The 55,409-nt window shown below is 63.5% G+C and carries 62 protein-coding genes (1 of these 62 running past the window's edge); 38 read left to right on the top strand and 24 right to left on the bottom strand.

All coding sequences use genetic code 11. The annotated features are described in order from the left end of the window. The 3 genes from K3F49_RS09500 to K3F49_RS09490 form a co-directional block, all read right to left on the bottom strand. On the bottom strand, positions 1–77 hold the 5' end (the start) of the coding sequence (locus K3F49_RS09500; protein ID WP_234680669.1) for an HlyD family type I secretion periplasmic adaptor subunit. Its footprint begins 1,174 nt before the window's first position; the window shows 77 of its 1,251 coding nt (coding positions 1–77); the start codon lies at positions 75–77; its stop codon lies off the left edge, out of view. Beyond that, positions 67–2,226 carry a type I secretion system permease/ATPase gene (locus K3F49_RS09495; RefSeq protein ID WP_234681408.1) on the bottom strand — a complete coding sequence of 720 codons (2,160 nt, stop codon included), beginning with the start codon at positions 2,224–2,226 and terminating at the stop codon, positions 67–69. The genes K3F49_RS09500 and K3F49_RS09495 overlap by 11 nt, the downstream gene beginning before the upstream one ends. A 294-nt stretch (positions 2,227–2,520) precedes the next feature. Then, positions 2,521–4,194 carry a TolC family outer membrane protein gene (locus K3F49_RS09490; protein ID WP_234680668.1) on the bottom strand — a complete coding sequence of 558 codons (1,674 nt, stop codon included), beginning with the start codon at positions 4,192–4,194 and terminating at the stop codon, positions 2,521–2,523. Between the two features lie 627 nt (positions 4,195–4,821). On the opposite strand from K3F49_RS09490, the gene K3F49_RS09485 reads away from it, so the two are divergent. The 4 genes from K3F49_RS09485 to K3F49_RS09470 are packed head-to-tail and all read left to right on the top strand — an operon-like array spanning position 4,822 to position 6,255. Next, positions 4,822–5,163: a hypothetical protein gene (locus K3F49_RS09485; protein WP_234680667.1), complete on the top strand. Its 342-nt coding sequence runs from the start codon at positions 4,822–4,824 to the stop codon at positions 5,161–5,163. A 48-nt stretch (positions 5,164–5,211) separates the two neighbouring features. Further along, a complete protein-coding gene (locus K3F49_RS09480) occupies positions 5,212–5,535 on the top strand; it encodes a hypothetical protein (RefSeq protein WP_234680666.1) in 324 nt (107 codons plus the stop codon). Between the two features lie 36 nt (positions 5,536–5,571). After that, positions 5,572–5,814 carry a type II toxin-antitoxin system Phd/YefM family antitoxin gene (locus K3F49_RS09475; RefSeq protein ID WP_234680665.1) on the top strand — a complete coding sequence of 81 codons (243 nt, stop codon included), beginning with the start codon at positions 5,572–5,574 and terminating at the stop codon, positions 5,812–5,814. A gap of 3 nt (positions 5,815–5,817) precedes the next feature. Then, on the top strand, positions 5,818–6,255 hold the full coding sequence (locus tag K3F49_RS09470; RefSeq protein WP_234680664.1) for a type II toxin-antitoxin system VapC family toxin: 438 nt from the start codon (positions 5,818–5,820) through the stop codon (positions 6,253–6,255). Between the two features lie 233 nt (positions 6,256–6,488). Here the strand turns inward: K3F49_RS09470 and K3F49_RS09465 are convergent, their stop codons facing one another. Then, the gene (locus tag K3F49_RS09465) at positions 6,489–6,902 is read right to left on the bottom strand and encodes a GFA family protein (RefSeq protein WP_234680663.1); all 414 of its coding nucleotides are present in this window, start codon (positions 6,900–6,902) and stop codon (positions 6,489–6,491) included. Between the two features lie 79 nt (positions 6,903–6,981). Further along, positions 6,982–7,911 carry a LysR family transcriptional regulator gene (locus tag K3F49_RS09460; RefSeq protein WP_234680662.1) on the bottom strand — a complete coding sequence of 310 codons (930 nt, stop codon included), beginning with the start codon at positions 7,909–7,911 and terminating at the stop codon, positions 6,982–6,984. Between the two features lie 88 nt (positions 7,912–7,999). Between K3F49_RS09460 and K3F49_RS09455 the strand changes: the two genes are divergently transcribed. Further along, complete coding sequence (locus K3F49_RS09455; protein WP_234680661.1) at positions 8,000–8,308, top strand: antibiotic biosynthesis monooxygenase family protein; 309 nt, start codon at positions 8,000–8,002, stop codon at positions 8,306–8,308. Between the two features lie 444 nt (positions 8,309–8,752). Here the strand turns inward: K3F49_RS09455 and K3F49_RS09450 are convergent, their stop codons facing one another. Continuing rightward, entirely contained in the window at positions 8,753–9,250 is a 498-nt protein-coding gene (locus tag K3F49_RS09450) for a peptide deformylase (RefSeq protein ID WP_234680660.1), read from the bottom strand. Between the two features lie 77 nt (positions 9,251–9,327). Here K3F49_RS09450 and K3F49_RS09445 point away from each other — a divergent pair, with 77 nt between their 5' ends. The 3 genes from K3F49_RS09445 to K3F49_RS09435 all read left to right on the top strand — a co-directional run bounded on the left by K3F49_RS09445 (position 9,328) and on the right by K3F49_RS09435 (position 12,067). Further along, complete coding sequence (locus tag K3F49_RS09445; RefSeq protein WP_234680659.1) at positions 9,328–9,912, top strand: TetR/AcrR family transcriptional regulator; 585 nt, start codon at positions 9,328–9,330, stop codon at positions 9,910–9,912. Between the two features lie 97 nt (positions 9,913–10,009). After that, positions 10,010–10,600, top strand: coding sequence for a DUF308 domain-containing protein (locus K3F49_RS09440; RefSeq protein ID WP_234680658.1), 591 nt, complete (start codon positions 10,010–10,012; stop codon positions 10,598–10,600). 246 nt (positions 10,601–10,846) lie between these two features. Next, positions 10,847–12,067, top strand: a complete 1,221-nt coding sequence (locus tag K3F49_RS09435) for an MFS transporter (protein WP_234680657.1) — start codon at positions 10,847–10,849, stop codon at positions 12,065–12,067. A gap of 18 nt (positions 12,068–12,085) precedes the next feature. Here K3F49_RS09435 and K3F49_RS09430 read toward each other — a convergent pair whose 3' ends face one another. Together K3F49_RS09430 and K3F49_RS09425 are read right to left on the bottom strand one after the other, a co-directional pair. Further along, positions 12,086–12,472 (bottom strand): ester cyclase, encoded by a 387-nt coding sequence (locus tag K3F49_RS09430; RefSeq protein ID WP_234680656.1) that lies wholly within the window; start codon positions 12,470–12,472, stop codon positions 12,086–12,088. A gap of 56 nt (positions 12,473–12,528) precedes the next feature. Beyond that, a complete protein-coding gene (locus K3F49_RS09425) occupies positions 12,529–13,401 on the bottom strand; it encodes a bifunctional helix-turn-helix transcriptional regulator/GNAT family N-acetyltransferase (RefSeq protein WP_234680655.1) in 873 nt (290 codons plus the stop codon). A 138-nt stretch (positions 13,402–13,539) separates the two neighbouring features. Here K3F49_RS09425 and K3F49_RS09420 point away from each other — a divergent pair, with 138 nt between their 5' ends. Beyond that, entirely contained in the window at positions 13,540–14,433 is an 894-nt protein-coding gene (locus K3F49_RS09420; RefSeq protein WP_234680654.1) for a LysR family transcriptional regulator, read from the top strand. Here K3F49_RS09420 and K3F49_RS09415 read toward each other — a convergent pair. Further along, complete coding sequence (locus tag K3F49_RS09415; protein ID WP_234681407.1) at positions 14,430–14,774, bottom strand: MmcQ/YjbR family DNA-binding protein; 345 nt, start codon at positions 14,772–14,774, stop codon at positions 14,430–14,432. The two genes, K3F49_RS09420 and K3F49_RS09415, sit on opposite strands and share 4 nt — an antisense overlap. 69 nt (positions 14,775–14,843) lie before the next feature. On the opposite strand from K3F49_RS09415, the gene K3F49_RS09410 reads away from it, so the two are divergent. The 13 genes from K3F49_RS09410 (at position 14,844) to K3F49_RS09350 (ending at position 25,711) form a co-directional block, all read left to right on the top strand. After that, entirely contained in the window at positions 14,844–15,395 is a 552-nt protein-coding gene (locus tag K3F49_RS09410) for a carboxymuconolactone decarboxylase family protein (RefSeq protein WP_234680653.1), read from the top strand. 99 nt (positions 15,396–15,494) lie between these two features. Further along, on the top strand, positions 15,495–16,121 hold the full coding sequence (locus K3F49_RS09405) for a PadR family transcriptional regulator (protein ID WP_234680652.1): 627 nt from the start codon (positions 15,495–15,497) through the stop codon (positions 16,119–16,121). 31 nt (positions 16,122–16,152) lie between these two features. Beyond that, positions 16,153–16,614 (top strand): hypothetical protein, encoded by a 462-nt coding sequence (locus tag K3F49_RS09400; RefSeq protein ID WP_234680651.1) that lies wholly within the window; start codon positions 16,153–16,155, stop codon positions 16,612–16,614. Positions 16,615–17,079: 465 nt separating this feature from the next. Continuing rightward, positions 17,080–18,735 (top strand): acetolactate synthase large subunit, encoded by a 1,656-nt coding sequence (locus K3F49_RS09395; RefSeq protein WP_234680650.1) that lies wholly within the window; start codon positions 17,080–17,082, stop codon positions 18,733–18,735. 106 nt (positions 18,736–18,841) lie between these two features. Next, a complete protein-coding gene (locus K3F49_RS09390; RefSeq protein WP_234680649.1) occupies positions 18,842–20,668 on the top strand; it encodes a chloride channel protein in 1,827 nt (608 codons plus the stop codon). 24 nt (positions 20,669–20,692) lie between these two features. After that, entirely contained in the window at positions 20,693–21,040 is a 348-nt protein-coding gene (locus tag K3F49_RS09385; protein WP_008134681.1) for a Lin0512 family protein, read from the top strand. Between the two features lie 4 nt (positions 21,041–21,044). Next, on the top strand, positions 21,045–21,737 hold the full coding sequence (locus K3F49_RS09380) for a GNAT family N-acetyltransferase (RefSeq protein WP_234680648.1): 693 nt from the start codon (positions 21,045–21,047) through the stop codon (positions 21,735–21,737). 140 nt (positions 21,738–21,877) lie between these two features. Continuing rightward, complete coding sequence (locus K3F49_RS09375; protein ID WP_234680647.1) at positions 21,878–23,074, top strand: serine hydrolase domain-containing protein; 1,197 nt, start codon at positions 21,878–21,880, stop codon at positions 23,072–23,074. A gap of 94 nt (positions 23,075–23,168) precedes the next feature. After that, positions 23,169–23,378, top strand: coding sequence for a YgaP family membrane protein (locus tag K3F49_RS09370; protein ID WP_234680646.1), 210 nt, complete (start codon positions 23,169–23,171; stop codon positions 23,376–23,378). Further along, positions 23,375–23,896: an RNA polymerase sigma factor gene (locus K3F49_RS09365; protein ID WP_234680645.1), complete on the top strand. Its 522-nt coding sequence runs from the start codon at positions 23,375–23,377 to the stop codon at positions 23,894–23,896. The genes K3F49_RS09370 and K3F49_RS09365 overlap by 4 nt, the downstream gene beginning before the upstream one ends. Positions 23,897–23,899: 3 nt before the next feature. Next, positions 23,900–24,247 carry a carboxymuconolactone decarboxylase family protein gene (locus K3F49_RS09360; protein ID WP_234680644.1) on the top strand — a complete coding sequence of 116 codons (348 nt, stop codon included), beginning with the start codon at positions 23,900–23,902 and terminating at the stop codon, positions 24,245–24,247. 31 nt (positions 24,248–24,278) lie between these two features. Next, a complete protein-coding gene (locus K3F49_RS09355) occupies positions 24,279–24,944 on the top strand; it encodes a DUF429 domain-containing protein (RefSeq protein WP_234680643.1) in 666 nt (221 codons plus the stop codon). 62 nt (positions 24,945–25,006) lie between these two features. Continuing rightward, complete coding sequence (locus tag K3F49_RS09350; protein WP_234680642.1) at positions 25,007–25,711, top strand: glutathione S-transferase family protein; 705 nt, start codon at positions 25,007–25,009, stop codon at positions 25,709–25,711. A 2-nt stretch (positions 25,712–25,713) separates the two neighbouring features. Here K3F49_RS09350 and K3F49_RS09345 read toward each other — a convergent pair whose 3' ends face one another. From K3F49_RS09345 to K3F49_RS09335, 3 genes are all read right to left on the bottom strand, one after another. Further along, complete coding sequence (locus tag K3F49_RS09345; RefSeq protein WP_234680641.1) at positions 25,714–26,496, bottom strand: sulfite exporter TauE/SafE family protein; 783 nt, start codon at positions 26,494–26,496, stop codon at positions 25,714–25,716. A 3-nt stretch (positions 26,497–26,499) separates the two neighbouring features. Further along, the gene (locus K3F49_RS09340; RefSeq protein ID WP_234680640.1) at positions 26,500–27,132 is read right to left on the bottom strand and encodes a TetR/AcrR family transcriptional regulator; all 633 of its coding nucleotides are present in this window, start codon (positions 27,130–27,132) and stop codon (positions 26,500–26,502) included. Positions 27,133–27,334: 202 nt separating this feature from the next. Beyond that, entirely contained in the window at positions 27,335–27,706 is a 372-nt protein-coding gene (locus K3F49_RS09335; protein ID WP_234680639.1) for a tRNA-binding protein, read from the bottom strand. A 107-nt stretch (positions 27,707–27,813) separates the two neighbouring features. Here K3F49_RS09335 and K3F49_RS09330 point away from each other — a divergent pair, with 107 nt between their 5' ends. Beyond that, on the top strand, positions 27,814–28,179 hold the full coding sequence (locus K3F49_RS09330) for an ArsC family reductase (RefSeq protein WP_234680638.1): 366 nt from the start codon (positions 27,814–27,816) through the stop codon (positions 28,177–28,179). Here the strand turns inward: K3F49_RS09330 and K3F49_RS09325 are convergent. Then, complete coding sequence (locus K3F49_RS09325; RefSeq protein WP_234680637.1) at positions 28,176–28,826, bottom strand: PAS domain-containing protein; 651 nt, start codon at positions 28,824–28,826, stop codon at positions 28,176–28,178. The two genes, K3F49_RS09330 and K3F49_RS09325, sit on opposite strands and share 4 nt — an antisense overlap. Before the next feature lie 339 nt (positions 28,827–29,165). Between K3F49_RS09325 and K3F49_RS09320 the strand changes: the two genes are divergently transcribed. From K3F49_RS09320 to K3F49_RS09290, 7 genes are all read left to right on the top strand, one after another. After that, the gene (locus K3F49_RS09320; RefSeq protein ID WP_234680636.1) at positions 29,166–29,921 is read left to right on the top strand and encodes an ABC transporter ATP-binding protein; all 756 of its coding nucleotides are present in this window, start codon (positions 29,166–29,168) and stop codon (positions 29,919–29,921) included. After that, positions 29,914–30,660, top strand: a complete 747-nt coding sequence (locus K3F49_RS09315; protein ID WP_234680635.1) for an ABC transporter ATP-binding protein — start codon at positions 29,914–29,916, stop codon at positions 30,658–30,660. Before K3F49_RS09320 ends, K3F49_RS09315 begins: the two co-directional genes overlap by 8 nt. Positions 30,661–30,707: 47 nt before the next feature. After that, complete coding sequence (locus K3F49_RS09310; protein WP_234680634.1) at positions 30,708–31,928, top strand: ABC transporter substrate-binding protein; 1,221 nt, start codon at positions 30,708–30,710, stop codon at positions 31,926–31,928. 72 nt (positions 31,929–32,000) lie between these two features. Next, positions 32,001–32,864, top strand: coding sequence for a branched-chain amino acid ABC transporter permease (locus K3F49_RS09305; RefSeq protein ID WP_234680633.1), 864 nt, complete (start codon positions 32,001–32,003; stop codon positions 32,862–32,864). A 1-nt stretch (position 32,865) separates the two neighbouring features. Then, positions 32,866–33,834: a branched-chain amino acid ABC transporter permease gene (locus K3F49_RS09300; RefSeq protein ID WP_234680632.1), complete on the top strand. Its 969-nt coding sequence runs from the start codon at positions 32,866–32,868 to the stop codon at positions 33,832–33,834. Positions 33,835–33,990: 156 nt separating this feature from the next. Beyond that, on the top strand, positions 33,991–34,635 hold the full coding sequence (locus tag K3F49_RS09295; RefSeq protein ID WP_234680631.1) for a DUF47 domain-containing protein: 645 nt from the start codon (positions 33,991–33,993) through the stop codon (positions 34,633–34,635). Between the two features lie 15 nt (positions 34,636–34,650). Further along, positions 34,651–35,655 carry an inorganic phosphate transporter gene (locus K3F49_RS09290; RefSeq protein ID WP_148754250.1) on the top strand — a complete coding sequence of 335 codons (1,005 nt, stop codon included), beginning with the start codon at positions 34,651–34,653 and terminating at the stop codon, positions 35,653–35,655. Here the strand turns inward: K3F49_RS09290 and sugE are convergent. Next, positions 35,648–35,962, bottom strand: a complete 315-nt coding sequence (gene sugE, locus K3F49_RS09285; protein ID WP_234680630.1) for a quaternary ammonium compound efflux SMR transporter SugE — start codon at positions 35,960–35,962, stop codon at positions 35,648–35,650. The two genes, K3F49_RS09290 and sugE, sit on opposite strands and share 8 nt — an antisense overlap. Positions 35,963–36,120: 158 nt before the next feature. Between sugE and K3F49_RS09280 the strand changes: the two genes are divergently transcribed. The 8 genes from K3F49_RS09280 to K3F49_RS09245 all read left to right on the top strand — a co-directional run bounded on the left by K3F49_RS09280 (position 36,121) and on the right by K3F49_RS09245 (position 44,871). Then, the gene (locus K3F49_RS09280; protein ID WP_234680629.1) at positions 36,121–37,740 is read left to right on the top strand and encodes a peptide chain release factor 3; all 1,620 of its coding nucleotides are present in this window, start codon (positions 36,121–36,123) and stop codon (positions 37,738–37,740) included. 103 nt (positions 37,741–37,843) lie between these two features. Further along, complete coding sequence (locus K3F49_RS09275; protein WP_234680628.1) at positions 37,844–38,422, top strand: hypothetical protein; 579 nt, start codon at positions 37,844–37,846, stop codon at positions 38,420–38,422. Between the two features lie 71 nt (positions 38,423–38,493). After that, positions 38,494–39,078 (top strand): NnrU family protein, encoded by a 585-nt coding sequence (locus tag K3F49_RS09270; protein WP_234680627.1) that lies wholly within the window; start codon positions 38,494–38,496, stop codon positions 39,076–39,078. A 73-nt stretch (positions 39,079–39,151) separates the two neighbouring features. After that, positions 39,152–40,747, top strand: coding sequence for a class I adenylate-forming enzyme family protein (locus K3F49_RS09265; protein ID WP_234680626.1), 1,596 nt, complete (start codon positions 39,152–39,154; stop codon positions 40,745–40,747). Positions 40,748–40,920: 173 nt separating this feature from the next. Continuing rightward, entirely contained in the window at positions 40,921–41,574 is a 654-nt protein-coding gene (locus tag K3F49_RS09260; protein WP_234680625.1) for a tetratricopeptide repeat protein, read from the top strand. A gap of 41 nt (positions 41,575–41,615) precedes the next feature. Beyond that, a complete protein-coding gene (locus K3F49_RS09255) occupies positions 41,616–42,185 on the top strand; it encodes a hypothetical protein (RefSeq protein WP_234680624.1) in 570 nt (189 codons plus the stop codon). A 50-nt stretch (positions 42,186–42,235) separates the two neighbouring features. After that, positions 42,236–43,618: a ribosome biogenesis GTPase Der gene (gene der / locus K3F49_RS09250; protein ID WP_234680623.1), complete on the top strand. Its 1,383-nt coding sequence runs from the start codon at positions 42,236–42,238 to the stop codon at positions 43,616–43,618. Then, a complete protein-coding gene (locus tag K3F49_RS09245) occupies positions 43,615–44,871 on the top strand; it encodes a TCR/Tet family MFS transporter (protein WP_234680622.1) in 1,257 nt (418 codons plus the stop codon). Before der ends, K3F49_RS09245 begins: the two co-directional genes overlap by 4 nt. A gap of 134 nt (positions 44,872–45,005) precedes the next feature. Here the strand turns inward: K3F49_RS09245 and K3F49_RS09240 are convergent, their stop codons facing one another. From K3F49_RS09240 to K3F49_RS09195, 10 genes are all read right to left on the bottom strand, one after another. Then, a complete protein-coding gene (locus tag K3F49_RS09240) occupies positions 45,006–46,232 on the bottom strand; it encodes an ABC transporter substrate-binding protein (protein WP_234680621.1) in 1,227 nt (408 codons plus the stop codon). A gap of 166 nt (positions 46,233–46,398) precedes the next feature. Further along, complete coding sequence (locus tag K3F49_RS09235; protein ID WP_234680620.1) at positions 46,399–47,547, bottom strand: NHL repeat-containing protein; 1,149 nt, start codon at positions 47,545–47,547, stop codon at positions 46,399–46,401. Between the two features lie 77 nt (positions 47,548–47,624). Further along, the gene (locus K3F49_RS09230) at positions 47,625–48,368 is read right to left on the bottom strand and encodes an SDR family NAD(P)-dependent oxidoreductase (protein WP_234680619.1); all 744 of its coding nucleotides are present in this window, start codon (positions 48,366–48,368) and stop codon (positions 47,625–47,627) included. A gap of 136 nt (positions 48,369–48,504) precedes the next feature. Then, positions 48,505–50,016, bottom strand: a complete 1,512-nt coding sequence (purF, locus tag K3F49_RS09225) for an amidophosphoribosyltransferase (RefSeq protein WP_234680618.1) — start codon at positions 50,014–50,016, stop codon at positions 48,505–48,507. 27 nt (positions 50,017–50,043) lie between these two features. Beyond that, positions 50,044–50,673: a CvpA family protein gene (locus K3F49_RS09220; protein ID WP_234680617.1), complete on the bottom strand. Its 630-nt coding sequence runs from the start codon at positions 50,671–50,673 to the stop codon at positions 50,044–50,046. A gap of 168 nt (positions 50,674–50,841) precedes the next feature. Further along, on the bottom strand, positions 50,842–52,290 hold the full coding sequence (radA, locus tag K3F49_RS09215; protein WP_234680616.1) for a DNA repair protein RadA: 1,449 nt from the start codon (positions 52,288–52,290) through the stop codon (positions 50,842–50,844). A 16-nt stretch (positions 52,291–52,306) separates the two neighbouring features. Next, complete coding sequence (locus tag K3F49_RS09210) at positions 52,307–53,035, bottom strand: sulfite exporter TauE/SafE family protein (protein WP_234680615.1); 729 nt, start codon at positions 53,033–53,035, stop codon at positions 52,307–52,309. A gap of 310 nt (positions 53,036–53,345) precedes the next feature. Then, complete coding sequence (gene rpiB / locus K3F49_RS09205; RefSeq protein WP_234680614.1) at positions 53,346–53,792, bottom strand: ribose 5-phosphate isomerase B; 447 nt, start codon at positions 53,790–53,792, stop codon at positions 53,346–53,348. A 67-nt stretch (positions 53,793–53,859) separates the two neighbouring features. Continuing rightward, positions 53,860–54,654 (bottom strand): transporter substrate-binding domain-containing protein, encoded by a 795-nt coding sequence (locus K3F49_RS09200; protein WP_234680613.1) that lies wholly within the window; start codon positions 54,652–54,654, stop codon positions 53,860–53,862. A 17-nt stretch (positions 54,655–54,671) separates the two neighbouring features. Continuing rightward, positions 54,672–55,409 (bottom strand): amino acid ABC transporter ATP-binding protein (locus K3F49_RS09195; protein ID WP_234680612.1); only part of this gene is annotated, 738 nt, incomplete at its 5' end.

The raw sequence follows: 55,409 nt of genomic DNA, 5'->3' as shown, positions 1-55,409 counted from the left end.
AGCATGCGAGAGGTCCGCGGCGCGCGAAGCGCGGCGGCGGCCCGAACATCGTTGGCGAATGCGAAATCAGACGACATTGGTTCTGGCCATGGGTGAGACGGGTTGCTCGGCAGCCGCCGGCATCTGGTCCTGGCTCGACGTCGACGGCGCCGGCTTGCCCTGCAGGAGCGCGAGAACCTTGTCGCGGGGACCGTCGGCGACCAGTCGGCCGTTATCGAACAGCAGGAGGCGGTCGACCATGTTCAGCAGTGAAAGGCGATGCGTCGAGATCAGAATCGTGATCTGCTCTCCGCGCAACGTCCTCAGGCGCTCGAGAAATTCGGCTTCGCTACGAATGTCGAAGTGGGCGGTTGGTTCGTCGAGAAACAATATCCGCGGCTTCCTGATGAGCACGCGCGCAAGGCCGATTGCCTGCTTCTGGCCGCCTGAGAGGCTCCGGCCGCCTTCCGAAATGGGCATGTCGTAGCCCATGGGATGGCCCGCGACGAACGTCTCGACGCCCGCCAGCCGTGCCGCGGCCAGGACTTCCTCGTCGGTTGCCTCGGGCTTGCCCAGCGCGATGTTGTCGCGCAGCTTTCCGAAGAACAGCTCGGTGTCCTGCATCGCAAAGCCAACCCCCGACCGCAGGTCCGATGGATCGTATTGCCGCGAATCGACGCCATCGACGAGGATACGGCCCTCCTGCGCCTCATAGAAGCCGAGCAGAAGGCGTCCTACGGTTGTCTTGCCGGAACCAATGCGTCCGATAATGCCGACCTTCTCGCCGCTTTCGATCTTGAAGGATACCTTGTCGAGAGCCTTGCCGGGCGCGCTGGGGTAAGTGAAGCTGACGCCTTCGAAAGCGATCGCGCCTTCGCGGATTTGCCGAGAGACATAGGCACGCGCAGGAGATCTCTCGCGCTCCAGCGACATGATGCGATCGATGGCCTTTAGCGAACTCGCCGTTTGGGTGCCGCGCGTGATTACCGACGCAATCCCGGCGATCGGAGCCAGAACACGTCCCGCCAGCATGTTTGCCGCCACCAGCGCTCCAACCGTGAGCTTTCCGTCGAGTATGAGGAATACGCCGACGACGATCAGCGCGAGGCTGGTAAGCTGCTGGGCCGTATTAGCGCTCGTAAGCGCGAGCGAAGCCCAGAAATGGACGTCTTCGCCCGAGCGGGCCGTTGCTGCGACGGATCGCTCCCAAGCCGTTTGCATGCGCGATTCGGCGCCGGTCGCACGTATCGTCTCGAGGCCGGACAGCGATTCCACCAGCACGCCATGGCGTGCCGCAGCTTCGGCCTGCTGGCGTTTCATGGCCCGATTCAGCGGGCGCTGCAGTGCCAAGCCGATCAGGAGCATGACCGGCAACATCACCAGAGGTATCCAGGCCAGCGGCCCGGCGATGACGAAGAGGATCCCGACAAACAGCATTGCAAACAGAAGATCTGTCGCGGATACGACGCTGCCGGACGTGAAGAACTCGCGAACTGAATCGAAGTCGCGCAACTGATTGGCGAGGATGCCCACCGAAGGGGGACGCTGCGCCATCTTCACGCCCATCACATGCTCGAAAATGTTGGCAGCGAGGATTACGTCGATCGTCTTGCCGGTGACATCGATCATGCGGCTGCGAACGGTTCGGAAGATGAAGTCGAACGCAATCGCCAGCCCCATTCCGATCGACAGGGCAATCAGCGAAGGAAGCGCGCCATTGGGGACGACGCGGTCGTAGACGCTCATGGTGAAAAGCGGCGTCGCCAGCGCCAGCATATTGATCAGAAAGGCTGCAAGCGCGATGTGACCGTAGCTGCGCCAATTTACCTTGACCACCGACCAGAACCAATGGCTTCGCGGCAGATCGCCGGCAGCGACGGCGCGTGCGTTGCTTTCGACCGTAGCCCTGACGAAGAATGCGTATCCGGTGTAGCCGGCCGAGATGGTCTGAATCGCTTGAAGCTGAGGGATATTGCTCGTCAGGGACGGATCGAGGACTTTGACATTGCTTCCGGATTTGTCGAAGTCCAGGAGGATCAGTGTCGTCCCATTCTTCATGATGAGGACGGCCGGCAGCACCAGCGCGGGAATGTCGGCAATGTCGCGTTTGACGGCTTCGGTCTGGAGGCCCGCGCGTTGCGCTGCGCGGTCATAGAGCGGAACCGACAACCGACCATCCAGGACCGGCAGGCCACCGAGGAGTGCATCGCGGCTGACGGCACGGCCGTGGTACGACGCCAGGTAGATGAGCGATGAAGCAAGTGGGTCGTCGCCTTCGAGGCGAGCCGTTGCTTGCTTCGGTTCAAACGCAACGGCTCGCTCTGCAACGGAGTGGCCATGCGTGCGCGCTGACTCGGATGCTCGAAACGACAAATGCGAATGTCCAAAATGAAATAATGCGGAGCGAAAAGCGAACCGTTCATTCCAGCTTAGCGGAAAGCACACTGAATCAATTGGTTAATCGGCAAAAAGCACGACTAAAGGTTAATCTTCAAATCGCCTTTCGCCGATCACGGACCGACTCCACTGGTGGAATTGGGACTATCTTTGAACCGGGTCGAATGCCGTCGCCAGCCAATGCGGCTTTCTATCGGCCGCGTATGCGGTGGCGGGAGAGGTTTGCAGTATGACCGGATCGTTGGTGCTTCGCTGCTGCGTGATCCATTCTGACGCTCCCACTAGGCTCGCATGATTGGATCGCGACGGCCATCTGTCCTTGAACGCATCAGGTCCGGGCGCTTCGCTCGCATAGCCCAGGCGGGCAGTAACGCGTTCCGGTGCAGGCACGGGGACGGTCAGCGGCTCTGAGCCGGTCTGGGGCAGCTTCACGCGCAGCGTCGGCACCTTGTAGTCGGGCGTTCCGAGAATCCCAAGATCCATCGGGGCTGCATCAACAGGCGGCGGAGCTTTCAAATATTCGAGCAACGTGCCCATGGCCGCCAAAAGCTGGTAGTCGGCGAACACCACGACGCCACGAGCCGAAGTCAACGAAACCAACGCGTTGAAATACTGGTTCTGTGCGTTCAGAAGGTCGATCAGCGAACGCTGGCCAAGCTCATATTCCTTTTGGAATGCCACAATCGTCTTGCGATCAGCCTCGAGCTGCCGCGTCAGCGCGGCGATCCGGGTCACGGTTTCCGTCCGCGCGGCCCAGGCCTTGTCGATGGATTCGATTGCATCGCGCTGAAGGCGTGCATGTCGCGCAGTGCTTTCGACGTAGCGTTCGGACATCTCCGACCGTCGCCAGACGTCCTGACCGCCGCGGAAGACATCCCAGGACATGACGACCTTGCCGCTGTAGTCGTCGTGAGTCACGCCAAGATAGGGGTACGTGTTGTCGTTGTGCGTTGCCCGCCCTTCGAGCGAGAAATTTGGAACAAATGCGCCATCAGTCACGCGAAACGCATGCTTTGCCGCATCGGCGTCGGCCTGAGCGGCCTGAATGGTCGGGTTGAATCGTACCGTGGTCGCAAGGGCCTCATCGCGGGTTCTCGGCAAGCCGCCGAGCGGTCCGGGGAAACGAAGATTGATGGGTTCGATTCCGACAACCTTGCGGTACCTGGCGCGGGACTCTTCCAAGCTCCGGCGGAACTCGGAGAGCGTCGCGCGCGCATTTTCAACCCGTTCGCGTGCCTGTTCGAGATCACCTTCGCCGGCGCGACCGCCGGAAAAGCGCGTGTTGACGTTGGCGAATATCTTCTCGTGGTTGGCGACGTTCTGCTCACCGAGCGCGACCAGCCGCAGATAGCGCACGACGTCGACATAGGCCTCCGCTGCGTCCAGAGCGATCAATTCGGTACGCTCGCGAACACGGAAAGCCGCAGCGTTAACGCGCGCCGTCTGTCGCCAGATGTCGTGGATCGAGGCAAAGCCATCGAACAAAATCTGCCGGACGACGACGGATTCCTGCGATCCGTTGCGCCACGAGCCGTTTCCGACGACTGGGACGGGCAGGGCGGTGCCGGTTATCACGGCAGCGCTCTGGTCGAATTTTTCGGGACCCCAGCGCGCTTCTACACGCACCTGCGGAAGCAGTGTGCTCTGTGTCTGTCGAAGTTCGCTCTCGGTGGCGCGGCGGTTGGCGGACGACTCACCGACTCCAGGATTGGTGCGCACGGCCTGCTTCAACGCGTCATTGATTGAGAACGGCTCGGCCCATGCGCCGCCGCAAGGAGCCAGTGCCAATGAAGTAAGAATGAGAATGTGTTTAAACAATTTTACCTCCGCCCGCTTCCGAATTATCGGTCGCGGGGTCCCCCCATGAAATTCCCCGAACCTTCGCAAGGACTGGAACCATAGGCTAGGCAAAATGCGGGAAAGGTATGCAAATGTGCCGGGTTGTCGCATTTGTGCCACGTTCTGGTCCGATTACGGTGTAGTAATACCTATTTCTTGAGCAGAACAGAGAAGGCGGCGCGAACTTGGCGTCTACCGTCGCGCTAGCGCAGGGGAAGAATAGAGCTTCCCCGTGCACTTTACGTGCTCGGGCATTTGTCGAGTCGACACATCGTAAGCTGTCCGGCCGACCAACGATGCTTCGCTGGCAGAAGTCCGGCGTCTAGCGAGCCAACCGTCAGCGTGAGCCCGCTGCTGCCAGCGCGAGGATGGTTTCCGCCGACGCACCTGCCGTCTTTTGCACTTCATGAAGGCCGTCGGTGCAAGCAGGTGTAGCGGAGGAAGCGCTTCAGCGCCGTTCGCCCGTCGGTCCTGCGGCGGTCTTGGGGAGGAGAACGCGCTTTTCCCTTGCGTTCGGCACGGCAGCTAGATGATTGTGACGGGAGCTTGAAACATACGTAGAAGTAACGTGACTGATTTACCGAATTATATTTTTTGGGATTTCCGATGCGCACCCTGTTCATTGTTTTGGGCATCTGGCTGCTCATAAATGTTCTCTTCGTCGTGATCATGATCCCCCCGCGAAGGTCGCGGAGAGCGAATGGTCAGGGTCGTCATAGCGGCCTATCGCCTGCATCGATCCATCCGAATAGCCAGCTTGCGGAAGCTGACGAGGGTTTTTCGCTTCGGCATGCAATAATTGCAATCGCGCTCGGCTCCTTCTTTTCTTTGAGCCCACCGTTGCTGCAAGCTTACGATGCCATCGCGGCATTCATCAGAAAGCTCTGCCGAGCAAAGGGAGCGACTGTGAAGAACGGCGGAAACTCAGGCGATTCCCTCTCGCAGTAAGCTGGAGTGCGATTAACCTCTTCTCAGCCGGCATCGAGGGGACACCTCATGTTTGGCACGGAAACCACCGTGCTTTTGCGCGCGGCCCTCGATGCAACCTGCAAAAGCGTTTTGCACCGTGCGATCGGCACTCGTCCGGCGCGAATGCACCGGTTTTCAACAGCATTGCTGGCCTTATCGATGCTCAATGCATTTGAGCGTTTAAGCTGCCGACGCGGAGCTTGTTGGGCTGCCGAACATTGGGTCCTTAAGGCCGGAACGACCCGTGCTCTGATCGTGCCGTTGGAGACATTCGGCGGTTGCTTCGGACGCGGTGCCTGCCGAAATTTTATCTGCGGGAAGATCTGGGGCATCTTGAACCATTGGCTGTAATCTTATATGACTACAGTAGTCACACTTAGGTGCTCCATGCGCGAAATCCAACTTCGTGATGCCAAGGCCAATCTCTCGGCAGTCGTCGATGAGGCCATCGACGGCAAGCCGGCGGTGATCACGCGTCACGGCAAAAAGCAGGCGGTCGTCCTGAGTTACGATGAATGGCGGCGGCTGTCGCAGGTCCCGAGCTTTGGGCGACTGCTGATGTCGGCTCCCGTCAGGACGGGCGATTTGCCGGTGCGCAATCGATCCAAGCTGCGCAAGACCGACTTCTGAAGCGTGTACCTCGTCGATACCAACGTCATATTTGCCGTCTCGCCGAACCGGCCGGTGCCGGTCGCACTCGCCGAATGGATGGAGACGCAGTCCGCCTCCTTGTTCTTGTCCGTCGTGACGATTACCGAGATTGAGGACGGAATAGCCAAGCTGCGTCGCGAGAAAGCGACGCGCAGGAGCAAGGACTTGGCGCTATGGCTCGAGGCCGTGTTGCATCTCTATGGCGGCCGAATCCTGACGTTTGACGCAGCGGCCGCGCGTCTCGCGGGAACGCTATCGGACCGGGCTCGTGGGCAGGGGCATGCGCCCGGATTTGCGGACATCATCATCGCTGCGACGGCACGCCAGCACGCGCTGACGATCCTGTCCCGCAACGTCAGGCACTTCGAGCCGCTTGGCGTGCCGGTGCTTAATCCATTCGTCGATTTGCTACCGTCCTGACCGTTGCGCAGGCGCGCGGCGCTTGCGTCGGATGCCCGCCACGCGCTCCCATGCTACGACCTCAGCATCAGCAGGAACAACCCGTTGAGGATGCCTATCCCGCCCAGGATGATGCTGAGGACAGCAATCGGTGTCATTCCACCGGTGCGGTCCTTTTCCACGCTGCCCCCTGAGGCCGAACCTTCTGTGGTCGTCGTGGCAGGGCCTTCGGTTCAAGCGATCGCGGCCTCCAGCTATTTCGATCCCGAATGCCATTCCGGCAGTTTGGGGATGTCGGGATCGAGACGATCCCAGTCGTAACCGCGCGAGCAGAACAGCACGATGGATGGCTTGAAGGTGCTGGCATCGTCCAGCGTGCCGACATAGATCCCGATGTACTCCGGCTTCTCGCCCGGCTGATTGTAGATCGGCGAGCCGCAGTTTGGACAAAACCCCTTGCGTTTGACTGCGCCGCTGTCAGCCGTGCGTGCGATCTCGCGCACCTCGCCGGTCACCGAGACCGCGTTGCGCGCGAACACGAAGACAGAGCTGTGGCCGCTCCCGGTATCGCGTTGGCAGTCGCTGCACTGGCATTGAAAGCCGCGGATCGGCGCGGCGGCAATGGTGTAACGAACCGCGCCGCAGGCGCAGCGCCCGGAAAAATCCATTCCAAAACCTCCCACGGGGATGCCGGCAGGTTCTGATCATATCGCCCGAACTTGCGAACTGCTATGTATCACGTGCTTCTCAGGGTCGCATTTGGCGCGAGCCTCCTGGCGGCTCGAACGATCTGGTCACCAGCGAACGCAAAGTGCGCGCTGCAAGGTCGTCGTTCGTTCTGGCATGCCAAATCAGATTCACGGCGGTCTTGAGCGCCGGAACCGGCGCCTGTAGCGCACTTAACTTGAATTGCGTCTTGAAGGCATCGACGAGACTGGCCGGAAGTGTTGCCACGAAATGCGTCTCAGCCACGACGGCCGCGGCAGCGACGAAGCTGGGCACGACCAGGGCGACACTCCGTTCGATCCCAAGGCCCGCATAGAGTTGTGCGAGTTGCCGGTAGCCGCGACCGGGCGCCACCTGGACGTCGACGTGCTGCAACATCGACAGCTGATGCTTCGTCAGGCGCCGCCCCGCCCACCGATGGTCGCGTCGTGCAACAAGGACGCTCTTCTCGTTGTAAAGAGGCGTAATATGTACATCCAGCGCGGCGTCCTCGATGGCCGCGATCGCCAGATCGACCTCGACGCTGGGAGGGCCGCCCCAGGCAAGATAGGTGTCGATCCCGATCATGCGAAGTTTGGCGCGTGGCATTCTGTCGGACATCATGCGGCCGAATGCCGGCAGCCATGAAATCTGCCCGGCGTCAGAGACCGCGATCGTGAATTGTCGTGTCGTCGTTGCCGCATCAAAGGTTTCGCTGCGGATGGCGCGATCGAGATGGTCCAGCGCACTTCTCAGTGCTGGTGCAAGCTCGACGGCGCGCGGTGTCGGGACGATACCGCGACCGTTACGAACCACGAGCGGATCCCCTAGCGCCAATCGCAACCGCGCGAGTGCGTTACTAACCGCCGACGGCGTAACATGCAGCCGCTCCGCCGCCCGCGCGACACTCTTCTCGGAGAGTACGGCATCGAGGGTCAGTAACAGGTTGAGGTCGAGATGGGTTAAGCTCACGGATGGTGAGTATATCCATCATGAATCATAACTGGCAAGAATGGATACGGCCTTCTAGCGTGCCTTATCAATCAACGAGGGCGCGGATATGAAAGCGATGACGACGATCAATACTCTCCTGGTCAAGCCTGGTCGGATCGAGGAGTTCGTCGCGGCGCAGAGGAGTTTCGCGGAGGCGATGGCAAATCGGCCGAACGGGCTCATCGGCGGGCGTATGTACCGGAGTATCGACGGCTCGAAGGCCGTGCTCATCAGTCAATTTCAATCGACGGACGAGCAGGCGGCGGTCTTCCAGAGCCCCGAGTTCGCGGCGCATCTGGCGAAACTGCGCGACATGGTCGAAGCGTCGAGTCCAGATGCGTACCAGGAGGCGTATACGTATGGGGCTTTCAAGTAGGCGTGCGCCGAGTTCTACTCGGCATTGTTCTTAGGCCTTGAGTTCGCCGCAGCCGTATGAGGAGATCGTGAATGTTGCGCGAAATATGCCCCAACAACAGCCGGATTGCAATTTGAGGCTTCGGTCGCCTTGAGGCCATGTGTTTTTGAGCCGCTTCGCCAACTCGACTCAGGTGACCTCCGTATCCTTTAGCTTGAGGCGGGCGGCGGCCCACACTTCGCTTGGCGGTGAGGTTGTCGAGACCGCTCAAATTGCTTGTGGCGTTTGCGTCGTAATACCGCAAGATCGGCGGATTACGCTTCGCTAGTCCGCCCTACGCATTTGGCTGTGCTTTCCGATCGCTGGTCTTGGTGCGCGTCGTTTGCAGCTCTTGGGCGTGATTGTCGAGGGGGACGCAACTTGAGCCATCGCCAAGGCCGGGAGGGGCAGAGCGCGTAGGGCGGATTACGTTCGCGCCATCTTCTCGAACCTCTTCACCAGCCGCTCGCGCTTGAGCCGCGACAACCGCTGGATCCAGAACAGGCCGTCGAGCTGATCGATCTCATGCTGATGGCAGACGGCGCGCAAGCCGTCTGACTCCTCGCTATGCGTGTTGCCGTCGAGATCCTGATAGTTGATCCGCACGCGCGCGTGACGCTGCACCTCGTCATTGACGCCGGGCATCGAGACGCTGCCTTCCTTGTGCAAAATCATCTCCGGCGAGGCCCATTCGATCTCGGGGTTGACGTAGGTCTGCGCGCCAATCCTGGCGTCGAGCTCGAGCACGACGACGCGCAAGGGCACGCCGATATGCGGCGCTGTGATGCCGATGCCGGGCGCGGCGCGCATCGTCTCCAGCAGGTCGGCTGCCAACTCGCGCAAGCCGTCGTCGAAGGCGGTGACGGGGCGGGCGGGCATGGCAAGCCGGCGGTCGGGATAGCGGACGATCGGGCGAACGGTCATGTGAGGCTCCTAGCACTCACGGGGGAGTGAAGCACCTCGTTGTTGACGCCCTACCAACTGGAAGGTAGTTGTTCTCCATGACCAATGTTTCCTCGACCGCCGATGACATTCTGGCCTGCGCCCGCACGCTGATCATTGCGGGCGGTTACAACGGCTTCAGCTACGCCGACGTCGCCGAAGTCGTCGGCATCCGCAAGCCGAGCATCCACCATCATTTCGCCAGCAAGGTCGATCTCGTCCGCACCCTGGTGTCGCGCTATCGCGAAGAGGCTGAGGCGGGCCTGGCGGCGCTCGAGCGCAACATCCCGGATCCGCGCGGGCAGCTCAAAAGCTATGTCGGGTATTGGGAGGCCTGCATCAGCGATGCGACGGCGCCCTTCTGCGTCTGTGCGCTGCTGGCGAGCGAGCTTCCGATGCTGCCGGAGGGGGTGGCGCTCGAAGTCCGCTCGCATTTCCGTTTCCTGGCGTCCTGGCTGACCTCGGTGATGGAGCGCGGCAAACGGAAGGGGCAGCTCAAACTCTCCGGCACGGCACGGGTCGAGGCCGAAGGATTCATGGCGACCATTCACGGCGCGATGCTGTCGGCGCGCGCCTATGGCGATCCAAAGATGTTCGGTGTGATTACCGCTCCGCTGCTGGATCGGCTGTCCACGAAACACTGAGAGACATCGGCGAGACGGCAACGACACCCTGCAGCATCCGGGTGAACGCATCTTGCTGCGTGAAGACTACCAACTAGTAGGTAAAGGAGTGAAGGCAATGACGCATCATCAGATGGATCTCGTTCGTGACGATCGCGAGCAGTGGCTCAAACAGTACTACTTCCTCCGTGCGGCGTTCTCCGTCGCCTGGGGCGTTGCCGCGTTCGCCGTTGCGCCGTCGTCGGCTGCGATCGCCGGCGCCTTGCTCGTGCTCTATCCGGCATGGGACGCCGCGGCCAATTTCGTCGACGTCTTGCGCAGCGGCGGCCTCACGCAAAACCGCACGCAGGCGCTGAACGTTGTGGTCAGCCTCGCGACATCGGTCGCGGTCGTCGTCGCCTTGCAAACGAGCATGAACTGGGTGCTCGGCGTGTTCGGCGCATGGGCGATCCTGTCCGGCTTGCTCCAGCTGGGGACGGCGATCCGGCGCTGGAAAAGTCTCGGCGCGCAATGGGCCATGGTGCTCAGCGGCGGTCAGTCGGCCCTCGCAGGTGGGGTCTTCATCTTTCAGGCCACGACGCCCGCAATGCCGTCGATCGCGAATGTCGCGGGCTATGCCGGCGTCGGTGCGATCTACTTTTTGGTCTCGGCGCTATGGCTCACCGTCAGCGATTGGCGCCAGCGCGCCAAGCGGATGCAGCAGGAGTAATGCGATGCTGTGTGCGGGATGATGACATCATGCCGGTGTTTTGCCCGACGTGTCAAATCGCGGTGTGACATCGTGAGTGACAATCACCGGCAGAGTAAGTCATTGATCCCGCAGCGGCCGGCTACTGTGCATGGGGTTGTTTTCGCCCCTTTGTTGGTGGTCACCGCCGTAAAAATTTGCGCTAAGCTGTCGGCCTGCCCGGTTCCCATTCGTCTTCCACCCAGACAGACCTGACGGGAGACAACAATGAATGCTTCCTCTTATCGCTGGGTGATCGTCGCCGCCGGCGGCTTGCTTGGCTGCGTCGCGATCGGCGGCATGTTTTCGCTGCCGGTGTTTTTGCAGCCGATCGCCAAGGACACCGGCTGGTCGGTGACCGGCATCTCCGGCGCGATGACGATCGGTTTTCTGGCGATGGCCTTCACCAGCATGGCCTGGGGCACGCTGACGGATAAGTTCGGTCCGCTGCCGGTGGTGCTGACGGGATCGATCGTGCTGGCGCTTAGCCTGTTCGCCGCGAGCCATGCGACCTCGCTGATCGTGTTCCAGTTCGTGTTCGGCCTCTTGGTCGGCGCCTCCTGTGCTGCGATCTTTGCCCCGATGATGGCGACCGTCACCGGCTGGTTCGACACCCATCGCGGCCTCGCGGTCTCGCTGGTGTCGGCCGGCATGGGCGTGGCGCCGATGACGATGGCGCCGCTCGCCGCCTGGCTGGTTTCCAACCACGACTGGCGTACCGCGATGCAGATCGTGGCGCTGGTCGTCGCCGTCATCATGATCCCGGTGTCGCTCCTGGTCCGCCGTCCGCCGGCACTGGCGCATCCGCCGGTCGCGGCAGTGGGCGGGGACGGCCCGCAAGCCGAGATGTCGGTGGGCGAAGCGTTGCGCTCGCCGCAATTCCTGATCCTGCTCGCCACCAATTTCTTCTGCTGTGCTACCCATTCCGGCCCGATCATCCACACCGTCAGCTATGCCGTGAGCTGCGGCATCCCGCTGATCTCCGCGGTGACGATCTACAGCGTCGAGGGATTGGCCGGTCTCGGTGGCCGCATCGCCTTCGGCCTGATGGGCGATCGGCTCGGCGCCAAGCGCGTGCTGGTCTCGGGCCTGCTCGCGCAAGCCTTCGGCGCGCTCGCCTACGTCTTCGCCCATGAGCTCACGACCTTCTACATGGTGGCGATGGTGTTCGGCTTTATCTACGCCGGTACCATGCCGCTCTATGCGGTGATCGTCCGCGAAAACTTTCCGCTCAAGATGATGGGGACGGTGATCGGCGGCACCGCGATGGCCGGCAGCCTCGGCATGGCGACCGGCCCGCTCGCCGGCGGCCTGATCTACGATGCGTTTTCCAGCTACGCCTGGCTCTATATCGGCTCCTGGGCGATGGGCTTGGGTGCCTTCCTGATGGCGATGACGTTCCGGCCGTTCCCGAAACCGCGAGCCGAGCCGGCACCCGTGGCGGCGTGATCTGACCGAGGCGCAGCCTCAGAGCTGCGCCTCGATCGCCGCCTTGTCGATGACCGACCACACCTGTTGAATCTTTTCGTCGCGGAAGTCGTAGAACACGTTCTCGCAAAAGGACACGCGCCGGCCGTTCACGGTGAGCCCGAGGAATGTGCCGGCCGGCGCGCAATCGAATTTCAGCCGTGCGGCAATACGCGGCGGTTCGGAGATCAGCAGCTCGATGTTGAAGCGCAGATCCGGGATCTCGCGAAAGTCCTGCTCCAGCATCGCGCGATAGCCCGCCAGCCCGAGCGGCCGCGCGTTGTGGATGGCGTCATCATGCACAAACTGCCCGAGGGCAGGCCAGTCCTGCCGGTTCAGACAGGCGATGTAGTCGCGATAGCTATTGGCGAGTTCGGCTGGCGTCATGGCTATGCTCCCGCGGCTCCGAGCCTAACGCGGGAGCGAGGGAATCGGCACGCTCGTCACAGCCGTTTTTCGAAGAACAGATCCGGGTAGGGGTCGTCGTTGAAGCGCTGGATTTCGCGCCAGCCAGTGCTGCGGTAGAGCTGACCGGCCTCGGGGAGCGCGCTGTTGGTGTCGAGCCGCAGCAGCGCGATGCCGAGCGTGCGCGCGGCGTTCTCGGCAACAGCCATCAGGCGCTTGCCGAGGCCCAATCCGCGCGCGGAGGGCGCGACCCACAGCCGCTTGATCTCGGCATAACCGTGGTCGGTTCCCTTCAGGCCGACGCAGCCGATCGGGAGCGTGTCCGACATCGCGACGACGAAGCTGCCGCGCGGCCGGCGCATGTCCTTGGCATCAGGGTCGCGCGACAGTGAGACGTCAAAACCCTGTTTGAAGCGGCGGCCGAGCTCGGCGTAATATTCCCTCAGGCAATAGCGCGCCTCGTCGCTGCGCGGATCCGTCTCGGCGAGCGCGATACGGTCGCGCGTCAGCGCGGACGCGATCAGGTCCATCGCCGCGAGCAGCGCCTCGCGCTGCGCATTGCGAGCGAGAAAACCCTCGGCCTGCGTGTTCGACAGCGCTTCGTACGCCGCGAATTCGCGCTTGCCGGCGCGGGTCAGGCTCGCCACGCGGCGCCGAGCGTCGTCCTGATGCGCTTGTGTCTCGATCAAGCCTTCATCTTCCAGGCTGCGCAACAGCCGGCTCATCAGCCCGGAATCGAGGCCGAGATAGTCGCGGACCTCGCCGACGTCGGAGCATCCCTGTCCGATCGCATTGAGTACGCGTGCGGCGCCCAGCGGCCGGCCGCGCCCGAGGAATGAATGATCGAGCGCGCCGACGGCGGAGGTCACGGCACGGTTGAAGCGGCGGACGCGGGAGACGGGATCGAGCATTATCTGACTTTAGTCAGATATAAATCTGCAGTCAATTGCCTCGGGATTTCCGCTGTCGCGGAGACTGGCCGACCGCACCGCGCGCGATCGTCCGGCGGCTCTTGCCATCACCTGGCGGCTATGTTGAACAGTCGGGCCATGGACCGCTTCGAGACCATGCGCCTGTTCGTCCGCCTTGTGGAAAGACGTAGCTTTACCGCTGCTGCGGCCGATCTCGGTCTGCCGCGCTCCACCGCAAGCGAAGTCCTGCGCGGCCTCGAGGCCCATCTCGGTGTGCGCCTGCTCGAACGCACGACGCGGCATGTGACGCCGACGCTCGATGGAGAGGAATATTATCGCCGCTGCGTTGCGATCATGGCGGAGGTCGAGGAGGCGGAGAGCGCGATGCGCGACGCCCAACCGCGCGGGCTGTTGCGGTTCGATGCGCATCCACTGCTGACGCGCACCTTCATTCTGCCAAAGCTGCCGGAATTCCTGGCGCGCCATCCGCTGATCGAGCTGCAGATCGGGCAGGGCGATCGCCTCGTCGATCTCGTGCGCGAGGGCGTCGACTGCGTCATCCGCTCCGGCCAGCCGGACGACAGCGGCATGATCCAGCGCCGTCTCGGCTCGATTGCGGAGGTCACGGTGGCGAGCCCGGCCTATCTCGCCGCGCACGGCACGCCAGCGTCACCCGATGCACTCGACGGCCACCAGATGGTCGGCTTCATCTCGTCGCGAACCGGCGACGTGCTGCCGCTGGAGTTTTCGGTCGACGGTGTCTTGCGCGAGATCGTGCTGCCGAGCCGGATCCGGGTGAACAATTCGGACACGATGGCGGATCTGGCGCGGCTCGGCTTCGGCCTGGTGCAGGCGCCGCGCTATCGTTTTGCGGACGACCTCGCCAGTGGCGCGCTGGTCGAGGTGCTGCCGAACCACCCGCCGTCGCCTACGCCATTGTCGGCGCTCTATCCGCAAAACCGCCAGCTCACCTTGCGTCTGCGGGTCTTCCTGGACTGGGTCGGCCGCATCTTTGCCGAGGCGAAGCTCTAGTCCAGCCCCAGCGCCTTCCGCGATTTCCGCGTGAGCTTCGACACGATCAGGGCATGGGCCTGCGCGAGATAGGCCGTCAGTTCCGCGTCCGGCAGCGCGTTGTTGCCGACGAGCTGCACCCATTTGGCACGCGCGAGATAAGGGGCCGGCCGCGCCAGGCCGTGCTCGATCAGCATGGAATAGGCCATGTTCGAGACCTTGAACATGTAGCTTGCGGTAAAGCCGCCGCTCAGCGCGAACATCTTGCCGCCGACCTTGAACACGGAGGTGCCTTCCCACTGTACCACCTTAGTGGCCGCGGGCAGACGCAGGCAGCGGATCTCGAAGGTCTTGGGAGTCATGCGATTGCAATAGCGGACATCGGCGCACCTTTGTGGCAGCATGCATGTTCCAACCGAGGATGGAATGCCATGTCGCGCGTGTCGATCAAGACCAGGGACGATCTGCCGGAAGCACTGCGACCGCTGTGGGACAAGATGACGACCTATGGCGCGTTCGAGAACCAGGCCGGTGTGATGGCGCATCGCGCGCCGATCTTCAAGCACATGTGGTCGCTGCTGGTCGATCTCGCCAGCGAAGGCATGATCTCGAAGCGTCATCTGGAGCTGGCGCTGGTTACCGTGTCGCTGCTCAACCAATGCGACTATTGCGTTTCGCACCACGCGCCCAAGCTCGCGGTGCAGGGCGTGTCGGAGCAGGGCGCCGCGCGGCTCGTCGACTACAAGGATCACCCCGAGCTCGATGAGCTCGACAAGCTCGTCGTCGAATACGCGATCGCCGTCACCAACACCTGGAACAGGACGCGGGACGAGATCTTTGCCCGCCTGCGCGCCCACTTCTCGGAAGCGCAGATCGTCGAGCTGACCTGGCGCATCGCGCTGTGCGGCGCCTTCAACCGCTTCAACGACATTCTCCAGCTCGAGGTCGAGCAGGGTGTCCCCCACAGTGAGGCCGCCGAGTAGCGGCCAATCCCGGTCGCGGCCCGATCACGGATCCGTGATTTGTGTTGTGATTATCGTAAATTATATCGTACGATATGTTTTGAGAAGGAGACACAAGAGATGTTTGGCAGACAGCGCGACCACCGAGACTTCCACTTTGGGCACTTCGCCCACTTCGCCATGGGCCGGCACGGCGCGCGGCATCGCTTCGGCCGCGGCGGGCATGGCTTTTTCGGGCGTGGCGGCGACGAGTTTCCGGGCGCGCGGCGGCTGTCCTCGCAGGACCTTCAGCTCGTGATCCTGGCGTTGCTCGCCGAAAAGCCCGCCCATGGCTACGAACTGATCAAGATCATCGAGGATCGGTCGGAGGGGTTTTATACGCCGAGCCCCGGCGTGATCTATCCGGCGCTGACCTATCTCGAAGAGGTCGGCCACGCCAACGTCGCACAGGATGGCGGCAGAAAACTCTACAGCATCACGCCGCAGGGCGAGGCCCATCTCGCCGAGCAGCGTGGGACCGCTGATGCGATCCTCCAGGCACTGTCGCGGATCGGACGCCGCATGGACGAGGTGCGCGAGGCCTTTGCCGGCGTCAGCGATCTCGATGCGGATGCCTCCGACGAGCTGCACCGCGCCCGCCACAGTCTCAAGCGCGCGCTGCGCAGCAAGCAAGGCGGCGACTCCGCCGAAGCACGCCGCGTCGCTGCGATTTTGGATCGCGCGGCCGCGGAAATTCTCGGCAAGTGACGCAGAACAAATGACGCAAGGGAAGCTGGACATGACTGATCGGTCGCACAGCCCGATTCAAGACCCGCGCGTCAACGCCGTCATCGCGCGCCTGCAAGGCGCCTCCGTCCGCGCTACAGGGCTACGAGATATCGCGGTGCCCGACGGGCAAAACACCCCAACCCTCGGTCAATCCACGCGGCCAAAAATATTCCACTTTACCGAAATTCGGAAACGGCGTATGTGTCGCGCAACCCGGCCCAAGGAAGAGGGGCGTATCGCGATCGTCACGAACGCGGGCCGGACGGCGGTGGACCTGGGTCACATCGGCGCGAAGGGTTTTGCAGGGCGGGCAACCGTGAGCGAAAACGTCGCGCGCACGACCGGTGTGATCTGCGTACGGCAAAATCGTGTGGTCCTGGCGCCCGGAGCCTGTGCGCCAAGTCTCGTGGTGATGCGTGTGGCCCGACCGGGCATGCGTAATCGGTCATCCGCAAGGCGACGGGGGCAATAGTGCATCGCTCCCCGGGGAGATCACGACATAAGCCGTCAAACCACTGCGCAGGGAAGGCCGGATGTTCAGGCTTCACCTGTATGCCGCTGTGCAGATTCTTGTAGCGCAACCATCGCACAGTGGACCGCGGGTGCCAGCCGGCACCCGGTCTTCCCTGCGCCCTCTTTCAATTGAGGGTGAGGCGATAAAGCAAAGCTCGGGCGAGATGCGTCGCGAGAGCGCGAAGCTGTGTCCGTGGGGTGCAGGATGGGTAGAGCACTTGCGAAACCCATCATGTTTCCGCGCGGAAGAACCGTTGATGGGTTTCGCTTCCGCTCTACCCATCCTACGAGGCCACGACGTGTATGCAGGAACGCACGACGCAAGACAGATCGCCCTTCTTTGTGAGTTGTGCACGTGGCTCAGACCGCTACCATGTGCTCCGTTCCCTGATCACGGGACACAGCACAGCAAGCGGAGGCGGACATGAGCGAGCACGAACGCAAGGTCAAAGGATCGGACCTGTTCGTCGCGGCGCTGGAGAACGAAGGCGTCGATCGCATTTTTGGCGTGCCCGGCGAGGAAAACCTCGATCTTGTCGAATCGCTGCGCACATCCAGGATCGAGCTGGTCCTGACCCGCCATGAGCAAGCCGCGGCCTTCATGGCAGCCACGCATGGACGGTTGACCGGCAAGCCCGGCGTCTGTCTCTCCACGCTTGGCCCCGGTGCGCTCAATCTGTCGACCGGCGCGGCTTACGCACATCTCGGCGCGATGCCGATGATCCTCATTACCGGCCAGAAGCCGATCATGAGCAGCCGGCAGGCGCGCTTCCAGATCGTGGACGTGGTTGCGACCATGAAGCCGCTGACGAAACTGTCGCGGCAGATCGTCAGCGCTTCGTCGATTCCAACCGTGGTGCGCGATGCCTTCCGCGTCGCGATGGAGGAGCGGCCGGGCCCAGTGCATCTCGAGCTGCCCGAAGACATCGCGGGCGACGCGGTGCCGGCCACCCCCGTGATCCCGATCCATCCGATCGAGATTCCCGTCGCGCATCGCGCCGCGCTCGACCGCGCCGCCGAGATGATCTTGGCCGCAGAGCGTCCGCTGGTGATGATGGGCGCGGCGACCAGCCGGCCGCGCTCGACGCACGGCATCGCGAGCTTCGTGCGGCGGACCGGCATTCCGTTCTTCACCACGCAGATGGGCAAGGGCACCGTTCCCGGCGGCACCAATCTCTACATGGGCACCGCGGCGCTGTCCGAGCGCGACTATGTCCACGATGCCATCGACGCCGCCGATCTGATCGTGGCGATCGGCCATGACCCGATCGAGAAACCGCCCTTCATCATGGGGCCATCGGGACCGAAGGTGATTCACGTCAGCTACACCTCGGCGAGCGTCGAACTGGTGTATTTTCCCGACGCCGAGGTGGTCGGCGACGTCGGCCCGAGCCTGGAGCTTCTGGCCGACCGGCTCGAAGGCAAGCTGCCGCAGGCGGCTGCGCTGCTGCCGCTGCGCGAGGAGATCCTCAAGCACATCGCCGACCGCGCCACCGAGACGCGCTGGCCGCCGACGCCGCAGCGTATCGTGCACGACATCCGCCAGGTCATCCCCGAGAACGGTATCGTCGCGCTCGACAACGGCATGTACAAGATCTGGTTCGCGCGCAACTACCGTACCCGTGTCGCCAACACGCTGCTGCTCGACAACGCGCTGGCGACGATGGGGGCCGGCCTGCCGTCGGCGATGATGGCCGCGATGCTCTATCCGGATCGCCGCGTGCTCGCGGTTGCCGGCGACGGCGGCTTCATGATGAACAGCCAGGAGATGGAGACCGCCGTCCGCCTCAAGCTCAATCTCGTCGTGCTGGTGTTGGAGGACAACGCCTACGGCATGATCCGCTGGAAACAGGCCGTCGACCATTTCGCAGATTACGGCATGACCTTCGGCAATCCCGACTTCGTGCTCTACGCCAAGGCTTATGGGGCCAAGGGCCATCGCATCGAGAGTATCGAGAGTTTCGGCCCGACGCTGGACGCGGCCTTCGAGGCGGGGGGCGTGCATCTGGTCGTGATTCCGATCGACTATTCGGAGAACGTGCGGGTGCTCGTCGACGAGCTGCGCGCGCGGCAGAAATAGCAGAAAATTCTCGGGAATGGCCTGGACGATCATACCAGCCATTCCTTGATATATATCGTGACACGATATATTGCAGGCGCGAACGATCCTCCCAAAAGAGACATCTATGCGCCAGACCCCCGACATGACCGGCGGCCTCCCGCGTCCTCGCGGCAAGCCCGGAGATTTTACCGCCGACCGTCGCGTGCTGGTCCTGATCGGCATGGCGCTGCTGGTCGGCAGCCTCGGCGCCGGGGCCGCCTGGGTGCTGCTGAAGCTGATTTCGCTGGTGACCAATCTGGTCTGGTTCGGTCATTTCAGCACCGAGACTGTCTCGCTCGCGAATGCCCATCCCGGAATCTGGATGGTGCTGGCGCCGGCGCTCGGCGGCCTCGTGATCGGATTGATGGCGCGGTTCGGGTCGGAGAAGATCCGGGGCCACGGCATTCCCGAAGCGATCGAGGCGATCCTGATCGGCGGCAGCCGGATGCAGCCGAAGGTCGCGATCCTGAAACCGCTGTCATCGGCGGTGTCGATTGGAAGCGGCGGTCCGTTCGGCGCCGAAGGACCGATCATCATGACCGGCGGGGCGATCGGATCGATCTTCGCCCAGTGTTTTCATCTCACCGCGGCCGAACGCAAGACGCTGCTGGTCGCGGGCGCAGCCGCCGGCATGACGGCGATCTTCGGCACGCCGATCGCGGCGGTCCTGCTTGCGGTCGAGTTGCTGCTGTTCGAATGGAAGCCGCGCAGCTTCCTCCCCGTAGTGGCCGGGGCGGTGATTTCGGCGGCGTGGCGTCCGCTGCTGTTCGGGACAGGACCGCTGTTTCCGTTCACGGAGCGGCCGGACCTGCCCTGGTGGGGCCTCGCCGCTGCAATCGGGGTCGGCATCGTCGCCGGCCTGCAATCCGGGCTGATGACGCGGCTGCTCTACGCCATCGAAGATCTGTTCGATCATCTGCCGGTGCACTGGATGTGGTGGCCGATGCTCGGTGGCGTCGTCGTCGGCCTCGGCGGGCTGATTGACCCCCGCGCGCTCGGTGTCGGCTACGACGTCATTGCCGATCTCCTGTCCGGCCACATGGTGCGCGACGAGGCGATCCGGATGCTGCTGGTGAAATCGGTGATCTGGGTGGTCGCGCTGAGCTCGGGCACGTCAGGCGGCGTGCTGGCGCCGCTGCTGATCCTCGGCGGCACGGCTGGCTGGATGGAGGGATTGGTGCTGCCCGGTGGCGCACCGTTCTGGGCGCTGGTCGGCATGGCCGCGATGATGGGCGGCACGATGCGCTCGCCGCTGACCGGCGTGATGTTCGCCATCGAGCTGACCGGCAATATCGACATGTTGTTGCCGCTGCTGGCAGCGACCGGCGCGGCGCATGCCGTCACCGTGCTGTTGCTCAAGCGCTCGATCCTGACCGAGAAGATTGCGCGTCGCGGCCAGCACATCACGCGCGAATACGCGATCGATCCCTTCGAGCTGATGCGCACGGCCGATGTCATGGTCACCAAGGTCGACACGCTGCCGGTCGACATGTCCATCGACGCGGCGGTTGCTTTCTTCACCTCGGATCAGCGCCGTCACAAATCCTATCCCGTCGTCGCGGCCGATGGACGGCTGTCCGGCATGGTGACCCGCGCCGATGTGCTGCGCTGGCGCACCGAGGGCGATCACCAGGCGGCGACGCTCGACGACGTCGTGTCGGACACCTCGGTGGTGGTGGCGCATCCCGACGATGTGCTGGGGCGGGTCGCCGATCTCATGGTCGCCTCCGATCTCGGGCGGCTGCCGGTGGTCGATCGCGCCAGCCATCGCGTCGTAGGCTTGGTCGCGCGCAAGGATTTGCTGCGAATTCGCGCGGTCGTGAACGCGCAGGAGGAGGACCGCAACGCATATTTCCTGCGCGAAAAGGCGCTTGTGCAGCAGGCGCGGATCGCGGAAGGTCAGCCCCTCTGAACTCCAGCACCGACAGGAATGAACATGACTCGCGTTCGCTGTATCACCGAGATGGGCATGGGCGTCGACGTTCACGGCAGGGACGCGACCAAGGCGGCGAAGCGGGCGGTGTCGGATGCGATCCGGCATTCGAGCCTCGGTTTCTTCCGGATGATCGGCAAGACCGCGAATGACATGTTCGTCGACGTTACCATCGGCGTGCCCAATCCCGAGGCCGTCGACAAGGAGGCGGTTGCGAAGGAGCTGCCCTACGGCACCGTGACCGTCACCGCGGTCAAGGGCGGGCTGGAAATTCCGTCGGCCACGGAAGTGGCCAACGACCCCATCCTGATCGCCAACGCCGCCGTCATCGTCAGCTTCGACAAGGACTAGGCCAGTGTCCGACAGCGATATGCGGCTACTGGATCGTCCGATCTGGAGCGCGCTGACGACGAGCCATAGGCATCTGGCCGAAGGCGGCCCGCGCGCGCTGCGTTATCCCGTGGACATGACGCCGTTCGCCGACATGGTCGATATGTCCGCGGAAAGCTTTGGCGCGCTCGGGGATCTCATGTCGGGCTCGCAAGTCGTTGCGCTGTTCACGCCGGAGCAGGTCGACGTTCCCTCTGGCTTCAAGGTGGTACTGGCGGAGACCGGCGAGCAGATGATCGGTTCGCCCACCGACAGCCCGTTGCGGGACGCCGAGATCGTCACACTCGGTCGAGCCGACGTTCCGGCGATGATGGCGCTGACGGCGCTGACCAAGCCCGGGCCGTTCGCGCTACGAACGCATGAGCTCGGCACGTTCCTCGGCATTCGCGCCGGCGGCGAGCTGGTTGCGATGACGGGCGAGCGCATGAAGCCGGGCAAGTTCGTCGAGATGACGGCCGTCTGCGTCCATCCGGACTATCGCGGGCGCGGCTACGCGCAGGCGCTGCTCGCCGCGGTCGCGCGCCGGATCGAGGCGCGCGGCGAGATTCCGTTCCTGCACGTGTTTTCGAACAATAATTCCGCCATTGCGCTCTATCAGCGCCAGGGCATGCGCATCCGCCGCCGTCTGTACGTGACGGCGTTCACGAAGCAGGGGTGACGGCGCGGGCGAGTGCGCCGGGCCGCAGACCTCATGTCGAGTAGTCGACGAACAGCGCGCTCGACGCGTTGGCGAACGGGCTTCCCCGCGGCCGATTCGTTGCTATATCCATCGCAACCAATTCGGGGAGGGGACTATTCATGGACGCCAGGACAGCAAATAAGGTACCGGATTTTTCCGCTGTGCGGACGGCGATGCAGCGTTACGTCGATCAGGAGATCGTCCCCGGCGTGTCCTGGGCGTTGCTGCGCGGACGCGAGGTGGTCGACCAGCAATGCGTCGGCTTTTCCGATCGCGAGGCAAAGACGGCGCTGCGGCCGGACCATATCTTTCGTGCCTTCTCCAACACCAAGATCTTCGTCACCTCTGCGATCATGCTGCTGGTCGAGGAGGCCCGCATCGGGCTCGATGACGCGATCGAAAAATTCCTGCCGCAGCTTGGCAATCGCAAGGTGCTGAAGCAGGGCGCGTCGAGCCTCGCCGATGTCGAGCCGGCGAAAAGCCCGATCACGATCCGGCACCTTCTGACCCACACCTCGGGTCTCAGCTACGGCATCTTCGATCCCGGCTCGGTGCTGTTCAAAGGCTATAACGAGGCGGGCGTCCTCACTCCGTTGACGCCGTTGACCGGCATGATCGACAAGCTTGCCGATCTGCCGCTGTCCTATCATCCCGGCACGAGCTGGGAATATTCGGTGGCGACCGACGTGCTCGGCCGCGTCGTAGAGGTGGTTTCGGGCAAGCCCCTCGACGCGTTCTTCAAGGCGCGGATATTCGATCCGCTCGGCATGACCGATACCGGCTTCTTTGTGCCTGAGGCGGAGCAGAGCAGGCTGGTCGAGCACTATATCGGCGCCGACGTGCTCGATCCGACGAAGCCGGGCCTCACCCGCGCCGAGACTCTGCCTTATCCGCAAGCCTATCGACGGCCGTTCCCGCGGCTGTCGGGCGGCGGTGGCCTGGTCTCAACCCTGCCTGACATGCTTGCGCTGGTGCGCGCCTTGGTGCCCGGGCCGGAGGCGCTGCTGAAGCCTGCGACGCTGCGGCAGATGATGACCAACCAGCTGCCGGCGGGCCAGACCATCCGCTTCGCCAATCTCGGGCCGATGCCCGGCAAGGGCTTTGGCCTCGGCGGCGCCGTGACCTTCGCGCCGACGCAGTTCGATCCTCCAAATTCCATCGGCGAATTCCAGTGGGGCGGGCTCGCCGGCACCCATTGGTGGATTTGCCCTGCGGCCAATACCGCCGGCGTCCTGATGGCCCAGCGCCACATGGGCTTCTGGAATCCGTTCTTCTTCGAGTTCAAGCGCCTGGCCTACCAGGCGGTCGGAGGCTGACCGCGAAAAATTGCAGGCACCCGCGAATCCTTTTGCGCGATCGCGCCCTCTTTACGGTCGAGGCATCCCGCCTCGGCTCGTGTTGGAGGATGTGATGGCATTTTACAGGAAGAATATCGGCGGCCTGCACCAGGCGGTGCGGGTGGTTGCCGGGATCGCCGTGGCGATCCCGGCACTGGTCTATCTCACGGGCGCGCCGACTTGGCCGATCGCGCTCGGCGGTGCCGGGTTCCAGATGACCGGCCTCGTCGGCTATTGCGCGATGTGTGCCGTGGCCGGGATCGGCAGGGAAGGTGTGTCGTGAGCGCGGCTGCGATCTCGCCAAACCTGTTCGAGGCGGCGCGGCTCGGCGATCCCCAGGCGATCGCGCGGCTGCTCGAGACGGCACAGCCCGATATCCGCCGCTACGCCCGTGCGACCTGCCGCAGCTCGGCGGATGCCGAGGATGCGACGCAGGAGGCGCTGTGGATCCTGTTCCGGCATGTCGGCAGGATCCGCTCGCTGTTGGCATTTTCGGCTTGGCTGTTCAGCGTCGTTCGCCGCGAATGCCTCCGCCTCGCGTGCAAGGCGGGCCTCGCGCCGTCGATCGATGAGAGCCAGTCGGAGGCCGCGCTGCTGTCGCGGTCCGAGGCCGATCTGCGGCTCGACGTGGCCGCGGCCGTCGAGGCGCTGCCACTGCATTACCGCGATGTCGCACTGATGCGCGACATCGCGGAAATGTCCATCGACGAAATCGCAGAAGCGTTCGGCGCAACGCGACAGACCGTGAAGGCGCGACTGCATCGCGCTCGCGCCCTGATGCGCGAATATCTGACGAGGTGAGCCATGACCGATTATCAAACCCCTGACGATCTGAAATCGATCCCGGCCTTCGTCGCGCTGGCGCCAATCGAAGCCAACGCCTTCCTCGCCTTCAACCACGCTGTCGAGCGCAAGGACGGATTGATTCCGCCAAAATATCGCGAGCTGATCTCGCTTGTGGTCGCGCTCACCACGCAATGCGCCTATTGCCTCGACGTGCATACGGCGCAGGCGGCAAAGGCCGGCGCCACGCCCGAGGAGGTGGCGGAAGCCGCACTAATCGCGGCGGCGGTGCGTGCCGGCGGCACGCTCGGCCATGCGCTATTGGCTAAGCGTTTGTTCGAGCGGCATCGAGGCGAGGGCACGGAATGAGCAAGCGCAGGCTGGGGGCGGAACAAGAGGCGTGAAAGCCTATCTCGGTCTCGACGGATTTCGCTTCGGCTGGGTCGCCGCGTGGATCGACGAGCGCGGCGATCACGGCTTCGACTATTCGCCGGGGCTGACGCGTCTGCTCGCGATGCCGCATGCGCGCGCGATGATCGACATGCCGATCGGGTTAAAACCGACGGGCTACAGGACATGCGACTTGCACGCGCGCGAATTGGCGGGCCCCGCGGTGTTTCTTGGGGCTCGCCGCGGGCTATGGACGTTTCCCGACATGGCAGCGGCCAATCGCTACTATTGGGAGCACGAAGGCAAGGGCAGGGGCGTCTCGGCGCAACTCTGGAACATCAGGGACAAGATCAGGGAGGTCGACGAGATCATGACGCTGGCGCGGCAGGGAATTATGGGCGAGGCGCATCCGGAATTGATTTTCTGGAATCTGGCAGGTCGCGTGCGACTCGAGGCGAAGTCCTCACCACGCGGCCGTGAGCAGCGTGTTGCGCTGCTGAGAGACCGGGGCTTCACCAGGATCGAAAGATGGCTGACGCTTCGATATGGCACCGGGATTGGCCGCGACGATCTCATCGATGCCTGTGCCTGCGCCGTCGCGGCGCGTGACAGTGCTCAGCGTATCGGTGGGGACGAGATTGATCCACGGGGGCTGCGGATGGAGATCAACTACTGAGCCTTGCATCATTCCGCCCCACGCCTAGATTAAACCGGCTCAACTCCAGATCGAAGGTCCTGATGTCCGATCTCTCCGCATTTCCCATCACCAAGCGCTGGCCTGCCAAACATCCGGAGTTGCTTCAGCTCTATTCGCTGCCGACGCCGAACGGCGTCAAGGTTTCGATCATGCTGGAGGAGATCGGACTGCCTTACGAAGTCCATCTCGTCGACTTCGGCAAGGACGACCAGAAGACGCCGGAATTCCTCTCGCTCAATCCGAACGGCAAGATCCCGGCGATCCTCGATCCCAACGGCCCCGGCGGCAGACCGCTGCCGCTGTTCGAGTCCGGTGCGATCCTGCAATATCTCGCGGAGAAGACTAGCAAGCTGCTGCCGCAGGATGCCGCGCGCCGCTACCAGACCATCCAGTGGGTGCACTTCCAGATGGGCGGCATCGGACCAGTGTTCGGCCAGGTCGGCTTCTTCCACAAATTCGCCGGCAAGGACTTCGAGGACAAGCGGCCGTTGGAGCGCTACGTGAGCGAGTCCATGCGCCTGCTCGGTGTGATGGAGACGCATCTTTCCGGACGGCAATGGTTCATGGATGACGACTACACCATCGCCGACATTTCGATGCTGGGCTGGGTACGCAACCTCATCGGCTTTTACGGGGCCGGCGATCTCGTTGCGTTCAGCCAGTTCAAGTCAGTGGCTTCCTGGCTCGAACGCGGGCTGGCCCGTCCGACCGTGGAGCGCGGGCTCAACATTCCAAAGCGGCCGTGAAACTAGCTCAGAGCCTTGTAACTCATGTAGAGCGCCATCAGCGCGACGAGACCTATCATGGTTCGGCGCAGCACCGCTTTGCTAACGCCGTTGGCCGCGCGTGCGCCGAGATCGGTGCCGATCCAGAGGCCGGCAACGATGCCGATGATGGCCGGCCAGCCGACCATCAGTCCCTTGCTCCAGTAGATCCATGCGGCCGGGATGTTGGTGGGGATGACCGAGAAAATGAGGCTCACGAGCTGCGCCTGGTGTTGAGGCACGCGGAGCCCTGCGGCAAGGCCGACCGTGATCGCGAGCCCGCCGCCGATGCCCATGAAGCCAGAGGAGAAGCCGGCAAGCACGCCGATGAGGAGCAGGGGGAGCCAGGGCAGTTGGCCTCGATCACCGGCGTCGCTGCTTCCGTCCTTGCGGTCGCGGCGAAGGATAAGGAGCGCGATCAGAGCGACGAGATAGGCGACGTAGGTCCATTGCAGGATCGCGTCGGAGACGGCTGCCGCCGCATAGCCGCCGCCCGCGCCGCCGATGAGGAATCCGATGCCGATCCAGACGATCCAAGGCAAGGGACTGTGATTGCCGCCCTGCCAATAGCGACGTACGCCGGCGAGGCCCGTCGGCGGGAGCTGCGTGATCAGCGAGGTTCCTTGCGCGATGTGCTGTTCCGCGCCCAGCAGCAGCACGGTGAAGATGACAAGGCCACCACCCGGGCTCGTGCCCATGAAGCCCGAGGTCAGTCCGCCGATGAGGCCAACGCCGGCGCCGGCGAGGAGGTCGTAGATGGCCGACATCGCTCACGTCCTCGTTCGTCGCTTGATATCGGGCTTGGTCGTACGAAAGCCGTCGATCACGCCGGTGACGGTCGCCATGCAGGCTGCGACGTCAAAATCCTCGCCCCAGCATTTCTGCAGCACAAAGCCCTGGAAGATCGCGACCAGCACGCGCGCGATCGCGTCCGCGCCGAGGTCGCGCTTGATCAGGCCGTCGTGTTGGGCGCGCTCGACCAGGGCCACGATCAACGCGCGCGGCATATCGATGCCTTCAACGACGTTGGTGCGGACGCGGCGGTTGCGCAGTGCCTCGGCCCAGCCATGGATGCCGACGCGACGCCGCGCTTCGCCGGCGGGATCGGTGAGCCATTGCGCGTAGACGCGCACCAGCGCGTGCAGTCCCTCGATCGAATCCCCGCATCCTTGCGCGACCGAGTTGAGGACGGCCTCGCGACGATGCCGGTCGTCGGCCAGCGCCTCGATCAGATCGTCCTTGCTCTGGAAGTAGAGATAGACCGCACCGTGGCTCAGGCCCGACCGCTTGACGATGTCGGCCATGCCGGTTTGGTGAAATCCGTCTTCCGAGAAGCAGGCGAGCGCTGCTTCGAGGATCTGCCGACGCCGGTCTTCACGCTTCTTGTCGCTGATCTTGGGCATCCGTCCCGTCCATAAATAACTGACAGATCGATCGTTTTTAGGAAGTTGCTGGGAGTCGCGCGAATAGAGACGTTCAAAAGAAAAACGATCAGTCAGTCATTTTTATTGGCGAAGAGGATTTTGGTCAAGTCCCGACGGCTTGACCGAGGAAACAGGAGGATGGGGCGATGATCGTTCCGTCGGTGCAGGCGACCGCGCGCCGCTAGAACAGCCGCCCGCCGTTCGGCACCGGCTTGCTCGGCTGCATCAGCACGACCTTGCCGTCCGCATCGGGAAAGCCGAGCGTCAGCACCTCCGAGACGACAGGTCCGATCTGGCGCGGCGGGAAATTGACGACGGCCGCGACTTGCTGGCCGACCAACGTCTCGAGCGGATGATTCTCGGTGATCTGCGCCGAGCTTTTGCGCACGCCGATCGCCGGGCCGAAGTCGATCCACAGCCGCCAGGCCGGCTTGCGCGCCTCGGGAAACGGCTTTGCATCGACGATGGTGCCGACGCGAATATCGACCGCGAGGAACGTATTGAAGTCGATGGTCGGCGAGGCGGATGCGGCGGGATCGTGGTTGACGTGCATGGTGTGTCCGTTCGGGAGAGGTCAAAAGCGTCGTTGGCAATATTGTCGCGCGATGCGGAGTTTCGTACAACGCCACGGCACGTCACGACGCATGCGCGAGGACCGTCTTGCCCAACATCATCTACGGCATCAAGAACTGCGACACCATGAAGAAGGCGCGCGCCTGGCTTGACACCCATGGCGTCACCTACGAGTTCCACGACTACAAGACCGCCGGCGTCGAGAAGGACAAGCTCAAGCAATGGAGCGACAAGCTCGGCTGGGAGACGCTGCTCAATCGCGCCGGCACCACCTTCAAGAAGCTGCCGGATGCCGACAAGGAAGGCTTGACCGAGAAGAAGGCGCTGGCGCTGATGCTAGCGCAACCATCGATGATCAAGCGTCCGGTGCTGGAAATTGGCGGCAAGCTCCTGGTCGGCTTCAAGCCGGACATCTACGACAAGGAAGTCGGCGCCAAATCGCGCAAAAGCTAATTCAGCTCGATGATCTCGGCGGTGACGCTCGGACCGCCGGTCTGATCGGCGAATCCGACGACGTCAGCGGCCGCGATGCGTCCGGGCGCGCGATGAAACAGGTCGCGGTCGATCACCGTGCACAGTTTTGGCCGCGGCAGCGCGTCATTTCCGCGCAGCAGATTCTTTATCTCGAAGCCCCCGTCCTCACAGAAGGTCTTGAGTGAGGCGATGACGTGGCTGACCTTGTCGTCGGTCAGGAAAGGCAGCAGCAGCCGTTCGTAGGCGACAATGCGGCCGTAGATGTCGTCGACGTCGGCAACGCTGTAGACCGGAAGTCTACGCGCGACGCATTCCTGATAGACCGGCATCACGAAGGGCGCGAGCCGCGGTCCGACATAATCCTCCAGCAGGATTCCCTTGCCGGTATGGCCATAGGCGCGGGAGATTCTTGTGCCCTCGCTCTGAATGGTCAGGCGCGGCGTCGGCGTCGAATTATCCACCGTGTAGTAGATGAGATCGGACAGCTCTTCCTCGAGTCGGGCGGGCTGATAATCCCAGATCGCCGGCGCAGTCTGTTGGCGCGCATAAAGTCGCAGCCACGTGTTGAGCAGGTCACGCTGCTTGATCGACTTGACGATGGAGGGAGCGGCGCTCGTGAAATCCAAAACAATATCCCGGCGGATGAAACCTGCGCATGATCGCCGCGGCGGGAAAATTTTTGATGAAGGCTGGCGCGCGAGGCCAAAGACCGTTAACGACGGCTTTATGACCGGTTTCTTGCGAACCGGAAGGCCGGCAGGCGCAACATCACAAAACCTCCAACTAAGGGAGCATAAGACTCCCGGCCGGAGGCTTGATCTGCTCAGCTTTCCGCCTTGCCTAACCCCCGTCACCTCCGGCATATTCCGCGCCCGGAGGCGGCGTTCCGGGAAGGCTCCAAGGTCTCCGGAAAGCCGAAGTAACAAGGACAGCCACGCGCATGGTGCGGGCAGGGGGAAATCTGTTTGGCCGATGAGTTCATTCTCGAAACGGAAGGCTTGACCAAGGAGTTCGCGGGCTTCTTCGCCGTCCGCGACGTTGCGCTCAAGGTCCGCCGTGGGAGTATTCACGCGCTGATCGGCCCGAACGGGGCCGGCAAGACGACGTGCTTCAATCTTCTGACCAAGTTCCTCAAGCCGTCTGCGGGAAAAATCCTGTACAAGGGACAAGACATCACCTCGATGGCGCCGGCCGACGTGGCGCGCCTGGGGCTGGTCCGTTCGTTCCAGATATCGGCGGTATTTCCGCATATGACCGCGCTGGAGAATGTCCGTGTCGCGCTCCAGCGCCAGCACGGCAGCTCCTTTGATTTCTGGCGTTCCAAGTCGGTGCTGAATCAGTTCAACGACCGCGCGCGTGAATTGTTGAACGATGTTGGTCTCAGCGAGTTCGCCAACACGCCGGCGGTCGAGATGGCCTATGGGCGCAAGCGCGCGCTCGAGATCGCAACCACGCTCGCGCTCGATCCGGAGATGATGCTGCTGGACGAGCCGATGGCCGGCATGGGCCACGAGGACATCGACAAGATCGCGGCGCTGATCAAGCGCATCTCGGCGAAATACACCATCCTGATGGTCGAGCATAACTTGAGCGTCGTGGCCAATCTCTCCGACATCATCACGGTGCTGACGCGCGGGCAGGTGCTTGCGCAGGGCCACTACAGCGAGCTCACCAAGGACGAACGCGTCAAGGAAGCCTATCTGGGAGCCGGTCATGCCTGAGACTGCAATGGCCGAGGCTCCGGCGAAGGCCGCGACCGGCGGCAACATCCTCCAGGTCCGCAACCTCGAAGCCTGGTACGGCGAGTCCCACATCCTGCACGGGATCAATTTCGAGGTGAACGCGGGCGAGGTCGTCACGCTGCTCGGGCGCAACGGCGCCGGCAAGACGACCACGCTGAAGTCGATCATGGGCATCATCGGCAAGCGTGCCGGATCGATCAAATTCAACAACCAGGACATCATCCGCGCGACCTCCGACAAGATCGCGCGCATGGGCATCGCGTTCTGCCCGGAGGAGCGGGGGATTTTCTCCAGTCTCGATGTGCGGGAGAATTTGTTGCTGCCGCCGGTGGTGCGCCCAGGCGGGCTGCCGCTCGAACAGATCTTCGATCTGTTTCCGAACCTGAAGGAGCGGCTCAACAGCCAGGGCACCAAGCTGTCCGGCGGCGAGCAGCAGATGCTTGCGATCGCGCGCATCCTGCGCACCGGCGCCAGCTTCCTGATGCTCGACGAGCCGACCGAAGGTCTTGCGCCTGTCATCATTCAGCAGATCGGTCACACCATTGCGCGGCTGAAGAAGGAAGGTTTCACGATCCTTCTGGTCGAGCAGAACTTCCGGTTCGCATCCACCGTCGCCGACCGCTATTACGTCGTCGAGCACGGCAAGATCATTGACGGATTTTCCAATGCGGAGCTTGCCGCCAACATGGACAAGCTCCACACCTATCTCGGCGTCTAGTACGCCGAGGGGCGAACGGTCACGAGAAGATTCACGAGGGAAGTAGCATGAAAAAGTCGATTGCATCGTTGTTGCTCGGCACGGCGTTGGCCGTTACCACCGCTGGCGCGGCTTTCGCGCAGGACAAGACGGTCAAGATCGGTGCGCTGTCCGATCAGTCCGGTCTCTATGCCGACCTCGGCGGGCCCGGCTCGACGCTCGCCGCCCAGATGGCGGTGGAAGATTCCGGCCTTGCCGCGAAGGGCTGGAAGATCGACATCATCTCGGGCGATCACCAGAACAAGCCGGATATCGGCACGGCGATCGCGCGGCAGTGGTTCGATGTCGACAAGGTCGACATCATCGTCGACGTGCCGAATTCCGGCGTGGCGCTCGCGGTCAACAACGTCGTGAAGGAAAAGAACGGCGTCTACATCAATTCGGGTGCGGCGACCTCCGACCTCACAAATGCTCAGTGCTCGCCCAACACCGTGCACTGGACCTACGACACCTACATGCTGGCCCACACCACAGGCCAGGCTCTGGTGAAGGCCGGTGGAGACACCTGGTTCTTCCTGACCGCGGACTACGCCTTCGGTGCGGCGCTCGAGCGCGACACCACGGCCGTCATCACCGCCAACGGCGGCAAGGTCGTTGGCGGTGTCAAGCATCCGCTCAACACGCCGGACTTCTCGTCCTTCCTGCTCCAGGCGCAGGCCTCCAAGGCCAAGATCATCGGCCTTGCCAATGCCGGCGGCGATACCACCAACACGATCAAGCAGGCCGCCGAGTTCGGCATCGTCAAGGGCGGCCAGAAGCTCGCGGCGCTGCTCTTGTTCCTCACCGACGTCAAGGCGATCGGCCTGGAAACCGCACAGGGCCTGAACTTCACCGAGACCTTCTACTGGGACATGAACGACCAGACCCGGGCTTTCTCCAAGCGGTTCTCGGAGAAGATGAAGAACGGCGCGATGCCGACCATGGTGCAGGCGGGCGTCTATGCAGGCGTGCGCCACTATCTCAAGGCCCTGGACGCGCTCGGCGGCAATCCGCATGACGGTGTCAAGGTCGTCGACAAGATGAAGTCGATGCCGACGGAAGACGAACTGTTTGGCAAGGGCGAAATCCAGCCAAACGGCCGCACCATCCACAACGCCTATCTGTTCGAGGTGAAGAAGCCCTCCGAGTCCAAGGGGCCGTGGGACTTCTACAAGCTCGTCGGCACGGTGTCGGGCGATCAGGCCTTCACGCCGCTCTCCGAGAGCAAGTGCGCGCTGCTTAAGAAGTAAGACCAATAGCCCGCCGGCGGCGAGCCGGCGGGCGCGACTTTGGGAACGCCGAAGGGACTGGGTGCTGGATCGATGCAGGCTCTCTACGCACAGCTACTGGTGGGACTGATCAACGGCTCGTTCTACGCGCTGCTCAGTCTCGGGCTCGCCGTCATCTTCGGCATGCTCAACATCATCAATTTCGCCCATGGCGCGCTCTACATGATGGGCGCCTTCGTCGCCTATTTCCTGCTGAACCTCGGCGGCATTAGTTACTGGTGGGCGCTACTGTTTGCGCCGATCATCGTCGGCATCTTCGGCATGATCCTGGAACGGACCATGCTGAAGTTCCTGACCGGGCTCGACCATCTCTACGGTCTGCTGCTGACCTTCGGTATCGCGCTGATCGTGCAGGGCGTGTTCCAGAATTTTTTCGGCTCGTCCGGACTGCCTTACGCGATTCCAGACCAGCTCAAGGGCGGCATGAATCTCGGCTTCATGTTCCTGCCGATCTACCGCGGCTGGGTCGTCATCTTCTCGCTGGTGGTGTGTCTTGCGACCTGGTTCCTGATCGAGAAGACCCGGCTCGGCGCTTATTTGCGCGCCGCCACGGAAAATCCGACGCTGGTGCGTGCCTTCGGCATCAACGTGCCGCGCATGATCACGCTCACTTACGGGTTGGGCGTCGGTTTGGCCGCGCTCGCCGGCGTGCTCTCGGCGCCGATCAACCAAGTCCGGCCGCTGATGGGCGCGGACCTCATCATCGTGGTGTTCGCGGTGGTGGTGATCGGCGGCATGGGATCGATCATGGGCTCCATCATCACCGGCTTTGCGCTCGGTGTGATCGAGGGCCTGACCAAATATTTCTACCCCGAGGCCTCCAACACCGTCGTGTTCGTGCTGATGGTGCTGGTGCTCTTGGTGAAGCCAACGGGATTGACGGGAAGGGCGGCCTGATATGACGGCCTTGACGGACGACACGCTGCCGGTAACCCCGCGCGCGATGCGCGACGAAATGATCGTCTTCGTGGTGATGGCGCTGCTGCTGGTCGCGGTGCCGTTCAGCGGAATCTATCCGTTCTTCGTGATGCAGGCGCTGTGCTTCGCACTGCTCGCCTGCGCCTTCAATCTTCTGATCGGCTATGGCGGCCTGTTGTCGTTTGGCCATGCGATGTTCATGGGCACCGCCGGCTACTGCAGCGCTCACGCGCTGAAGGTGTGGGCGCTGCCGCCTGAGCTCGGTATCCTCGTCGGAATTGTCGCTGCATTCGGGCTGTCGCTCATCACAGGCTTCATCTCGATCCGTCGCCAGGGCATCTATTTCTCGATGATCACGCTGGCGCTGTCGCAGCTGCTGTACTTTATCTACCTCCAGGCGCCGTTCACCCATGGTGAGGACGGCATCCAGGGCATTCCGCAGGGGCATATGTTCGGCGTGCTCGATCTGTCGAAGCCGACCGTGCTCTATTATGTGGTGCTGGTCGGCTTCCTCGCGGGCTTCCTGCTGATCTATCGCATTATCAACTCGCCGTTCGGTGAGGTGCTGAAGTCGATCCGTGAGAACGAACCGCGCGCCATCTCGCTCGGTTACCGGACCGACCAGTACAAGTTTCTGGCGTTTGTCCTGTCGGGGACGCTGGCAGGCTTTGCCGGTGCGCTGAAAGTGTTCGTGGCGCAGAACGCCTCGCTCACCGACGTGCACTGGACGATGTCGGGCGAAGTCGTGCTCATGACGCTGGTTGGCGGTCTCGGCACTATTTTTGGTCCCGTGGTCGGCGCTTTCGCGATCATCGCCATGCAGCAATATCTGGCCGGCTTCGGCCAGTGGGTGACGGTGATCCAGGGCTCGATCTTCGTAATCTGCGTGCTCACCTTCCGCCGTGGCGTCGTTGGTGAAGTTGCCCATTACTTCCGGAGATCGCTCTAAATCATTGATATCGCACCAATTCTATTGGTGTGCGAAAGCGGTGGATGATCGGGCTCCGCGGGCGCGAGATAACACGCGCGCGGAGCGAAAATGGTCTATGACGGTTTTGTGACGGTCCGCTCGGGCCGGGCCATGTCCAACCGGTAGACTCTCCCCATGATGCGATGGTTTCGCGCTTTCCTGCCCAAGGAAGAACGGTTCTTCGACCTGTTCGACCGCCACGCCCAGACCGTGATCCAGGGCGCGATCGCGCTTCAGGGCGTGCTCAATGGCGGCGAGGAGACGCCGGTCTATTGCCAGCGCGTCAACCAGTTCGAGAACGATGCCGACAACATCACCCGTGAGGTGCTGACCGCGGTGCGGCGCACCTTCATCACGCCGTTCGACCGCGGCGACATCAAGAATCTCATTACCTCGATGGACGATGCCATCGACCAGATGCAACAGACCGCAAAAGCCGTGATGCTGTTCGAGGTCCGCACCTTCGAGCCGCCAATGCGCGAGATCGGTGCGCTCCTGATCGAATGCGCCAATCTGGTCGGACGTGCGCTGCCGCTGATGCAGTCGATCGGGCCCAATGTCGCGATGCTGACCGCGATCACAGAAGAGCTGACCAAGCTCGAAGGCCGCGTCGATGACCTCCATGACATCGGGCTGAAGGAACTGTTCCTCAAGCACCGCGACGGCAGCGCGATGGACTTCATCGTCGGCGTTGAGATCTACGACCACCTCGAGAAGGTGGCCGATCGCTTCGACGACGTCGCGAACGAGATCAACAGCATCGTTATTGAACAGGTTTAGGGCAGGGAACGCGCCGTGGATGCTGCGTTGGGTCTTCCCGTCCTGGTCGGATTGATCGCCGTCGCGCTGCTGTTCGATTTCCTGAACGGCTTGCACGACGCTGCCAATTCGATCGCGACCATCGTCTCGACCCGGGTGCTGCGGCCGCAATTCGCGGTGATATGGGCTGCGTTCTTCAATTTCGTTGCCTTCATGGTGTTCGGGCTGCACGTCGCCCAAACCATCGGCACCGGCATCATCGATCCCGCAATCGTCGACGCCCAGGTGATCTTCGCTGCGCTTGTCGGTGCCATCGTCTGGAATCTCGTGACCTGGGCGCTCGGCATTCCGTCCTCGTCCTCGCATGCGCTGATCGGCGGCCTGGTCGGCGGCGGCATGGCCAAGGCCGGACTATCGGCGGCGGTCTGGAGCGGACTGACCAAGGCGGTACTGGCGATCGTCCTGTCGCCGCTGGTCGGCTTCCTGCTGGCGATGATGCTGGTCGCGATCGTGTCCTGGCTTTCGGTGCGCTCGACACCGTTCGCGGTCGACCGTGCCTTCCGCATCCTGCAATTCGCCTCCGCCTCGCTCTATTCGCTCGGGCACGGCGGCAATGACGCACAGAAGACGATGGGCATCATCGCCGTGCTGCTCTATTCGCAGGGCCATCTCGGCGGCGAATTCACCGTGCCGTTCTGGGTGGTGCTATCGTGCCAGGCGGCCATGGCGCTGGGCACGCTGATGGGCGGCTGGCGCATCGTCCGCACCATGGGCCTGCGCATCACCAAGCTGACGCCGATGCAGGGGTTCTGCGCCGAGACCGGCGGGGCGGCGACCCTGTTCATGGCCACCTTCCTCGGCGTTCCCGTTTCGACCACCCACACCATCACTGGCGCGATCGTCGGCGTCGGTGCCGCCCGCCGCGTTTCGGCCGTGCGCTGGAACGTGGCGAGTTCGATCGTCTATGCCTGGGTGATCACGATCCCGGCCTCGGCCATCGTGGCGGCACTGAGCTGGTGGGCGGTGCAAATCTTCAAGTAACGAGCTTCAGCCCGACAATGCCGGCTACGATCAGCCCGATGCTGGCGAGGCGGAGCGCGGTGGCCGGCTCGCCGAACAGGTAGATGCCGAGCGTCGCGGTGCCGACCGCGCCGATGCCGGTCCAGACTGCATAAGCGGTTCCGACGGGCAGCGTTTTGAGAGCGAGTCCGAGCAGGATCACGCTGCCGGCCATAGCCGTGAGCGTGATGATGGACGGAACCAGCCTGGTAAAACCCTCGGTATATTTCAGGCCAATCGCCCAGGTGATCTCGAGAAGACCGGCGACGAACAGGATGCTCCAGGCCATGACGACCCTCCATTCAAGGCAGGGTCGTCCCCGCGGGCTGATAGGCTGATGAGCAGGAAGGTCGTCCTCCCGAAAGCCGATATGGGGCTGGCCGAAGGCCTCCGCAATCACCAAATGAGGCTTGATAAGGCCCATTTTCCCTGCCAAACGCTCCCGCCATGTCCGACATCGCCACCACAGCCGAATCGCCGGCCCGTTCCCCGCTTGCCGCAGAAGTGTCGCGGCGGCGCACTTTTGCGATCATTTCGCACCCGGACGCCGGCAAGACCACGCTGACCGAAAAGCTGCTGCTGTTCGGGGGCGCCATCAATCTCGCCGGCCAGGTCAAGGCCAAGGGCGAACGGCGCAACACCCGCTCGGACTGGATGAAGATCGAGCGCGAGCGCGGCATCTCGGTCGTGACGTCGGTCATGACTTTCGAGTTCGAGGGCCTTGTCTTCAACCTCCTGGACACGCCGGGCCACGAAGACTTTTCGGAAGACACCTATCGTACGCTCACGGCGGTCGACTCCGCCGTGATGGTGATCGACGCCGCCAAGGGCATCGAGGCGCGGACGCGAAAGCTGTTCGAGGTCTGTCGTCTTCGGGACATCCCGATCATCACCTTCATCAACAAGATGGATCGCGATAGCCGCGACGTTTTCGAGCTGCTCGACGAGATCGAGAAGACGCTGGCGCTCGACACCACGCCGATGACTTGGCCAGTCGGCCGCGGCCGCGACTTCCTCGGCACCTATGACGTCATCAACGGCGGCGTGCGCCTGCTCGAAGGGGGCGGCGCCAAGACCGGTGCGGCACAGCAGATCGAGATCGCCGAACTCGCCAAGCTCAACGCCAATCTCGACGCATCTGCCGTGAAGGACGAGCTCGAGCTCGTCACCGCGGCCTCAAAGCCGTTCGAGCTCGATGCGTTCCGCGAGGGCCATCTGACGCCGGTCTATTTCGGCAGCGCGCTGCGCAATTTCGGCGTCGGCGATCTCCTTGAGGGTCTCGGCAAGTTCGCACCCGAGCCGCGCGCCCAGGACAGCGATCAGCGCAAGGTCGAAGCGACCGATCCACGCATGAGCGCCTTCGTGTTCAAGATCCAGGCGAACATGGACCCCAACCACCGCGACCGCATCGCCTTTGCGCGGCTCTGCTCGGGCAAGCTCAGCCGCGGCATGAAGGCGAAGCTGGTGCGCACCGGCAAGAGCATGCCGCTGTCGAGCCCGCAATTCTTCTTTGCCCAGGACCGTTCGGTGGCGGACGAGGCCTTTGCCGGCGACGTCGTCGGCATTCCCAACCACGGCACGCTGCGCATCGGCGATACGCTGACCGAGGGCGAGGATTTCAACTTCGTCGGTGTGCCGAGTTTTGCGCCGGAAATCGTCCGGCGCGTCCGTCTCACCGACGCGATGAAGGCGAAGAAGCTGAAGGAAGCGCTTCAGCAGATGTCGGAAGAGGGCGTCGTCCAGGTGTTCCGTCCGCGCGACGGTGCGCCGGCGCTGGTCGGCGTGGTCGGCGCGCTGCAGCTCGACGTGCTCAAGGCAAGGCTCGATGCGGAATATTCGCTGCCGGTCGAGTTCGAGGTCAGCGAGTTCCAGCTCGCGCGCTGGGTCTCCTCGGAGGATGGCAAGAAGCTCGACACCTTCATCGCGGCCAACACCTCCAGCATCGCCGACGATGTCGACGGCGATCCCGTGTATCTGGCGCGGAACGAGTTCTATCTCGGCTATACCAAAGAGCGCGCCGAGGGGATTGAGTTCACCAACGTCAAGGACGTCAAGAAGAAGGGGTAGGGCGCGCTCCGGCCGCTTGAACGCGAGCATGTGAACGTCCGCGGGCTTGACGCTTTCACGATCGATGCCACGTTCCACTGACGTGACATCGCGAGCTCAAAGCATGTGGCGCGCTATCCTCGTTCTTGTCCTGCTGGCGATTTCGACGCTCGCCGCCGGTGCGCAGCGCCGCCAGATCAATCCGATCCCGTTCGCGCATGAGCCGTGCAGCGTGCTCGATTCTCGCCCCTGCACCCCGTATTATTGCAGCCCGCTCGATCACGGGCCCTGCATTCCCGAGATCGACTATCCCTATGGGGAGAACCTCCAGCTCACAATCGAAAGCGTTCCGTCGGATGCCGACCGGGCCAAATACCAGAAGCCGGATCATGATCTCGATACGATCGGCGATCTTTTCGCCGAGCTGCGCACCTGCTGGTCGCCGCCATCGGACAATGCGCGAACCGGGATGCAGATGTCGGTGCGCTTCAGCTTCAACAAGACCGGCAGCCTGATCGGCCCGCCGCGCCTGACATACGCGACCGCAGGCGTCCCGACCGACACAAGGACGACCTATCTGAACGCGATCAATTCATCGCTGAACGCCTGCCTGCCGCTGAAATTCACCACCGGCCTCGGCGGCGCCCTGGCCGGGCGTCCGATCGCGATCCGGTACGTCGATAATCGCGAGACTGGCAAGTAGCGCATCAGTTGCGACCGGCGGCCAATCGATGATACGCCATGGGCGGTGGCGCTGGTTGAGGGGAGGATGTCGTGGGTCTGCTGGTCATGATCCTGGGGCTGGTGCTGTTTTTCGCCGCCCATGTTTTCACAACAAAACGCGATGCGCGCGCGCAGGCGATCGCGAGGCTTGGCGAGGGGACCTACAAGATCCTCTATTCTGTGGTCTCGCTTGCGGGACTGGCGCTGATCGTCTGGGGCTTTGCCCATTATCGCGCGACCGACTGGATTGATGTCTGGTATCCACCGAAGGCAATGAAGCACATCACGGTCGCGCTGATGTTGCCTGCCGTCATCCTGGTGGTCGCGTCATATTTGCGCGGCCGCATCTATGCGACGCTGAAGCATCCGATGCTCGCCGGCATCAAGCTGTGGGCGGCTGCGCATCTCCTGGCGAACGGCGATCTCGGCTCCATCATCCTGTTCGGCTCGTTCCTGGGCTGGGGGGTCTATGACCGCATTTCGCTGAAGCATCGCACTGACAGTGGCGGCCCGCCGATTCCGGTGGGCGGCGTCACCAATGATTTGATCGCGGTGGCGGTTGGAATCGTCGCCTATCTGGCGCTGGCGTTTGCATTCCACCCTGTCGTGATCGGCGTTCCCGTCATGGGTAGCTAGCCGATCAGCGCAAGACAGCACCCGCGTGCGCATGCGCGGAAGGTGACAAAAGCAACAAGCCGAGGGCCCTCCGATGGATTGGTCGCAATCTCAGATTCCGCCGATGCGGTTCGAGGCACGTTTTGGCGATCGGGTGGTCCCGGCCTTTACCGATCGTCCCTCGAGCTTGTGGGCGATGATCGCGGAGGCTGCCGCGCGCAACGGCGATGGCGAAGCGCTGGTCTGCGGCAATGTCCGGCTGAGCTGGCGGCAGGCGGTGGAGCAGGCCGCGCGAATTGCCTCGGGCTTTCGCAAGCTCGGCCTGCAGCGCGGCGACCGCGTCGCGATTCTGCTCGGCAACCGCATCGAATTTCCGCTGCTGCTGTTTGCCGCCGCGCATGAGGGGCTGGTTACGGTGCTGCTGAGCACGCGCCAGCAGAAGCCGGAGATCGCCTACGTTCTCACCGATTGCGGCGCCAAAATCCTGATCCACGAAGCGGGTCTCGCCGAACGGCTGCCGGATGCGCGGGGTGTGCCCGCTGTGATCCATCGCGTCGCCATCGACAGCGATCCGGCTCTGTCGCGCTTCGCGGTGCTCGCCGACAATTCCCCGGCGCCGGCACCGGTCGAAGTGAACGAGGAGGATACCGCGATGATCCTCTACACTTCGGGCACCACAGGCAAGCCGAAGGGCGCGATGCTCGCTCATTGCAACATCGTGCATTCCTCGATGGTGTTCGTGTCCTGCCTGCAATTGACGGCCGCCGACCGCTCGATCGCGGCCGTACCGCTCGGGCACGTCACAGGCGTCGTCGCCAACATCACGACGATGATCCGCTGCGGCGGCGCGCTGATCATTATGCCGGAATTCAAGGCGGCTGATTATCTCAGGCTCGCCGCGCGCGAGCGCGTCACCTACACGGTGATGGTGCCGGCGATGTACAATCTCTGCCTGCTACAACCGGCTTTCGACAGCTACGATCTCTCGAGCTGGCGCGTCGGCGGTTTTGGTGGCGCGCCGATGCCCGTCGCCACCATCGAGAAGCTCAAGGCGACCATTCCGGGGCTGAAGCTCGCGAATTGCTACGGCTCGACCGAGACGACGTCGCCGTCCACCATCATGCCGGGCGAGCTGACGGCGAGCCATATCGACAGTGTCGGTCTGCCGTGTCCGGGGGCGCGGATCGTCGCGATGGGGACGGATGGGCGCGAGCTACTGCCCGGCGAGATCGGCGAGCTCTGGATCCAAAGCGCCTCCGTCATCAAGGGTTACTGGAACAATCCGAAGGCGACGGCCGAGAGTTTCACTGCCGGCTTCTGGCATTCGGGCGATCTCGGCTCGGTCGATGCCGACGGGTTCGTCCGTGTGTTCGACCGGCAGAAGGACATGATCAACCGCGGCGGCCTGAAGGTCTATTCGGCCGAGGTCGAGTCCGTGCTGGCCGGCCACCCCGCCGTGGTCGAGAGCGCGATCATCGCAAAGCCATGCCCGGTGCTGGGCGAGCGCGTCCATGCGGTGGTGGTCACGCGGGTCCAGGTCGGCAGCGACGACCTGCGGGCCTGGTGTGCCGAGCGGCTGTCCGATTACAAGGTGCCGGAGACCATGACGCTCACGGCCGAGCCCCTCCCGCGCAATGCCAACGGCAAGGTGGTGAAGCGCCAGCTGCGTGAGCTGCTGGTCGAGGCCTGAAAGGGGCCGGTTGTGGGCACCGGGATATCCCGGATCGCGCGTTAACGCCTTGATCGGCCTTGCTTTGCCTTGCCACCGCCATATCGATAGGGTATCGCCGCCGCGACGTGGGGACGGGTTTTAGACGCGCACGGACTAGCGCGCGCTCCCGGCCGGGCATGGGATTAGCATAAGTGTCTGAATTATTTGACGAAGTCGACGAGGAAGTACGTCGCGAGCAGTTCAAGAAGCTGTGGGACAAATATTCGCTCTACATCATCGCCCTGATGGTGCTGATCGTGGCGGCCGTGGGCAGCTGGCGCGGTTACCAGTATCTAGAGGCCAAGAAGGCCGCCGAGGCTGGCGCGATCTTCGAAAAGGCCGTCGAGCTGTCGGAGCAGGGCAAGCACGCGGAGGCCGAGACGGCCTTTGCCGATCTCGCCGCCAAGGCCCCATCCGGCTACCGCACCCTGGCGCGGCTCCGCGCCGCGGCCGAGGCATCGGCCCGCGATCCCAAGGCTGCCGCCAAGATGTATGACGACATCGCCGCGGACCGTAGCGTCGGCAGCGAGTGGCAGGACTTGGCGAAGATCCGCGCAGCCAGCCTGCTGGTGGACAGCGCGAGCTACGCCGACATCCAGCAGCGGCTGGAAACCTCTGCCGAGCCCAAATCGACCTTCCGCCATAGCGCCCGCGAGATGCTGGCGCTGTCGGCTTGGCGCAATAACGACATGACCGCGGCCCGCAAATGGGTCGACGCGATCGCCGAGGACGGCGAAACGCCACCGGGCCTGCGCTCGCGCGCGGAAGCGCTCCAGGCCTTGCTGCCGCCCGTCGCCAAAAGCTGATCAAGAGCTGGCGGTCTAGAGAGCCGAGACGAGATATCGATATGCGCCGTACGCCACGTTTGATCGCAGCCGCCGTCCTGATCGCCTTCACGGGCCTCCTGGGCGGCTGCTCCAGCGGCGGATTCGATCCGAGCGATCTGCTCGACTTCCTCGACACCAAGAAGAAGCTGCCAGGCGACCGCAAGCCGGTCTTCCCCGAGGGCGTGCCGGGTCTGGAGCAGGGCGTGCCGAAGGACATGTACAAGGGCGCGCAGCAGCAGCAGCAGGATCCGAACGCGCCCGCTGTCGCGGCACTGCCGGCCGAGCCGCCGCCCGCTGAGCCGGCGAAATCGTCGAAATCCGCCAAGGGGAAGAAGAGCAAGCAGCCGGCCGCGACAGCAGCCGCACCGGCTGAAGCGCCGGCCGGCGAGGTCGATGGCGAGGCGCAGCCCGAGGCGGCTCCAGCGCCGGCCGCTCCGCCGCCCAAGCACAAGATCGTCCGCAAGCGCACCACCGCGCCACCGCCGGATCAACCCGCGCAGCAGTCGGCGCAATCGGCGCCGACCACCCAGCAACAGCAGACGCAGGGGGCCTTCCCGGCACCGATGCCCAGCGGCAGTTTCTCCCGCTGATATTTTTCACCGATTTGACAGGCGCTACCTCCACGGCGCACGAATGACCAATGTCCTTTACGATTGCCATCATCGGCCGACCCAATGTCGGCAAGTCGACGCTGTTCAACCGCCTGGTCGGACAGAAGCTTGCGCTTGTCGATGATCTGCCCGGCGTCACCCGCGACCGCCGCGAAGGCGAGGCCAGGCTCGGCGATCTCGAATTCACCATCATCGACACCGCTGGTCTCGACGAAGGCGCCAAGGGCTCGCTGACGGCGCGGATGCAGGAGCAGACCGAGGCTGCGATCGCGCAGGCCGACGCACTGTTCTTCGTGATCGATGCCCGCATCGGCCTCACACCCACCGACCGCGCCTTCGCCGATTTCGCTCGCAAGGCCAACAAGCCGGTGCTGCTGGTCGCCAACAAGAGCGAAGGTAAGCACGGCGATGCCGGCGCGATGGAATCCTTTGCGCTCGGCCTCGGCGATCCCATCCAGATCTCAGCCGAGCACGGCGAGGGTATGGGCGAGCTTTACGATGCGCTCGCCAAGCTGATGCCGGAGCCCGTCGACGAGGACGAGGCCGAGGACGACGAGCCGCTGACCGAGGAAGAGGCCGCGACGCGTCCGATTCGGGTTGCCATCGTCGGCAGGCCCAATGCCGGCAAGTCGACCATGATCAACCATCTGCTGGGCGAGGAGCGCCTGCTGACGAGCCCCGAGGCCGGCACCACGCGCGATTCCATCGCGGTCGAGATCAACTGGAAGGGCCGCGAATTTCGCGTGTTTGACACTGCCGGCCTGCGCCGGCGCTCGCGCATCGAGGAAAAGCTGGAAAAGCTCTCGGTTGCGGACGCACTGCGCGCGGTGCGCTTTGCCGAAGTCGTCGTGATGATGATGGATGCGCAGAACCGCTTTGAGGAACAGGATCTGCGCATCGCCGATCTGATCGAGCGCGAGGGCCGGGCGATGGTGCTCGCGGTCAACAAATGGGATCTGATGGAGACCAAGGGCGGCGGCGCGATCTCGACGTTGCGTCGCGACGCCGATCATTGGCTGCCACAGGTCAAGGGTGTGCCGATCGTTGCCGTCTCCGGCCTGATGGGCGAGGGCATCGATCGCCTGATGCAGGCGATCCAGGATGCTTATGCGCTCTGGAATAGGCGCGTGTCGACTTCGGCTTTGAACCGCTGGTTCGAGGAAGCGGTCCAGGCCAATCCGCCGCCCGCGGTGTCTGGCCGCCGGTTGAAGCTGAACTACATCACTCAGACCAAGGCGCGCCCACCGAGCTTCGTGTTGTTCTGCTCGCGCGCGGATGCAGTGCCGCAGTCTTATCTGCGCTACCTCATCAACTCGATGCGTGAGGCCTTCGACCTCCCGGGCACCCCGGTGCGCATTACGCTGCGCGAGAAGGCCAATCCCTTCGCACACAAGCGCAAGCGGCCGTCGTGAGCGGAGAGGCCGGCGAGGCGATAGCGCGAGGCGCTGCGCCGGTCCGGCGTGGAGCGGTCGCCTTCATCTTCGTCACCATCCTGCTCGACATGCTCGCGCTCGGCGTGATCATGCCAATCCTGCCCAGGCTAATCGAGAGTTTTGTCGGCAACGACACCGCGCATGCAGCCCGCATCTTCGGCCTGTTCGGCACTGCCTGGGCGCTGATGCAATTCGTATTCTCGCCGCTGCTCGGCGCGCTGTCGGACCGCTTCGGGCGCCGGCCGGTGGTGCTGCTGTCGAATTTCGGGCTCGCCGCCGACTACGTGCTGATGGCGCTGGCACCGTCACTGAATTGGCTGTTCGTCGGCCGCGTGATCTCCGGCATCACCTCGGCCAGCATCTCGACGGCCTTTGCCTATATCGCCGACATCACACCGCCGGAACGGCGCGCGGCGATCTTCGGCAAGGTCGGCGCGGCGTTCGGCGCCGGCTTCATTCTGGGCCCGGCGCTCGGCGGTCTGCTCGGCGATATCGATCCGCGCTTGCCGTTCTGGGCGTCGGCCGCCTTGAGCCTTGCCAACGCGCTCTATGGGCTCTTCGTCCTGCCGGAATCGCTGGCCTCCGACAAGCGCGCGCCATTCCGTTGGACCAGTGCCAATCCGATTGGAGCGCTGCGCCTGCTGCGTTCCAACGCGGCGCTGGCCGCGTTGTCGGTCGTCAATTTCATCGCGCAGGTCGCGCATGTGGTGCTGCCTTCGACCTTCGTGCTCTATGCGACCTATCGTTACGGCTGGGATTCCAAGACGGTCGGATTGACGCTCGCGATGGTCGGCATCTGCGCCATGGTGGTGCAGGGGCTCGCCGTCGGCCCGATCGTGCGCGTGCTCGGCGAGCGGAACGCGCTGCTGCTAGGTCTGTGCTGTGGTGCAATCGGCTTCGTGATCTTCGGCGCTGCGCCGACCGGGCCGCTGTTCTGGCTCGGCATTCCCGTGATGTCGCTGTGGGGCATCTCCGGCGCGGCCATGCAGTCGCTGATGACGCGGCTGGTCGCGCCCGATCAGCAGGGCCAGTTGCAGGGCGCGACCGCGAGCGTGCAGAGCGTGTCGCAGCTCGTCGGGCCGTTCCTGTTCACGTTGACGTTCGCGTATTTTATCGGCAACAGCGCGCCGCTGCATCTGCCCGGCGCGCCGTTCTTGCTCGCGGCAGCGTTGATGGTCGTTTGCGTGGCCATCGCGGTGCGGACGGTGGCTGCGACGAAGACAGTCTCATAGGGTGGGCAAACCGACTTGTCCGCCGTAGTTCGTAGAGCGAAGGCGGAAGCGTGCCCACCGCTTCTTCGTTTGCGGGGAGGTGGTGGGCACGGCGCTTTCGCACCTTTGCCCACCCTACGGCAGCGTTGACTGCCTTACTTCTTCACCAGCGGACACTCGCTGTCCTTGAGCGGCTTGGCCGCATCTTCCGCAGAGATGGTCGCGATCAGCTTGTAATAGTCCCACGGCCCCTTCGACTCTTCCGGCTTCTTGACCTCGAACAGATAGGCGGGGATGAGGCGGCGGCCATCGGCGCGCAGCGGACCGTTGCCGAACAGCGGATCGTCGGTCGGCATTTCCTTCATCTTGGCGACGACCTTGGCACCGTCATGCGGATTGCCGCCGAGCGCTTCCATCGCCTTGAGATAGTGCAGCACCATCGCGTAGTTGCCGGCCTGGGTCATCGACGGCATCGCATTCTTGCTGGCCAGTGCGGCGAAGCGCTTCGACCAGGCGCGGGTCTTGTCGTTCATGTCCCAGTAGAAGGACTCGGTGAAAGTCAGGCCCTGCGCCGTCTTGAGGCCCAGCGAATGCACGTCGTTGATGAACAGCAGCAGCGCCGCCAGCTTCTGGCCGCCGGAGACGATGCCGAATTCGGCCGCCTGCTTGATCGAGTTCGTGGTATCGCCGCCGGCATTGGCGAGGCCGACCACCTTGGCTTTGGACGATTGCGCCTGCAGCAGGAACGACGAGAAGTCCGAGGTGTTGATCGGATGCTTGACGCTGCCAAGCACCTTTCCGCCGTTCGCCGTCACGACGGCCGTGGTGTCGCGCTCCAGTGCGTGGCCGAAGGCATAGTCCGCGGTCAGGAAGAACCAGCTGTCGCCGCCCGCTTTGGTCAGCGCCTTGCCGGTGCCGTTGGCCAGCATGTAGGTGTCGTAGGTATAGGAGACCGTGTTCGGAGTGCAGGCCTTGCCGGTCAGGTCGGCGGATGCTGCGCCCGAATTCAGCAGCACCGAGTTCTTTTCCTTGACGAGGTTGTTGACCGCCAACGCGACACCGGAATTCGGCGTATCCGCAATCGCGTCGACCTTCTCGTTGTCGATCCACTGCCGGGCGATATTGACGCCGACGTCGGGCTTGTTCTGGTGATCGCCGCTCAGCACATCGATCTTCCAGCCCTTCTTCAGCAGGCCGGAATCCTCGACCGCCATCTTGATGGCGACCACAGAGTTCGGGCCGCCGATGTCGGCATAGAGGCTCGACATGTCGTTCAGTACGCCGATCTTTACAGTCTTGTCCTGGGCGTAGGCAGATGTGGCAAAACTGAAAGCGGCGCAGGCCAGCAGGGCCGCCGAGCGGCGCGCGAACGTCGTCGTCATAAAACGTCTCCTCCATTGTCAAATATGCGGTCGGCTCTCTTGCGGAGCCTTGTTCCAACGGACTCCGTAGCCGGTCCGAGGGTCGGCGGCAATGCGCCTAAAGCCGGATGACGCTGCGACGTAGCGTCATCCGTCGGTTAACTTTTGGGCAAAATGCGTTGAGGCGCTATTTGAGCGCGTCCGAGGTTAATCTGAATTTCTGGATGCGCTTTCCGGTGTCGACCTCGGCGGTATAGACGTTACCCCCGGCATCGACCGCCATGGCATGCACCCAGTGGAATTGGCCGGCATTGCGGCCGTTGTGACCGAAGCTGCCGACGACGCTTCCGTCCTCGCGCTTGATCACCCTGATCTCGTTGTTCTCGCCATCGGCGCTGAGCAAATAGGTCTGCTTCGGATCAGGCCAGATCGCGATGTCCCACACCGCGCCGTTGCCGAGCGTGTTCTTCTCGAAGAAGAACTCCTTCACGAAGGTGCCATCCTTTTTGAACACCTGGATGCGGTTGTTGATGCGGTCGCAAACGTAGACGAGACCGTCGTTGGCGATCTTCACGCAATGGACGGGATTGCCAAACTGCTGGGACACCGGCGCCTTGGGATCGTAGACTGCCTGCTTGCCGTCATCGGGCTTGTTGCCGTAGGCGCCCCAGTGCCGCTTGTAGGCCAGCGTGGTCGCATCGAACACAATGACGCGGCGGTTGCCATAGCCGTCGGCGACGTAGATTTCGTTGGCTTCCTTGTCGAGCGCGGTTTCGGCGGGCTTGCCGAGCTGTGTCGTGTCGTTGCTCCCGAGGCCTGGCGCGATCTTGCCGATCTGGGCCACGAACTTGCCGTCGAGCGTGAACTTCAGGATCGCGTTGTCGTTGTCAGCATTGCCGCCGATCCAGACGAAGCCTGCCGGATCGACCTCGATGCCGTGCTCGCGGCCGACCCATTCATAGCCGGTGCCGGGCCCGCCCCAGGACCGCAGCAGATTGCCGTCAGAATCGAATTCGAGCACGGGCGGCGCCGAGACGCAGCACTTCGAGCGGGGTGGGTTAAGGCTTGCGCCTTTCTCGTCGTCGGTGAGCGAGCGCGGACGGTGGATCATCCAGATGTGGCCCTGCCAGTCGACGGTGATGCCGCCGACCTGGCCGAGGATCCAATTGTTCGGCAGTGGCTTTGGCCAGGAGGCATCGACCGCGAAGGTCGGTACGTCGCCGGCTGTGGCGACGTTTGGATGTGCGAATGCGATGGCTGCGATCAGGATGGAGACGGCGTGAGAGACGCGTGCGAGCGCACGGCTAAAGCCTGCGCGATCATGCCATGGCGCCATGGCAACCTCCCTTTTTGGCTTGCGGCTTGCTGCCGCTTGAGCGCGGGCAGTCAATCGCGGGGAGGCGTGTGAGTCAATCAGGCCGGCGCGCGGAAGCTCATCAGGCTGCGCGTCTTGTAGTCGTAGAATTTGCCGGTCTCGGTCCAGTCGGGCGCGCATAGGGGGACGATGAACTCGGCGGCTTGCTCGGGTGTTTCGAGCGTGGCGGGATCTTCGCCCGGCATCAGAGTCGCGCGCATGCGGGTTCGGACCGGGCCCGGGTTGAACAAGTTGACGCGGAGCGCCGTGTTCGCGGTCTCCTGCGCCCAGGAGCGCGCCAGCGTCTCCAGCGCGGCCTTGGAGGCGGCGTAGGGGCTGACATAGGCGGTCGCCTTGTTGGCGGCGCCCGAGGTGATGAAGACGGCGCGGCCGGCGTCGGACTGCTTCAGCAGCGGCTCCATGCAGCGGATCAGCTGGAAGTTTGCGGAGACGTTGACGGCCATGACGTCGTTGAACGTCTTGAGCTCGATGTGGCCGACCGGCGAGGAGGGGCCGAGCACGCCGGCATTGCCGATGAGGATGTCGAGCTTGCCGTAGCGCTCGTGCAGGCCGGCACCCAGCCGCGCGATGCCGTCGGAATCGGTGAGGTTGAGCGGGACAAGCGTAGCGTTGCTGCCGCCTGCTTTGCGAATCTCGTCGTCGAGTTCCTCGAGCCCGCCCTGCGTGCGCGCAGTGGCAACGATATGCGCACCGGCCTTCGCCAGCGCGAGTGCCGTGGCGAAACCGATGCCGCGCGAGGCGCCGGTGACGAGAGCGATGCGGTCAGCGAGGAGCTTGGTCATGGCGCGGTTTTACAGGCGTGGACGGCTGGGACAAGCCCCCACACAGCCGTCATTCCGCGACGCGCGTGGCGCGAACCCGGAACGTCGAGATCCCGGGTTGGGTCCTGCGGACCGCCCCGGGATGACGCCTTCGGCGTCAGCTCGCCTCCGCCAGCAACGACAGCTGCCGCGGTTGCGGCTCGGTCTGGGTCTGGTCGGTGAGGTGGGTCGGATAGGCGCCGGTGAAGCAATGATCCGAGAATTTCGGATTGGCGGGGTCGCGGCCGGGCTCGCCCATGGCACGGTACATGCCGTCGATCGACAGGAAGGCGAGCGAGTCGGCGCCGATGATCTCGCGCATTTCCTCGAGCGAATGCGTCGCGGCGAGCAGGCCGCCACGGTCGGGGAGGTCGATGCCGTAATAATCGGGATAGAGGATCGGCGGCGAGGCCAGGCGGAAGTGCACTTCCTTGGCGCCGGCATCGCGCATCATGCGCACGATCTTCTTTGACGTGGTGCCGCGTACCAGCGAGTCGTCGATCAGGATGATGCGCTTGCCTTCGATCGCGGCGCGGTTGGCCGAATGCTTCATGCGCACGCCGGATTCGCGGATCGCCTGCGTCGGCTGGATGAAGGTGCGGCCGACATAGTGGTTGCGGATGATGCCAAGCTCGAACGGCACGCCGGAATGCTGGCTGTAGCCGACCGCGGCGGGCACACCGGAATCCGGCACCGGCACGACCACGTCGATCGGCACATGGCTTTCGCGCGCGAGCTGCGCGCCGAAGGCCTTGCGCACCTCGTAGACCGAGCGACCATGGACGATGGAATCCGGACGCGAGAAATAGATGTATTCGAAGATGCAGGGGCGCGGCGCTATCGGCGGGAACGGCTTGTGGATGTCCAGGCCATTCTCGTCGAACACGATGACTTCGCCGGGCTCGATGTCGCGCACGAAGCGCGCGCCGATGATGTCGAGCGCGCAGGTCTCCGACGTCAGGATCGGGCAGCCGTCGAGCTCGCCCAGCACCAGCGGGCGGATGCCGCGCGGATCGCGTGCACCGACCAGCTTCTTGTTGGTCAGCGAGACCAGCGCGTAGGCGCCTTCGATCTCGCGTAGCGCATCGATATAGCGCTCGATGAAGCGCGCGCGCCTGGAGCGCGCGACCAGGTGCAGTATCACCTCGGTGTCGGTGGTCGACTGCATCATCGCGCCGTGTTTCACGAGCTCGCGACGCAGCGTCAGGCCGTTGGTGAGGTTGCCGTTGTGGGCGACCGCGAGGCCGCCGGCATTGAGCTCGGCAAACAGCGGCTGCACGTTGCGCAGGATTGTCGCGCCGGTCGTGGAATAGCGGACATGGCCGACCGCCATGTTGCCGGGCAGGCGGTCGATCACCTCGCGGCGGGAGAAAGTATCACCGACGAGGCCGAGACGGCGTTCGCTGTGGAAGCGGCTGCCGTCGTAGGAGACGATGCCGGCGGCCTCCTGGCCGCGGTGCTGAAGGGCGTGGAGACCGAGCGCCGTGATGGCGGCAGCGTCGGGGTGGCCGTAGATGCCAAAGACGCCGCATTCTTCACGGAGCGTATCGCCCTCCAGGTCGTCCTGAAGCTCTAGCGCGGCCGGGCCGGTATCGAGATCAAGTTGGGCGTCCTGGTCAGGGTGTCGCATCTCGTCCGCGCCTCTCTGTTGGCTCAATCAACGCGCCGCAGGTTTCTCGATCAGCTTCTTGAGGCTGTCACGAGCAGGTTTGCTGTATCCGTCGCCAGTGCCCGAAGGCTGCTGTTCGGTATCAGCTTGATCATCATCTGGTTTGTTTTTCTTGAATCTCTTCAAGATGGTGTTCTCGGGGTCATCCGGCAAGAGGGACATCAGCCAATCCCCGGTTCCCTGGAGCACCACGCGGGATTTTGCCCCCGAGACCCAGTCCGGACGCTGCTTGTCCGGCACCAGCCAGGTGAAGAACAGGAAGGCCACCACGACAATCAAAAGCCCGCGAGCCAGCCCGAACAGGAACCCAAGGGTGCGGTCCAACGCGCCGATGCGCGAATCCAGGATCATGTCGGAGATTCGGACCGTGATCACGGAGACCACGACCAGGGTACCGACGAACACACCGGCAACCACGACCACGCTCGCGACGGTGTCGTTGTTGAAATAGGTCTTGGCGGTCGGCAGCAGCTTCGAAAACGAGTACAGCGTCACAATCGCCGCCGTGCCCCAGGCCGCGATCGAGAGGATTTCGCGCATGAAACCACGGACCATCGCGAGTAGGCCCGAGATCAGCATCACACCGAGCAGGATCAGGTCGAGGAGTGTAACTGGCATCGGCTGGTCTGGTCCGCTCGTACTCTCAAAGGGTGCTCAGCGAATCGGTGTTTGGCCGCCGCCCTAACTGAAGGCCAGACGACGTTCCCGGCAAGGCCGTAACCACGCAATCCCATGCTGCTTTTGTGACGGCTATATAGCGGTGGGGACGCTTGACGTCACCTCCAGCTACCCCTCGCCACGGCGGAATCTTGCCGGTGTGGCATTTTTCTCCGCTGGCGGGTTCGAGTCGCCGCGGCGGGAGCCCTTGGCGGCGATTTCAGCGACCAATGTCGTCAGGCTGTTAACCGCGTTCAGGGTCAGTCCGGCGTCACCGCCGGCATCGACGCCCCGGGCCGATTCGGGCAGTACGGCGCGCTTGAAGCCGAGCTTGACCGCTTCCTTGAGCCGGGCCGGGGTCTGTGCCACCGGGCGGATGACGCCCGATAGCGAAATCTCGCCGAAATAGACCGCGTCGGTGGGTAACTGTGCATTAACCAGCGAGGAAACCAGCGCCGCCGCTGCGGCCATATCGGCCGCCGGCTCGTGGATGCGCAGGCCGCCTGCGACATTCAGATAGACGTCGTGGCCGGACAGCTTGACCCCGCAATGGGCTTCCAGCACCGCCAGCACCATCGAAAGCCTGCTCTGATCCCAGCCGACCACGGCGCGGCGCGGGGTGCCGAGCGAGGTCGGCGCCACCAGCGCCTGCAATTCGACCAGAACGGGCCGCGTGCCCTCGATGCCCGCGAACACTGCGGTGCCGGGTGTGCCGAGGTCACGCTCGGACAGGAACAGCTCCGACGGGTTGGTGACCTCGCGCAGGCCGAGCCCGGTCATCTCGAACACGCCGATCTCGTCGGTCGGGCCAAAACGGTTTTTGACGGCGCGCAAGATTCGGAATTGCTGCGAGCCTTCGCCCTCGAACGACATCACGGCATCGACCATGTGCTCGACCACGCGAGGGCCGGCGATCTGGCCGTCCTTGGTGACGTGGCCGACCAGGATGATGGCCGCACCCGTCTTCTTGGCGAACCGAATGAGGGCCTGCGCCGAGGCGCGCACCTGGGTCACCGTGCCGGGCGCGGATTCCACCGTGTCGGTCCACATCGTCTGGATCGAGTCGATCACGATGAGCCGGGGGACTGCGCCTTCCGACAGCGTCGAGACGATATCCTCGACCGAGGTCTCGGCCGCGAGCTGCACCGGCGCATCCGACAGCCCGAGCCGCTCGGCGCGCAGCCTCACCTGGGCGATGGCTTCCTCGCCGGAGATGTAGACGATGCGGTGGCCGGCGCGCGCCATCAGGCTGGTCGCCTGCGTCAACAGCGTCGATTTGCCGATGCCGGGATCGCCGCCGACCAGCAGCACCGAGCCGCGGACGAAGCCGCCGCCGGTGACGCGGTCGAGCTCGGTCATGCCCGAAGACAGGCGCGGCGCGTCAGGGCTTTTGCCGGCAAGGCTCTCGAGCGCAAATGTCCGGCCCTTCCGCTTGGAGCGGATCGAGACCGGCACGCTGCCGGTCGCGTCCTCCTCGGCCAGCGTATTCCACTCGCCGCAGGACTCGCACTTGCCCTGCCAGCGGTTATAGGCCGCGCCGCAGTTCTGGCAGACGAAGGAAAGCGTGCTCTTGGCCATGGACGTGAATCGGTGCTCAGGGGGATTGCAGAGCGTTCCATAGCATGGAGAGCCCCGCCGCGACCATGATCGCATCCATCACCAGGCGGAACATCTCCGGCTTCAGATGCAGCACGAAGCGTTTTGCGATGAACGCGCCGACCATCAGTGAGGAGCCCGCGATCAGGCCTTTGATGAAGACATCCTGCGTCAGCGCGCCAAAACGTTCGAAGGTCACGGATTTCGCGAAGTAGAGGCCAAGCGAGGCGGCGGCTTCGGTTGCGAGAAAGGCGCCTTTGGAAAGGCCGTAGAACAGGAACAGCGGTACGCTGAGCGGGCCGGTCGAGACCACGATGCCGGTGAGATAACCGATGATGGCGCCGCCGATCGCGAGATGCCAGAGATTAGCCTTGAGGTCGTGCCGCGCCAGCCAGTGTCGCGCCGGCACCATCGCGATCAGGAAGACGCCGATGGCGAGATCGACGGCGTGCGAGGGCAGGGCGAGCAGCGTCCGTGCGCCCAGCACGGCAGCCGGAATGCCCGTGACCGAATAGGCCAGGCACGCCCGCCAATCGACCTCGCGCCACCACGCCAGAATCCGCGAAAAATTCGCCATCACGGAGGCGACCGCCATGATCGGCACGGCCTCCTTCGGTCCATAGGCATAGACCAGCACCGGCATCAGCATGATCGACGAGCCCGTGCCGACGATGCCGGAAACGGTGCCTGCGATCAGGCCAACGCTGAGGACGAAGAGAAAGGCCAAGGCAAGGGCTCCTGGGAATCGGACCAGTCTAGCCGGAGGAGGGGACATGAGTGAATGGCGGCGCCCATCGTTTCGCCGTTGTCCCCCGCGTGTCCCGGACGCGGTGCGGCACCAAAAGCGCGTCCACGCGCGTCTTCGACGCGCTATGGTGACGCTCCGCAGAGCTGGGACCCTGCAAGCCACGCCCTCAACCGCCGCATGGGCCCCGGCTCTGCAGCGCATCGTCGAAGCGACGCTGCGCTGCGTCCGGGGCACGAGAATGCAGCTTCGCTACGCTCGCAATGACGGAAGATGAGCCCCGGGCCAGACGTCAGCCCTGTTCGTCCATAACGCGCAGCTTCTCGACGCGACGGCGGAAGTCTTCGTCCGTCGAAAACTCGGCTGAAAGATACGACGAGACGAGATCGACGGCGAGCCAGGCGCCGACGATCTGCGCGCCGATGCACATGACGTTGACGTCGTCGTGCTCAACGCTCTGGTGCGCGGAATGGACGTCGTGGCAGACCGCCGCGCGGATGCCCTTCATCTTGTTGGCGGCGATCGAGGCGCCGACACCGGTGCCGCAGACCATGATGCCGCGTGTGGCTTCGCCCGAGGTGACTTTCTGTGCTACGGCACGCGCGATGTCGGGGAAGTCGACCGGCTTGTCGTCATACGAGCCGACATCGACGACATCGTGGCCGAGCTCGCGAATGTGATCGATGACGGTTTGCTTGAGCGGCCAGCCGGCGTGGTCGGATCCGATGACGAGACGCATGTGATGTCCTTTTTGATTTTGTATTGACCGTGACAGCCGCAAGCGGCCGTCACGGTGTCTTTCTGGTTTAGCTGCGCATGTCGGGTGGCAGCTCGACGCCGTGGAACTTCTTGTAGATCGCGTTGAGCTTGCCGTTCTTGACGTTCTCGGTAATCCAGGCGTTGAGCTTGTCCATCAGGCGCTGCTCGCCTTTCTTCAAGCCGATGGCGAGATCGAAGGTAGCCAACGGAATCCGAGATTCGAACACGCGCGAAGGGTTCTTGACCCCGATCTGGTTGATGATCGTCGCGGACGAGGCGACGCAGTCGACCTGGCCGGAGACGGCTGCCGTCACCATGGTGGCATCGTCGTCGTAACGGGCGATCTTGAGGTCCTTGTCCTTCATGTTGGACAGGGTGGTGTCCTGCGTAGTGCCGCGCGAGACGCCGATCGACTTGTCCTTCAGATCGGGCCAGTCCTTGACGGTCGAGGATTTCAGGCAGCCGACGTCGGATTGCAGCGTCGCGTAGCGCTTGCTGAAGTCGATCACCTTGGCGCGATCAGGCGTTACCGACAGTGTCGAGATGATGATGTCGGCCTTCCCGGTCAGGACGTTGGGGATGCGGGTTGCGCCGGTGGTCTGGACGAATTCGAGCTCGAACCCCCAGTCCTTGGCGAGCAATTGCGCTACCTCGACGTCGGAGCCGGTCGGCTTCATGCTCGAATCCATCATGCCCGAGGGCGGGATGGCGAGGTCGGTCGAAATGCGGATCTTCTTGGCCTGCGTGATGTCATCGAGCAGATCGGCCGATGCCGGCGTGGCTGTCATCATGACGAAGCCCAGCAGTGCGGCGGCGGTGCCCAGCATTGTCTTCCTTGTCATCCTTGTTCTCCTCCTTGTTATGATTTTAGGTTTCCAGTGCCCACGAATTGCGTGAGTTCGGGTGTCGTCGGCGACGTCAGGATCGAGGCGGGGCCGGTCTCGTGGACCTTGCCGCGATGCATGAACACGATCCGGTCGGCGATACCTTTGGCAAACCCCATCTCATGGGTGACCATCACCATGGTCATGCCGTCCGCCGCCAGTTGCTCGATCACCTTCAGCACTTCGGCCGTGAGCTCGGGATCGAGCGCCGAGGTGACTTCGTCGAACAGCATCACCTTCGGCTGCATCGCGAGCGAGCGGGCAATCGCTGCGCGCTGCTGCTGGCCGCCCGAGAGCTGCTCGGGATAGGCGTGCAGCTTGTCCTCGAGCCCGACCTGCGCCAGCACCTTGCGCGCCAGATCCTTCGCCTGCGACGCGGCTATGCCCTTCACCGCGCAGGGCGCAAGCGCGATGTTCTGTTCGATCGTGAGATGCGGAAACAGATTGTAGCTTTGGAACACGATGCCGACGTCCTGGCGCAGAGCACGGAGATCGACGTCGGGTCGATCGACCCTGTGTCCGCAGACGACGATCTCGCCGCCGTCGACTTTCTCGAAGCGGTCGATGCAGCGCAGCGCCGTGCTCTTGCCGGAGCCTGAGCGGCCGATCAGTGCCAGTACCTCGCCGCGCTCGACGGCGAAAGAGACGCCGTCGAGCACCCGGAGCGGGCCAAAGCTCTTCTGCACGTCGCGGAGCGACACGATCGGTTCGGA

The sequence above is a fragment of the Bradyrhizobium monzae genome, from assembly GCF_021458635.1.
Lineage (GTDB): Bacteria > Pseudomonadota > Alphaproteobacteria > Rhizobiales > Xanthobacteraceae > Bradyrhizobium.
Note: the sequence above shows the minus strand (reverse complement) of the source record. Positions and strands in the feature narration are given on the sequence as shown.

What these genes read in the sequence shown, in the direction of transcription:
- radA (WP_234680616.1), bottom strand. Translation starts at nt 52,290, where the DNA reads ATGGCCAAGAGCACGCTTTCCTTCGTCTGCCAGAACTGCGGCGCGGCC.
- K3F49_RS09350 (WP_234680642.1), top strand. Translation starts at nt 25,007, where the DNA reads ATGTCCGATCTCTCCGCATTTCCCATCACCAAGCGCTGGCCTGCCAAA.
- K3F49_RS09275 (WP_234680628.1), top strand. Translation starts at nt 37,844, where the DNA reads ATGTGGCGCGCTATCCTCGTTCTTGTCCTGCTGGCGATTTCGACGCTC.
- K3F49_RS09475 (WP_234680665.1), top strand. Translation starts at nt 5,572, where the DNA reads ATGCGCGAAATCCAACTTCGTGATGCCAAGGCCAATCTCTCGGCAGTC.
- K3F49_RS09410 (WP_234680653.1), top strand. Translation starts at nt 14,844, where the DNA reads ATGTCGCGCGTGTCGATCAAGACCAGGGACGATCTGCCGGAAGCACTG.
- K3F49_RS09395 (WP_234680650.1), top strand. Translation starts at nt 17,080, where the DNA reads ATGAGCGAGCACGAACGCAAGGTCAAAGGATCGGACCTGTTCGTCGCG.
- K3F49_RS09360 (WP_234680644.1), top strand. Translation starts at nt 23,900, where the DNA reads ATGACCGATTATCAAACCCCTGACGATCTGAAATCGATCCCGGCCTTC.
- K3F49_RS09335 (WP_234680639.1), bottom strand. Translation starts at nt 27,706, where the DNA reads ATGCACGTCAACCACGATCCCGCCGCATCCGCCTCGCCGACCATCGAC.
- K3F49_RS09310 (WP_234680634.1), top strand. Translation starts at nt 30,708, where the DNA reads ATGAAAAAGTCGATTGCATCGTTGTTGCTCGGCACGGCGTTGGCCGTT.
- purF (WP_234680618.1), bottom strand. Translation starts at nt 50,016, where the DNA reads ATGCGACACCCTGACCAGGACGCCCAACTTGATCTCGATACCGGCCCG.
- K3F49_RS09400 (WP_234680651.1), top strand. Translation starts at nt 16,153, where the DNA reads ATGACTGATCGGTCGCACAGCCCGATTCAAGACCCGCGCGTCAACGCC.
- K3F49_RS09340 (WP_234680640.1), bottom strand. Translation starts at nt 27,132, where the DNA reads ATGCCCAAGATCAGCGACAAGAAGCGTGAAGACCGGCGTCGGCAGATC.
- K3F49_RS09415 (WP_234681407.1), bottom strand. Translation starts at nt 14,774, where the DNA reads ATGACTCCCAAGACCTTCGAGATCCGCTGCCTGCGTCTGCCCGCGGCC.
- K3F49_RS09390 (WP_234680649.1), top strand. Translation starts at nt 18,842, where the DNA reads ATGCGCCAGACCCCCGACATGACCGGCGGCCTCCCGCGTCCTCGCGGC.
- der (WP_234680623.1), top strand. Translation starts at nt 42,236, where the DNA reads ATGTCCTTTACGATTGCCATCATCGGCCGACCCAATGTCGGCAAGTCG.
- K3F49_RS09450 (WP_234680660.1), bottom strand. Translation starts at nt 9,250, where the DNA reads ATGACCGTTCGCCCGATCGTCCGCTATCCCGACCGCCGGCTTGCCATG.
- K3F49_RS09440 (WP_234680658.1), top strand. Translation starts at nt 10,010, where the DNA reads ATGACGCATCATCAGATGGATCTCGTTCGTGACGATCGCGAGCAGTGG.
- K3F49_RS09295 (WP_234680631.1), top strand. Translation starts at nt 33,991, where the DNA reads ATGATGCGATGGTTTCGCGCTTTCCTGCCCAAGGAAGAACGGTTCTTC.
- K3F49_RS09280 (WP_234680629.1), top strand. Translation starts at nt 36,121, where the DNA reads ATGTCCGACATCGCCACCACAGCCGAATCGCCGGCCCGTTCCCCGCTT.
- K3F49_RS09235 (WP_234680620.1), bottom strand. Translation starts at nt 47,547, where the DNA reads ATGGCGCCATGGCATGATCGCGCAGGCTTTAGCCGTGCGCTCGCACGC.
- K3F49_RS09315 (WP_234680635.1), top strand. Translation starts at nt 29,914, where the DNA reads ATGCCTGAGACTGCAATGGCCGAGGCTCCGGCGAAGGCCGCGACCGGC.
- K3F49_RS09405 (WP_234680652.1), top strand. Translation starts at nt 15,495, where the DNA reads ATGTTTGGCAGACAGCGCGACCACCGAGACTTCCACTTTGGGCACTTC.
- K3F49_RS09385 (WP_008134681.1), top strand. Translation starts at nt 20,693, where the DNA reads ATGACTCGCGTTCGCTGTATCACCGAGATGGGCATGGGCGTCGACGTT.
- K3F49_RS09265 (WP_234680626.1), top strand. Translation starts at nt 39,152, where the DNA reads ATGGATTGGTCGCAATCTCAGATTCCGCCGATGCGGTTCGAGGCACGT.
- K3F49_RS09375 (WP_234680647.1), top strand. Translation starts at nt 21,878, where the DNA reads ATGGACGCCAGGACAGCAAATAAGGTACCGGATTTTTCCGCTGTGCGG.
- K3F49_RS09300 (WP_234680632.1), top strand. Translation starts at nt 32,866, where the DNA reads ATGACGGCCTTGACGGACGACACGCTGCCGGTAACCCCGCGCGCGATG.
- K3F49_RS09485 (WP_234680667.1), top strand. Translation starts at nt 4,822, where the DNA reads ATGCGCACCCTGTTCATTGTTTTGGGCATCTGGCTGCTCATAAATGTT.
- K3F49_RS09455 (WP_234680661.1), top strand. Translation starts at nt 8,000, where the DNA reads ATGAAAGCGATGACGACGATCAATACTCTCCTGGTCAAGCCTGGTCGG.
- K3F49_RS09430 (WP_234680656.1), bottom strand. Translation starts at nt 12,472, where the DNA reads ATGACGCCAGCCGAACTCGCCAATAGCTATCGCGACTACATCGCCTGT.
- K3F49_RS09255 (WP_234680624.1), top strand. Translation starts at nt 41,616, where the DNA reads ATGCGCCGTACGCCACGTTTGATCGCAGCCGCCGTCCTGATCGCCTTC.
- K3F49_RS09200 (WP_234680613.1), bottom strand. Translation starts at nt 54,654, where the DNA reads ATGACAAGGAAGACAATGCTGGGCACCGCCGCCGCACTGCTGGGCTTC.
- K3F49_RS09240 (WP_234680621.1), bottom strand. Translation starts at nt 46,232, where the DNA reads ATGACGACGACGTTCGCGCGCCGCTCGGCGGCCCTGCTGGCCTGCGCC.
- K3F49_RS09435 (WP_234680657.1), top strand. Translation starts at nt 10,847, where the DNA reads ATGAATGCTTCCTCTTATCGCTGGGTGATCGTCGCCGCCGGCGGCTTG.
- K3F49_RS09425 (WP_234680655.1), bottom strand. Translation starts at nt 13,401, where the DNA reads ATGCTCGATCCCGTCTCCCGCGTCCGCCGCTTCAACCGTGCCGTGACC.
- K3F49_RS09370 (WP_234680646.1), top strand. Translation starts at nt 23,169, where the DNA reads ATGGCATTTTACAGGAAGAATATCGGCGGCCTGCACCAGGCGGTGCGG.
- K3F49_RS09465 (WP_234680663.1), bottom strand. Translation starts at nt 6,902, where the DNA reads ATGGATTTTTCCGGGCGCTGCGCCTGCGGCGCGGTTCGTTACACCATT.
- K3F49_RS09445 (WP_234680659.1), top strand. Translation starts at nt 9,328, where the DNA reads ATGACCAATGTTTCCTCGACCGCCGATGACATTCTGGCCTGCGCCCGC.
- rpiB (WP_234680614.1), bottom strand. Translation starts at nt 53,792, where the DNA reads ATGCGTCTCGTCATCGGATCCGACCACGCCGGCTGGCCGCTCAAGCAA.
- K3F49_RS09345 (WP_234680641.1), bottom strand. Translation starts at nt 26,496, where the DNA reads ATGTCGGCCATCTACGACCTCCTCGCCGGCGCCGGCGTTGGCCTCATC.
- K3F49_RS09305 (WP_234680633.1), top strand. Translation starts at nt 32,001, where the DNA reads ATGCAGGCTCTCTACGCACAGCTACTGGTGGGACTGATCAACGGCTCG.
- K3F49_RS09230 (WP_234680619.1), bottom strand. Translation starts at nt 48,368, where the DNA reads ATGACCAAGCTCCTCGCTGACCGCATCGCTCTCGTCACCGGCGCCTCG.
- K3F49_RS09220 (WP_234680617.1), bottom strand. Translation starts at nt 50,673, where the DNA reads ATGCCAGTTACACTCCTCGACCTGATCCTGCTCGGTGTGATGCTGATC.
- K3F49_RS09480 (WP_234680666.1), top strand. Translation starts at nt 5,212, where the DNA reads ATGTTTGGCACGGAAACCACCGTGCTTTTGCGCGCGGCCCTCGATGCA.
- sugE (WP_234680630.1), bottom strand. Translation starts at nt 35,962, where the DNA reads ATGGCCTGGAGCATCCTGTTCGTCGCCGGTCTTCTCGAGATCACCTGG.
- K3F49_RS09420 (WP_234680654.1), top strand. Translation starts at nt 13,540, where the DNA reads ATGGACCGCTTCGAGACCATGCGCCTGTTCGTCCGCCTTGTGGAAAGA.